The sequence below is a fragment of the Sphaerospermopsis reniformis genome (genome assembly GCF_005402885.1).
Lineage (GTDB): Bacteria > Cyanobacteriota > Cyanobacteriia > Cyanobacteriales > Nostocaceae > Sphaerospermopsis > Sphaerospermopsis kisseleviana.
Genome location: NZ_BJCE01000007.1, coordinates 1 through 54,526, shown reverse-complemented (window position 1 = coordinate 54,526; position 54,526 = coordinate 1). Strand labels below are relative to the sequence as shown.

At 38.8% G+C, this 54,526-nt stretch carries 42 protein-coding genes, 1 tRNA gene and 2 pseudogenes; 27 read left to right on the top strand and 18 right to left on the bottom strand.

The window, feature by feature from the left end:
- Both FFR48_RS02185 and FFR48_RS02180 read right to left on the bottom strand, forming a co-directional pair.
- Positions 1–128: pseudogene (locus FFR48_RS02185) on the bottom strand (helix-turn-helix domain-containing protein); the annotation flags it as partial.
- Positions 124–540, bottom strand: a complete 417-nt coding sequence (locus tag FFR48_RS02180; protein ID WP_201277560.1) for a hypothetical protein — start codon at positions 538–540, stop codon at positions 124–126. The pseudogene FFR48_RS02185 and the gene FFR48_RS02180, both read right to left, overlap by 5 nt.
- Before the next feature lie 370 nt (positions 541–910).
- On the opposite strand from FFR48_RS02180, the gene FFR48_RS02175 reads away from it, so the two are divergent.
- A complete protein-coding gene (locus FFR48_RS02175) occupies positions 911–1,534 on the top strand; it encodes a TMEM165/GDT1 family protein (protein ID WP_096569084.1) in 624 nt (207 codons plus the stop codon).
- A 97-nt stretch (positions 1,535–1,631) separates the two neighbouring features.
- On the opposite strand, the gene FFR48_RS02170 is transcribed toward FFR48_RS02175, so the two are convergent.
- Complete coding sequence (locus FFR48_RS02170) at positions 1,632–2,510, bottom strand: tetratricopeptide repeat protein (protein WP_137666213.1); 879 nt, start codon at positions 2,508–2,510, stop codon at positions 1,632–1,634.
- 398 nt (positions 2,511–2,908) lie between these two features.
- On the opposite strand from FFR48_RS02170, the gene patR reads away from it, so the two are divergent.
- Positions 2,909–3,910 carry a heterocyst master regulator PatR gene (gene patR, locus FFR48_RS02165; RefSeq protein ID WP_137666212.1) on the top strand — a complete coding sequence of 334 codons (1,002 nt, stop codon included), beginning with the start codon at positions 2,909–2,911 and terminating at the stop codon, positions 3,908–3,910.
- Here the strand turns inward: patR and FFR48_RS02160 are convergent.
- Complete coding sequence (locus FFR48_RS02160; RefSeq protein WP_162501830.1) at positions 3,876–4,025, bottom strand: hypothetical protein; 150 nt, start codon at positions 4,023–4,025, stop codon at positions 3,876–3,878. The genes patR and FFR48_RS02160 overlap by 35 nt on opposite strands.
- A gap of 48 nt (positions 4,026–4,073) precedes the next feature.
- Positions 4,074–5,243 carry a homocysteine biosynthesis protein gene (locus FFR48_RS02155; protein WP_137666211.1) on the bottom strand — a complete coding sequence of 390 codons (1,170 nt, stop codon included), beginning with the start codon at positions 5,241–5,243 and terminating at the stop codon, positions 4,074–4,076.
- Positions 5,244–5,766: 523 nt separating this feature from the next.
- Here FFR48_RS02155 and FFR48_RS02150 point away from each other — a divergent pair.
- From FFR48_RS02150 to gshB, 6 genes are all read left to right on the top strand, one after another.
- Complete coding sequence (locus FFR48_RS02150) at positions 5,767–7,344, top strand: tetratricopeptide repeat protein (RefSeq protein WP_137666210.1); 1,578 nt, start codon at positions 5,767–5,769, stop codon at positions 7,342–7,344.
- Between the two features lie 240 nt (positions 7,345–7,584).
- A complete protein-coding gene (locus tag FFR48_RS02145) occupies positions 7,585–8,910 on the top strand; it encodes an AAA family ATPase (protein WP_137666209.1) in 1,326 nt (441 codons plus the stop codon).
- Complete coding sequence (locus FFR48_RS02140) at positions 8,907–9,527, top strand: hypothetical protein (protein WP_201277559.1); 621 nt, start codon at positions 8,907–8,909, stop codon at positions 9,525–9,527. The genes FFR48_RS02145 and FFR48_RS02140 overlap by 4 nt, the downstream gene beginning before the upstream one ends.
- A 79-nt stretch (positions 9,528–9,606) precedes the next feature.
- Positions 9,607–11,343 carry a GTPase HflX gene (gene hflX, locus FFR48_RS02135; RefSeq protein ID WP_137666208.1) on the top strand — a complete coding sequence of 579 codons (1,737 nt, stop codon included), beginning with the start codon at positions 9,607–9,609 and terminating at the stop codon, positions 11,341–11,343.
- 162 nt (positions 11,344–11,505) lie between these two features.
- Positions 11,506–11,775, top strand: coding sequence for a glutaredoxin 3 (grxC, locus tag FFR48_RS02130; RefSeq protein ID WP_137666207.1), 270 nt, complete (start codon positions 11,506–11,508; stop codon positions 11,773–11,775).
- Positions 11,776–12,015: 240 nt separating this feature from the next.
- Positions 12,016–12,987, top strand: a complete 972-nt coding sequence (gene gshB / locus FFR48_RS02125; RefSeq protein WP_096566677.1) for a glutathione synthase — start codon at positions 12,016–12,018, stop codon at positions 12,985–12,987.
- A gap of 255 nt (positions 12,988–13,242) precedes the next feature.
- Here the strand turns inward: gshB and ftsZ are convergent, their stop codons facing one another.
- The 3 genes from ftsZ to FFR48_RS02110 form a co-directional block, all read right to left on the bottom strand.
- The gene (gene ftsZ, locus FFR48_RS02120) at positions 13,243–14,541 is read right to left on the bottom strand and encodes a cell division protein FtsZ (protein WP_137666214.1); all 1,299 of its coding nucleotides are present in this window, start codon (positions 14,539–14,541) and stop codon (positions 13,243–13,245) included.
- A 936-nt stretch (positions 14,542–15,477) separates the two neighbouring features.
- A complete protein-coding gene (locus FFR48_RS02115) occupies positions 15,478–16,371 on the bottom strand; it encodes a cell division protein FtsQ/DivIB (protein WP_137666206.1) in 894 nt (297 codons plus the stop codon).
- Between the two features lie 70 nt (positions 16,372–16,441).
- A complete protein-coding gene (locus FFR48_RS02110; RefSeq protein ID WP_137666205.1) occupies positions 16,442–16,807 on the bottom strand; it encodes a hypothetical protein in 366 nt (121 codons plus the stop codon).
- A gap of 671 nt (positions 16,808–17,478) precedes the next feature.
- Here FFR48_RS02110 and FFR48_RS02105 point away from each other — a divergent pair.
- The 10 genes from FFR48_RS02105 (at position 17,479) to FFR48_RS02060 (ending at position 29,256) form a co-directional block, all read left to right on the top strand.
- Positions 17,479–18,312 (top strand): photosystem II manganese-stabilizing polypeptide, encoded by an 834-nt coding sequence (locus FFR48_RS02105; protein WP_096566685.1) that lies wholly within the window; start codon positions 17,479–17,481, stop codon positions 18,310–18,312.
- Positions 18,313–19,057: 745 nt separating this feature from the next.
- Positions 19,058–19,834 carry an RNA polymerase sigma factor SigF gene (locus FFR48_RS02100; RefSeq protein WP_137666204.1) on the top strand — a complete coding sequence of 259 codons (777 nt, stop codon included), beginning with the start codon at positions 19,058–19,060 and terminating at the stop codon, positions 19,832–19,834.
- Between the two features lie 157 nt (positions 19,835–19,991).
- A complete protein-coding gene (locus FFR48_RS02095; protein ID WP_201277558.1) occupies positions 19,992–20,864 on the top strand; it encodes a hypothetical protein in 873 nt (290 codons plus the stop codon).
- Between the two features lie 222 nt (positions 20,865–21,086).
- Positions 21,087–21,338: a hypothetical protein gene (locus FFR48_RS02090; RefSeq protein WP_137666203.1), complete on the top strand. Its 252-nt coding sequence runs from the start codon at positions 21,087–21,089 to the stop codon at positions 21,336–21,338.
- A 105-nt stretch (positions 21,339–21,443) separates the two neighbouring features.
- The gene (locus tag FFR48_RS02085; RefSeq protein WP_137666202.1) at positions 21,444–24,740 is read left to right on the top strand and encodes an Eco57I restriction-modification methylase domain-containing protein; all 3,297 of its coding nucleotides are present in this window, start codon (positions 21,444–21,446) and stop codon (positions 24,738–24,740) included.
- A gap of 378 nt (positions 24,741–25,118) precedes the next feature.
- On the top strand, positions 25,119–25,862 hold the full coding sequence (locus FFR48_RS02080; RefSeq protein WP_137666201.1) for a Uma2 family endonuclease: 744 nt from the start codon (positions 25,119–25,121) through the stop codon (positions 25,860–25,862).
- A gap of 185 nt (positions 25,863–26,047) precedes the next feature.
- Positions 26,048–27,451, top strand: a complete 1,404-nt coding sequence (gene leuC, locus FFR48_RS02075) for a 3-isopropylmalate dehydratase large subunit (RefSeq protein ID WP_137666200.1) — start codon at positions 26,048–26,050, stop codon at positions 27,449–27,451.
- Positions 27,452–27,684: 233 nt separating this feature from the next.
- Positions 27,685–28,293 (top strand): 3-isopropylmalate dehydratase small subunit, encoded by a 609-nt coding sequence (gene leuD / locus FFR48_RS02070; RefSeq protein WP_096566695.1) that lies wholly within the window; start codon positions 27,685–27,687, stop codon positions 28,291–28,293.
- Between the two features lie 165 nt (positions 28,294–28,458).
- Positions 28,459–28,911: an EVE domain-containing protein gene (locus FFR48_RS02065; protein ID WP_137666199.1), complete on the top strand. Its 453-nt coding sequence runs from the start codon at positions 28,459–28,461 to the stop codon at positions 28,909–28,911.
- Between the two features lie 111 nt (positions 28,912–29,022).
- Positions 29,023–29,256 (top strand): DUF3134 domain-containing protein, encoded by a 234-nt coding sequence (locus FFR48_RS02060; protein WP_096566699.1) that lies wholly within the window; start codon positions 29,023–29,025, stop codon positions 29,254–29,256.
- Positions 29,257–29,380: 124 nt separating this feature from the next.
- Here the strand turns inward: FFR48_RS02060 and FFR48_RS02055 are convergent, their stop codons facing one another.
- Positions 29,381–30,793, bottom strand: coding sequence for a 1-acyl-sn-glycerol-3-phosphate acyltransferase (locus tag FFR48_RS02055; RefSeq protein ID WP_201277557.1), 1,413 nt, complete (start codon positions 30,791–30,793; stop codon positions 29,381–29,383).
- 318 nt (positions 30,794–31,111) lie between these two features.
- Between FFR48_RS02055 and FFR48_RS02050 the strand changes: the two genes are divergently transcribed.
- Positions 31,112–31,744, top strand: coding sequence for a class I SAM-dependent methyltransferase (locus FFR48_RS02050; protein WP_137666197.1), 633 nt, complete (start codon positions 31,112–31,114; stop codon positions 31,742–31,744).
- Between the two features lies 1 nt (position 31,745).
- On the opposite strand, the gene FFR48_RS02045 is transcribed toward FFR48_RS02050, so the two are convergent.
- Positions 31,746–31,818, bottom strand: a tRNA-Ala gene (locus tag FFR48_RS02045).
- A 106-nt stretch (positions 31,819–31,924) separates the two neighbouring features.
- On the opposite strand from FFR48_RS02045, the gene trhO reads away from it, so the two are divergent.
- On the top strand, positions 31,925–32,830 hold the full coding sequence (gene trhO / locus FFR48_RS02040) for an oxygen-dependent tRNA uridine(34) hydroxylase TrhO (protein ID WP_137666196.1): 906 nt from the start codon (positions 31,925–31,927) through the stop codon (positions 32,828–32,830).
- 257 nt (positions 32,831–33,087) lie between these two features.
- Here the strand turns inward: trhO and FFR48_RS02035 are convergent, their stop codons facing one another.
- Positions 33,088–33,774 (bottom strand): Crp/Fnr family transcriptional regulator, encoded by a 687-nt coding sequence (locus tag FFR48_RS02035; RefSeq protein ID WP_137666195.1) that lies wholly within the window; start codon positions 33,772–33,774, stop codon positions 33,088–33,090.
- 294 nt (positions 33,775–34,068) lie between these two features.
- Between FFR48_RS02035 and FFR48_RS02030 the strand changes: the two genes are divergently transcribed.
- Positions 34,069–38,130 carry a zinc-ribbon domain-containing protein gene (locus FFR48_RS02030; protein ID WP_137666194.1) on the top strand — a complete coding sequence of 1,354 codons (4,062 nt, stop codon included), beginning with the start codon at positions 34,069–34,071 and terminating at the stop codon, positions 38,128–38,130.
- A 157-nt stretch (positions 38,131–38,287) separates the two neighbouring features.
- The gene (gene hcp / locus FFR48_RS02025; protein WP_137666193.1) at positions 38,288–39,922 is read left to right on the top strand and encodes a hydroxylamine reductase; all 1,635 of its coding nucleotides are present in this window, start codon (positions 38,288–38,290) and stop codon (positions 39,920–39,922) included.
- A 61-nt stretch (positions 39,923–39,983) separates the two neighbouring features.
- On the opposite strand, the gene FFR48_RS02020 is transcribed toward hcp, so the two are convergent.
- The 4 genes from FFR48_RS02020 to FFR48_RS02005 form a co-directional block, all read right to left on the bottom strand.
- Positions 39,984–40,250, bottom strand: coding sequence for an NIL domain-containing protein (locus tag FFR48_RS02020; RefSeq protein WP_137666192.1), 267 nt, complete (start codon positions 40,248–40,250; stop codon positions 39,984–39,986).
- A gap of 191 nt (positions 40,251–40,441) precedes the next feature.
- Positions 40,442–41,269: a sulfate ABC transporter permease subunit CysW gene (cysW, locus tag FFR48_RS02015; protein WP_137666191.1), complete on the bottom strand. Its 828-nt coding sequence runs from the start codon at positions 41,267–41,269 to the stop codon at positions 40,442–40,444.
- Complete coding sequence (cysT, locus tag FFR48_RS02010; RefSeq protein WP_137666190.1) at positions 41,256–42,125, bottom strand: sulfate ABC transporter permease subunit CysT; 870 nt, start codon at positions 42,123–42,125, stop codon at positions 41,256–41,258. Before cysT ends, cysW begins: the two co-directional genes overlap by 14 nt.
- Before the next feature lie 69 nt (positions 42,126–42,194).
- Positions 42,195–43,307, bottom strand: coding sequence for a sulfate ABC transporter substrate-binding protein (locus FFR48_RS02005; protein WP_137666189.1), 1,113 nt, complete (start codon positions 43,305–43,307; stop codon positions 42,195–42,197).
- Between the two features lie 382 nt (positions 43,308–43,689).
- On the opposite strand from FFR48_RS02005, the gene FFR48_RS02000 reads away from it, so the two are divergent.
- The 5 genes and pseudogenes from FFR48_RS02000 (at position 43,690) to FFR48_RS01980 (ending at position 49,820) form a co-directional block, all read left to right on the top strand.
- Positions 43,690–44,769: a sulfate ABC transporter substrate-binding protein gene (locus FFR48_RS02000; protein ID WP_137666188.1), complete on the top strand. Its 1,080-nt coding sequence runs from the start codon at positions 43,690–43,692 to the stop codon at positions 44,767–44,769.
- 166 nt (positions 44,770–44,935) lie between these two features.
- Positions 44,936–46,099 (top strand): GuaB3 family IMP dehydrogenase-related protein, encoded by a 1,164-nt coding sequence (locus FFR48_RS01995; RefSeq protein ID WP_137666187.1) that lies wholly within the window; start codon positions 44,936–44,938, stop codon positions 46,097–46,099.
- Between the two features lie 444 nt (positions 46,100–46,543).
- Positions 46,544–46,882: pseudogene (gene trxA, locus FFR48_RS01990) on the top strand (thioredoxin); the annotation flags it as partial.
- Between the two features lie 265 nt (positions 46,883–47,147).
- Positions 47,148–48,218 carry an LOG family protein gene (locus tag FFR48_RS01985; protein WP_096566729.1) on the top strand — a complete coding sequence of 357 codons (1,071 nt, stop codon included), beginning with the start codon at positions 47,148–47,150 and terminating at the stop codon, positions 48,216–48,218.
- Positions 48,219–48,497: 279 nt separating this feature from the next.
- On the top strand, positions 48,498–49,820 hold the full coding sequence (locus FFR48_RS01980; RefSeq protein ID WP_137666186.1) for a D-alanyl-D-alanine carboxypeptidase: 1,323 nt from the start codon (positions 48,498–48,500) through the stop codon (positions 49,818–49,820).
- A gap of 93 nt (positions 49,821–49,913) precedes the next feature.
- Here FFR48_RS01980 and lptC read toward each other — a convergent pair whose 3' ends face one another.
- From lptC to metG, 3 genes are all read right to left on the bottom strand, one after another.
- A complete protein-coding gene (gene lptC, locus FFR48_RS01975; protein WP_137666185.1) occupies positions 49,914–51,155 on the bottom strand; it encodes an LPS export ABC transporter periplasmic protein LptC in 1,242 nt (413 codons plus the stop codon).
- Positions 51,155–51,784 (bottom strand): LabA-like NYN domain-containing protein, encoded by a 630-nt coding sequence (locus FFR48_RS01970; RefSeq protein ID WP_096572612.1) that lies wholly within the window; start codon positions 51,782–51,784, stop codon positions 51,155–51,157. Before FFR48_RS01970 ends, lptC begins: the two co-directional genes overlap by 1 nt.
- A gap of 151 nt (positions 51,785–51,935) precedes the next feature.
- Complete coding sequence (gene metG / locus FFR48_RS01965) at positions 51,936–53,537, bottom strand: methionine--tRNA ligase (protein ID WP_137666184.1); 1,602 nt, start codon at positions 53,535–53,537, stop codon at positions 51,936–51,938.
- Between the last annotated feature and the right edge of the window lie 989 nt (positions 53,538–54,526).

The following is a 54,526-nucleotide window of genomic DNA, read 5'->3' as shown; positions in this document are numbered from 1 at the left end:
TGGCGATCGCTAATTTCAATTCCTAATTCATTGGCTAAATGTTTACTCAACCATTGAGCAGTCCAAGATCCAAAAGCATAGCCATATTCACGGGGACTATGAGTTACCAATTCTTTCAATCTTTCAACACTTAGTACCTCTACCCCAAGGTAATTTTTTGGGTCCACTAATAGCAGTATTTTGTATGCTTTGTTCATCAAATTCGCCAACTTCTTCTACCTTTGAACCATCGGGACTACAAGCCCAATACATTAAATCTACTTTACCATTAGAAGAGAAATTAGATAGAAAACTAACCATTGTTCTAGCTACTGGTTCAACAACATTAGGAGTACCGGCGGCCATAGCAAAAGCATTACCGACAATACCACTAACACCGTACATTTTTTTCATAGATGCAGAACCATCAAGAGCTAAACCCATCCTCACCCCTTCCAAGTCAGGAACAGTCAGAATAGTTGCAGAAATGTCAAGATCACCATTTTTTTGCTTGTAGACATTAACCTCACCAAAAGGCTCAACCACACTTTGTAACTGCATTATATTTATATAATTCCTCTATGTAAAATTAATTATTCCCATTATAAAAACAAAACAGTAATATTACCTTTAAATAGACTAAATCCGTTATATTTTTTTACAATTCCAATTTTCCTCAAAAACCCTTGACACCCAACGACAATCAAGGTATAATACGCATCAAATAGAAGGGGAGTAGCTGCTGGCAAAAGCCAGTGCATCTGAATCAACATACTGGTGATGAGCCTGGTTCAGATGGCGAATAAAAAAGTATTTGAAAGCGAGACCTTCACTGAGTTCACACAAAAACAGTGTGTGAGCTTCAGTGAGGTCATAAAAACTCTCATTAGAAGCTCCACACAGGTAAAAAATCCTACAGGAGCAACAGAGAGTGTTAACAGCCTTCACCGCAGGTTTATTATTAATTACCATATCCGAACTAGGTGATAAAACCTTTTTTATCGCCGTCATTCTCTCCATGCAGCACTCCAGAAAAATAGTGTTTGCAGGGGTAACAGCAGCCTTAGCAGCAATGACAGTATTATCAGTGATATTTGGGCAAATACTGTCAGTATTAACACAAGGTTCAAAAATATATGTACACTATGCAGAAATAGTATTATTTATCGCTTTTGGCTTAAAACTGCTTTACGATGCTTGGAAAATGCCAGCTAAAGCCGATGAAGAAGTGATGGACGAGGCAAAAGAAGCAGTAGAAAAGGCGGAGTTAGACAGTAAGCAGAAAAGTACCTGGTCAATATTACTGAAATCATTTGTATTAACATTTATAGCCGAATGGGGCGATCGCACACAAATAGCCACCATAGCCCTAGCAGCAAGTAACAACGCCATCGGTGTCACAGCAGGAGCAATATTAGGACATTCAATTTGTGCAGCGATCGCCGTCATTGGTGGTAAATTAATTGCAGGTAGAATTTCCGAAAAACAAATAACCCTCCTGGGAGGCATTTTATTTATTATCTTCGGTATCGTCGCCGCCATAGAAGGAAACTAGGAGACAGGAGGCAAAAGGCAGGGGAAGAAGCAGGGGAGCAGGGAGCAGGGAGCAGGGGGAAATTATTTGTATTTTTCCCAATGCCCAATGCCCATCCTCATGGACTCGGTGTACTTTCCGGTGATGCTGCGGGGGTAGGACTAGGCGCTGCTGCCTTGTTAATTTCATCTTTATACTGAGCAGGAGCTAAAGCCGTAGCACTATCAAACAAAGGTTTTGCTTCACCGAGCTTACCCTGTTCTTTTAAAAGCATCGCCTTTGCTAACACAGGACGAAAATCTTGAGGATCTTTTTTAATTGCTTGCTCGTATAAAGAGATAGCTTGAGTCTCATTTTTCTGTAAAGCGTAAACATTGCCTAAAAGTATCTGTACAGCAACAACATCAACACTTCCAGACTGAATGGAATTTGCTTGAGTTGCTGTAGATAAAGTTTCTTGTAACAAGCCAATAGCAGCTTCTGGGCGCTCTTGACTGAGTTGTAAATTTACCATTCCCTGTAAAGCCTTGAGATCACCGGGTTTGGTTGCTAAAATAGAGCGATAAGTTTGGGCTGCTCCTTCATTATCGCCCATTTGCTGCTTTGCTTGTGCTAGTAAAACCGCATACTCCGACTGCTGTGGATTCAATTTAGCCAACTTTTCCAAAGGTTCAATTACCGCTTGGATATCAGCATTTTTAACTTCACCTCTGCCTTTTTGACTGAGTAATTGTAACCTTGCTTGTAAAAGACCTTTAAGTGCAGCTTGATTTTCAGGTTCTCGTTGCAAAACTAGCTCCAAACCGCGAATTTCATCTGCTAACTTTGACTTTTGCTGAGATAAACTAGAATTAGTGGAGTTGCTGCTAGTATTTTGTGCTAAGGGTTGAGAATCATTGAAAGCCCCAATGATGGGTATAATAGAAACCCCAATAAACGCCGCAACTGCCAGAAGTAAGACAACCTGAATTATCCACCGATTACGTGGTTGAGACACAATTTTTTTCCTTTTGGTAAATTTGAGCGAAATAAATCGAAATTAATGAAATTAATATTTACACAAAGCACAAAGTTAAAATTTTCCAAAACTTTGCGGAATACGGTTATTTCACTGTGAATTTTATAACAAAAAACTATCTAGACTGTTAAAGTAAGTGATGACTTTAGGAGGAGCATTCAGAATTATAGCTATGCTATGCTTCCGAAACTAGAGTAAAGGCGCTAAATGACACATTTAGTCTCTAAATGAGAAATTTCGCGCCTTTGTGTTCGCACAACCCACTCTATAATGGCCAGATTAAAAGGAAATATACTTTTATCAGCCATAAAAACGCTCTTTCCATCTGCTTTTGTCAAATCCCATAATGGGATGTGTCTCCGCCGCAAGGAGTTTTTATGAATTCCGACCTGATGCCGTCTCCTGAATCTTCCAATTCTACAGCCTCTAACCAGGCTCCAGCTAAAATTGACTTAACAGCTAAGTCATCAAAACCGGATAGTTCACCTGTTAAACCTAACGAGAGTGATATTAATGGGAATTTGGCTCATCGCCAACAACCGATCCCACCTCCAAGCGAACCATTGCAATACCGAGCCATTGGTTTAGTCCGGGGGCGCTACTCTCCCAGCAGTGAACAGTTTACCCAAGGAACACTGATCACATCTGATGGTGTGGAGCTAAATGCCGTCCTTTTAGGGCGGATTATGAGTTTAGTCAAAAATCACCTGGACTTAGAAAAACAACATCTCTGGGTAGTTTATCCCCGCACCAGACAAGAAAATGACTCACTACACATCCAAATTGTTGGAGTTTGGGAACCAGAAAATCTGGCTAAAAATTCCCCAGATGAGGATGGCAAAAAATCGGGTTCACAAGCTTTAGAGAGACCCGAAAATGGTGCTGCCAAGAAATCTACTCGCCAAACTGCTGCTAAAGAAGAAATTTCCCAGCCCGTAAAAGCTTCATCAGAAATTCCTGATGGAGAATTTTCTGTGCGTGGTGAGGTAGTTTACCAATCTTTTGACGCTAAGAGTTTGGTAGTTAAAATCAAGCAAGCTCCACGGAAACCAACTGACAAACCCAAGTATTTTAAGTTGAAAATGCGGGGTGTGCTGGCTACCAAAGCTGTGGGCAAATTTTGGGATTTCAAAGTCAAGCGCGAAGCTGATGTATTGATAGTAGAAACTGCTGAAGCGATCGCTGATTTACCCAAAAAACGCAAACCACCATTCAAAGGTGGACCCCGTGCTGGTGGCAGAAAACCATTTCCCCCCAGACGCGATGGAGAAACTCCACGTCCCATCAAGAAAATAAGTGGGGAAACCTCTGCGGTGTCTAAACCTGTACCAAAAACACCTGCTCCTAAGCCAGTGAAAAAGCCGAAACCTCAAGAATAGAAACTGGGGACTGGGGACTGGGGACTGGGGACTGGGGACTGGGGAAGAAGCAGGGGAGCAGGGAGCAGGGAGCAGGGGGAAAATTATTTGTATTTTCCCAATCACCAATCACCAATCACCAATCACCCATCACCAATCACCAATCACCCATCACCAATCACCATTAAAAGTCTGTCCACCTGTCCTGGGGTAGAAAAGCTCGTTCACTAGGAATGGGAGCAACTGGTTCTGTGAGGGTAAATGTTCCAGCTTCTATCCATTGTTTCAACTCTACGGCTACTTGTCGTGAGAGAAACATACTGGCTAAAGGAGCAACTCGCACCGCTTTACCCTCTATGGGAATTTTTCCCGATTTTAGTTGAGCATAACTAACTAAACCAAAGGTGGGACGGACACGACGGGGAATAGAAAAGTCTACTATTGGCGCTACTAAATCTTGATCTTGGACTGCACAACGTTCAATTACTGTTTCGTTTAAAACCGGAAGTGGCACACCCACACCTAACATCAAAGATGGTCCATAACTTTTGAAGTAACAACCCCGCACCCACCGCGCATCCATTTGTTTGGCATCACCAATTAAGGCTAAAGTGGCCGATGGTCCAATGGGTGTTCGATTAGCTAACCGCTTTTGTAAGGGGAAATGCTGCGTACCTTCCCACGCTACATAACCTATTCCACCACCTAAGAAGATTTTTGTCCCAATTCCCACAAGTTGTAAATCGGGATCATTGAATAAGGGAGAAATTGCCCCAGGGTTGGAGTAAACTGCATTACCTAAACGGGGTTGGAGGGGTCCTAGATAGGTATGCAGTGGGCGATCGCCTCCATTTACCCCAATAATAAAGTTTTGATAAAGATTGCGCGGATTAAATAAATAAAATTGGTTGATAGTGTCACAGGTGATAGTAGTTTCAAAAGTTGCTCTGGGGTAACAGTCGGTAACTTGTCCTAAAGCCCTTACTTGTATAGGTTTACCTGCTATTAAATCTTCAATTACATGGCCTCCGCCACGTTCTCTCAGTTCTTCACCCTCTGTCGTTTCCACAGCACAACTAGCACCCAAGTATAAATCTACTGCACCAAATCCAGAATATGCTGGTACACCATCTAACCAACAGCGGCGAATTTTGATCGGTGGGTCAGTATGTCCTAAATTAATAATTGCACCGCTGGACTCCATTGGTTCAAAAGTGCCGGTGGTAATAACATCAACTGCTTTAGTAGCTTTGGTGATACCGATTTCCGCTACTCGTTTTTTCAGTTCTTCAACCGTCCAAACTACGGCGCGTTTTTGGTTGATTTTTTCATTAATTTCCGCAATAGTTCGCATTTTTATTAGTTATTAGTTATTAGTTATTAGTTATCAGTGGGAATAGGAAAATATAAATATAGGACTTACGCACTGTACAAATTCACCATGATGTGCATGAACGAAAATCCGTCGTTTCAGGCTTTTGGCGATTAACTTCCGATCAATAGCGAACTGCTTGCAGCAGCGCTTCGCTATCGCCCAAAAATAATTAAAAAATCACGTTAAAATGCCCGAAACCCATACCTCATATTTGGTTGATCCTGTCAATGCGTAAGTCCTAATAATATGTTTTTAGAAAAATTTAAGAAAGACAAATAGCCTGACATTAATATATTTAAGTGAATATACGGATACCAAATCAAAGAAAAAACCGTATTATTATGTAAACATTGATGTTTAAAATATTCCTTAAATTTTACCTTAACTTAAAGAACAGGATTATGATGATTGGATATGAAGCTCAAATACTAAAAAATAACCATAGTGTAAAATTTATATCTGACTTTGGATTTTTTACGCAAGCATCTACCATCAAATCTATATGATACTCAATAGCAGTAGCTGGGATGATGATTTACCTCCAGATCCCGAAGAAATATATCAAGATTTACTCTGCGCTCTGGATAGAAAATTAGGATTTGGGTTATATTTTGTACAATGTACTCCTGTGGAATCAGATTGTTTTATACATAAAATTCCCCAGGATCTTCCGCATAAAAATATTGCTGTATTACGCTTGCTAGAACCAGTGGATAAGCTATATCAGCAAGTAGCGAATTATATTCAAGGTCAAACAGTTGACATCTTATTAATTAAAGGTTTGGAATATTCCTTGTATAAATATGAAAAAAGAAACTTTGGCGAAATAACTGAAGGTCAGTTTAACAATTTAACTAAAGTACCACCAATACTAAATCATCTTAACCAACAAAGAGAAAGATTTAGGGATGATTTTCCCTTTTGCTTTGTATTTTTATTGCGTTCATTTTCACTCAGCTATTTAATCCATCGCGCTCCTGATTTTTTTGATTGGCGTTCTGGAGTATATGAATTACCGACTACACCAGAATTAGTTGAAGAAGAATCACGTCGTCTTTTACTAGAAGGAGACTATGAAAAATATCTACAACTTACTTCAGAAGGAAAAATTGAAAAAGTTCTAGAAATTCAAGAACTTCTGGCAGAAAAACATCAAACAGATAGTAATAGAGCAAGTTTGCTTTTTGAATTGGGAAATCTACTTTATTCTGCTGGTGAATATGAAACTGCAATTACACTCTATGAACAAGAATTAAAATTTAAACCTGATGATCATTTTGCTTGGTACAACCGTGGTCATGCACTCTTGAATTTAGGATGCGACGAAAAAGCAATCTCATCTTATGAAAAAGCTTTAGAATTTAAGCCTGATGATCCATATTTTTGGTACAACCGAGGTAATGCTCTGCTGAACTTAGGACGTAATGAAGAAGCACTTTCTTCTTATGAAGAAGCTTTAAAATTTAAGGCAGACTACCCATATTTTTGGTATAATAAAGGTAATGCACTACGAAATTTAGGACGCAATGAAGAAGCAATTTCAGCTTATGACCAATCTCTCAATTTAAGACCCAATGATTGTTTTACTTGGAATAATCGTGGTATCGCATTTCGGAATTTAAGCAGATATGAAGAAGCAATTTTTTCTTATAAACAAGCTTTAAAAATTAAACCTGATGACCACTATGCTTGGTACAATTTGGGTATCGCACTCCGCAAGATAGGATGTAATGAAGAAGCTGTTTTCTCTTATGATCAAGCTCTGAAAATTAAACCTGATGATCACTATGCTTGGAACAATCGAGGTAATGCACTGGATGATTTGGGACGTATGGACGAAGCTCTGTTCTCTTATGATCAAGCATTAAGAATAAAACCTGATGATAAATATGCTTGGTACAATAAAGCTTGTTGTTATGCTGTTCAAGGTAGTATTGAGCAAGCACTAGAAAACTTGGAGCAAGCAATTAATCTCAGACCTGAAGAGTTTGCAACAATGGCCAACGCTGATCCTGATTTTCATTGTATTCGAGAAGATGCACGTTTTCAAGATTTAATACGTAGGGGTATGATGAATTAAATTTGATTAATTTAAAATTAAAATCTTTTGGTGAATTTATTATGAAAATATTTTTTGATCAGGTACTTGCATTTGTCGTCCATATATGTGTATACATTTTTGCTAAAATTTTCACTGTGGAGATTTTAAATATCTGACATTTTTAGCTTCTGACATTAAAATTATATCGCTTGCTTGTTATTGCTGACTTCATCTAACTTTTTAGCATCATCAGAACTGCATCAACTAAGTTGTTTACCTATGTCCAACAATACTGAATTACTCAAAAACCTCTATAATTCTTTTAACCCATTCCAACCCTTACCCGCAGGTGATCCTAACTATGTAAACTGTCAAGATGTGCGAGGAGAAGCAGATATTTTAGAAGAATTGGGAAATCGTATTCAGTTAGCAAATCAAAATACTTGTCAATTATATTCTGGACATAGAGGAGCAGGTAAATCTACGGAATTACTCAGACTCAAGGAATATTTGGAAGCAAGACAATGTTATGTAGTGTATTTTGCTGCGGATGAAGAAGATATAGATTCAGAAGATGCTCAATATACAGATATTCTCTTGGCTTGTACTCGGAGATTACTAAAAGATTTACGCGCAATTGGTAATCCTCAACCTGTGCTTAATTGGCTCAAAGATCGTTGGCAAGATTTGAAAGATTTGGCGCTAACTGAAATTCACATCGAGGATATGAATGTAGAAATGCAAATTAGTCAGTTTGCCAAATTAACAGCAAATTTAAGAGCAGTACCGGCACTAAGGCAGCAAATACGAGAAAAAGTTAATCCCCATACAGTGACTTTGATTAAGGTTTTAAATGAGTTTATCGCCGATGTGAAAAAGCGCCTACCTGCTCACTGCACCCAACTGGCAGTAATTATTGATAACTTAGATAGAATGGTGTTAGTTCAAGATGGCGATCGCACCAATTATGAAGAAGTTTTTTTAGACCGCTGTGAACAACTGAAAGCCTTAGATTGCCATTTAATCTATACTGTACCCATTGCTATGGTCTATTCTGCCAGGGCTACAGACCTGCGTGATATATATGGTGATCCGCAAATTTTACCAATGCTAATGGTACGCACTCCTAGAGGAGAAATATATCAACCAGGGCTAAAAAAAGTTAAAGAGGTCATTTCCCGGCGCATCAGGCAGTTTGCACCAGATAAACCACTAGAAACGGAAATATTTGACAGTTCTCAAACCCTAGAACGACTTTGTTTGATGAGTGGAGGTCACGTCAGAAATTTGCTATTGTTGACTCAGGATGCCATTGGACGCACTCAAGATTTGCCAATTTCCGAAAGAGCAGTTCGACGCGCCATTACTCAAGCTAGAGATACTTACCGCCGCGCTGTGGAAAACCATCAATGGAGTTTATTAGCAGAAGTCTCCCTTTCTAAGCGTATCATCAATGATGATCAATATCGGAGTTTGATGTTTAATCGCTGCCTGTTAGAGTACCGCTATTTGGATGAAGAAGGGGAGATGCAGCGTTGGTATGATATTCACCCACTGATTCAAGGTATTCAGGAATTTAAAGAAGCTGTAGAAAATCTCCCATGAATTTAGATTTTAGTGACTGGGATCAAGACGTACCCCCCGAAGGATACGAAGAATATCAAACTTTGCTCAACGCTCTGAAACGCAAAAACAACAATGAGTTTGGCTTATTGTTTGTTGAGTGTAAACCCCTGGAGACTGAGAAAATTTTTTCTCGGATTCTCCATGATATACCAGAGAAAAAACTAGAAATTTTACGTCTATTTGAGCCAGTTAATACTTTATATGAGCGAGTTTTAAATCTCTACATAAATAAGCAATTTGATATCTTATTTATTAAAGGTTTAGAATATTCGCTCTATAAGTATGAAAAAGAAAAGTTCGGCGAAGTCACAGAAACCCATGCTCATGATTTAAGCAGTTTTCCCCCAATTTTAGATCACTTAAATAAACTGCGAGAGAGTTTTAGAGATAATATTCCCATTACGTTTGTTTTTTTGGGGAGACCTTTTTTAATTGATTATTTTATTCATCGCGCCCAGGATTTTTTTGATTGGAAATCATCAAATGTCTTGAAGTTAACAACAGTACCAGATTTAGACTTAAAAGCATCAGCTAGTAGTTCTGGGTGGAAGTCACAAGTCCCTGTTTCCGAACAGTATTTCCGTAGCTTATGGTAAACTACGGACTGACACCGTTTTTGTTAAAATAAAAATATAAAATAATTCGGGGGGGCCAGTTTACTGGTCATAAGCGCCTATAGAGACTATCTTCGGAAATCTCCAAGGTTTAAAGTCCAGCCAGCTCAAGCAACTACAGCGGCTGTACCACCAGCGTATATCGGGCGATCGCATGACAACACCGGAGTTCGCCCAAAGGCTGGCAGCAATTAGTACGGAAATAAATCAACCTGTATGTGCCTATCTCAACCGTCGCGGACAAGTGATCCGGGTAGGAGTAGGCAATCCACGTCAAACCCAAATCCCACCCCTAGAACTGCCCCGTTATGGTGCAGAACGGTTGAGCGGTATTCGTTGTATAGCCACCCATCTCAAAGCAGAACCACCGAATGAGGCGGCACTGACAGCAATGGCGCTACAACGTTTAGATGCTCTAGTAATGCTGAATATTACCGGCACTGGATTTACCCGTCGGGGTGGGGGAGCGACTGGGTACGTAAAAGAAGCTTATTTGGCGCATTTGGTAGCTAATAGCAGACAATTAGTTTTAACTCAGTCATCAGGAATGAATATTCCAGATTCAGCCTTATATTCCAGCGTATCGCCACCTCTGAGTTTAGATGCGATCGCCGAACAGGATTTTCTGGACTTGGTAGAAAGTCTAGAAGAAGAATTTCAGAGAGAATATATTGCTCAAGAAGTAGACGCTGACCATGATCGCGTGGTTATAGTCGGGGTACTAACCGATGATATGACTCCCCAACGATTTCAAGACACCATAGCCGAACTAGCAAGGCTAGTAGATACGGCTGGGGGTGATGTCTTGCAGGCCTTACAACAAAAGCGATCGCGCATTCATCCTCAAACAGTAATTGGTGAAGGTAAAGTCCAAGAAGTAGCTTTAACCGCCCAAACCTTGGGAGCAAATTTGGTAGTTTTTGACCGTGACCTTTCACCCGCTCAAGTCCGCAACCTAGAAGCGCAGATTGGTGTCAGAGTTGTTGACCGCACAGAAGTGATATTAGATATCTTTGCCCAACGCGCCCAATCTGGTGCTGGTAAATTACAAGTTGAACTAGCGCAGCTAGAATATATGCTGCCAAGACTCACCGGCAGAGGCCGTGCCATGTCCCGACTAGGGGGTGGGATCGGGACTCGTGGACCTGGTGAAACCAAATTAGAAACAGAACGGCGAGCAATTCAAAGAAGGATTTCTCGACTACAGCAAGAAGTAAACCAATTACAAGCTCATCGTTGTCGGTTAAGGCAACGGCGACAACATCGGGAAGTTCCTTCAGTGGCCTTGGTGGGTTATACCAACGCGGGCAAGTCTACCTTGCTCAACGCCCTCACCAACGCGGAAGTATATACAGCCGACCAACTGTTTGCCACACTTGATCCCACCACCCGTCGTCTGATTATTCCTCATGCGGATACAAATGAACCCCAGGAAACCTTAATCACAGATACTGTAGGGTTTATTCATGAATTACCAGCTTCTTTAATGGATGCTTTCCGCGCCACCTTGGAGGAAGTCACCGAAGCAGATGCCCTACTACATTTAGTGGATTTATCCCATCCTGCCTGGTTAAGTCATATTCGGTCAGTTCGGGATATTCTTGCCCAAATGCCTATTACTCCCGGTCCGGCATTAGTTGTATTTAACAAGATCGATCAAGTCAATAGTGAAACTCTGGCTTTGGCGCAAGAAGAATTTCCTCTAGCGGTGTTTATCTCCGCCAGTCAACGTTTAGGTTTAGATACTGTACGCCTACGCCTGTCCCAGTTGATTCAATATGCAGTAGACGGCGGTTGAGCTTGAAAATTGAGCTTGAAAATTGAGCTTGAAAATTGAGCTTGAAAATTTTAGATTTTGGATTTTGGATGATTTGCTGGTAGCTCTGGCATTGTTCTGGCCAAGGATGAGACAGAAGCTACCTTTTATAATTGAAAAGTATTTGCTCAACTTGAGGATGTTATGACTGCCAAAGTAGAAATCTACACTTGGAGTACCTGCCCATTTTGTAACCGTGCCAAAAACCTACTATTAAATAAAGGCGTTGATTTCATCGAATACAACATTGATGGAGATGAGGTAGCAAGAACTGAAATGGCTCAAAGAGCAAATGGAAAGCGTTCTCTGCCTCAAATTTTTATCAATAATCATCACATTGGTGGTTGTGATAATCTTTACACTTTAGACAGTACAGGCCAACTAGATACTCTTCTTGGAGGTTCTAAGGTTTAGGTCAAGCGTCTTGAGACTCCCCCACCAACCTAACGGTGTAGCGGGAGATTCAAGTTTTCTTAGAAACCTGCTTTTTGGAATTATTAGAATATCCCCAGCAGCGTTTACAGACGTTTCATTTGAATACTGGCATCCTTAAATCAGCTTTGCCCGCAGTTCATCACCCGTTAAACCTTGGGTTGTAACGTGATTTTTAGATCCATAACAATTAAATTTTTTTTGATAATTGAGGTAGAAAGGGTGAAACTGGCTTTTATTATTGATCCCATCCATCAGCTTGACCCTTGCCATGATACGAGTGTTGCCCTCATGGAAGCAGCGCAAATTCTTGGTCATGAAGTTTGGATAACCCAAGCGAATTTGTTAAATGTTGTGGATAGCAAAGCTTGGGCTGTTTTACAGCAAGTAGAACTTGTACCAGTGGAATTAATAGAGGGACGTTGGGTAGCCGCAAATCCTTGGTATAAGTTAGGTTCTAGCCTCTTCACTGCTTTGGAGTCAATGGACGCTGTATTTATGCGGACAGACCCACCAGTCAACGATTCCTACCTCTATGCTACTTATATTTTGGATTACATTGACCAAAATAAAACCCTGGTAATTAACAACCCCAATGGTATCAGAGCCGCAAATGAAAAAATGTATGCCTTGCAATTTACTCAAGCCATCCCTGAAACCATTGTGAGTGCTGATAAAAAGGTAATCCGCCAATTTGTAGAAGCTAAGGGTGCAACAGTTCTCAAACCATTGGGTAACAAAGCTGGGGAGGGGATTTTATTTTTACAATCAGGCGATCGCAATTTTAACTCAATAGTCGAACTCAGTACCCTGCAAGGTCGATTACCAGTAATGGTACAAAACTATTTACCCGCAGCTAAGGACGGAGACAAGCGAATTATCTTGCTCAATGGCGAACCCATTGGGGCGCTCAATCGCCTTTCTAGTGGTAGTGATTTTCGCAATAATATGGCAACAGGTGGTACTGTTGCTCCAACGGAAATTACCGCAAGAGAACAGGAAATTTGCACCTTATTGGCAGAAAAACTGCGTCAAGACGGCTTGATTTTTGTTGGTATTGACGTGATTGGTGGCTACCTCACAGAAGTCAACGTTACCAGTCCCACGGGCATCCGAGAAATTGATCGCCTAGATGGTACTCACCTTGCTCATCAGGTTATTCAATGGCTAGAGCAGGTGAATGGGAACTGGTGACTGGGGAAGAAAATTTTAGATTTTAGATTTTAGATTTTAGATTGGAATTGACAAAAACAATCCAAAATCCAAAATCCAAAATTGAATTACCAATTACCAATTACCAAATAAAAAAACTCCAATAAAATATGGGGTAGGCAACTAAATTGCAGACCCCTATCTTTGGTGATAAACGTAAAACTAAGAAATTGTATAAAGCACAAACGCCAGAACTGAGACTGCAAACTTAATCTAAAATCTCAAATCTACAATTACTTAATTTTTCGGTGGTGTGCGTCGTCGTTGGAGAAAATCAGGAATATCTAAAATCGGTTTTTCTTTAGGTTCAGGAGTTGGAGTTGGTTGATTAACAGTTGGTTGATTAACAGTTGGTTGTACTCCTAGCTTCCTGGGAGATGGAGTCACTACTCTGGGAGTGGCCACAGTTTGTTGTGGAGCAGCTTGAATTTCTCCGGTAAACCCAGTCGCAATCACGGTAATTCTGACTTCTCCTTGCAGTCTGTCATCAATCACTGCACCGAAAATAATATTGGCATTGGGATCAACCACCTCATAAATTGTTTCCGCAGCCGCATTCACTTCATGCAGAGTGAGATCACTACCACCAGTGATATTGAAGACAACCCCTCTAGCACCTTCAATAGAGCATTCTAATAATGGTGAGGAAATCGCGGCGATCGCAGCTTCTCTAGCTCTAGATTTGCCAGAACTCACACCAATACCCATCAATGCTGATCCTGCATCTGCCATGACTGCTCGCACATCAGCAAAGTCCACATTAACCAAACCAGGAATCGTAATAATATCAGAAATACCCTGTACCCCTTGACGCAACACATCATCGGCATAGCGAAAGGCTTCTTGTACAGGTGTTTGTTCAGGAATTACCTCCAACAGCTTATTGTTAGGAATAATAATCAAGGTATCAACCCTACTTTTTAATCCTTCAATACCCTGCTCGGCTTGGCTAGTGCGTCGCCGTCCCTCAAATACAAACGGACGGGTCACTACACCCACAGTCAAAGCGCCCATTTCTTTGGCCACTTCCGCCACAATTGGCGCAGCACCCGTACCTGTTCCACCACCCATGCCCGCAGTGATAAAAACTAGGTCTGCACCTTCTAAAGCGGTAGCAATTTCATCACGTGATTCTTCCGCTGCCTTCTGACCAATAGCGGGATTACCCCCCGCACCTAAACCCCTGGTTAGTTTCTGCCCGATTTGCAAACGACTGGGAGCGCCAGCTAAAGTCAAGGCTTGGGCATCGGTGTTAATTGACCAAAATTCCACCCCAGAAACATCAGATTCAATCATGCGGTTAACAGCATTGCCACCGCCACCACCAACACCAATAACTTTAATATTGGCGACTCTGCCCGGAACAATTTCACCAATGCGACTATTTTCCGTAATTTTTTTACTGTCGTTACTTTGGGCAAAGTTTAGCCCGGAACTACCAAAGGGATTATTAGAGTTAACGGACAAAGATAACCCTGTTTGTCCCAGAGATTGGGCATTTTTATAGGTAAGCTCTTGGTTATTATCAAATGTCATTGGCTTGATGAAGGTAGATAAACGACTTGTTTTGGTGTTATTCACCTAAGAGTCAAATATAGTTGAGTTGGAGACTGTCACCGTCTATGACAATCAATATTTTTTATTGTTCTGCTGTGCAAAACCTAGACAAATCTAGACTTTTCCTTCTTACTCAAGGGGAGCATGGGAGCGGTTATCCCTCTGTAAGTCTCTGTAAATCTCTGTAAGTTTTGGCGCTGTCTGCGAGACACGATCATAATTAGTTATGGGATCATTTGGCAACTTAGGCGATCGCCTATGGCTTAGAGCAAACTGGGCTGTCAGCACTGCGCACCGCGCAATCGCATAACTAATTCTAGAAAAGTATACCTACATTGTCCGAAAATCGGTTTATATAACTTGATCTAGACATTAAGATTTTCTATACTATGTTGCTAAATTTCCCAGTATTGCTCTGTGAATTTGATGCTCAGTATCCCCCACTATTTCTGCTCGAAACTTTATATTAGCAGTCAATTTTACAGCTTTATTTGTTCATTTTTTCGATAACTACTAAATTTTTCAGTGATTTACTGTGTAAAGCATTACTTTTTACTCCAGAAGATATATCAAAAATGCGTTTGGTTTAGTTTTTGGTTATAAACCTATAAGGTTGAATACTCACATACAAAATGCAGTTACCAATGGACGACGGTAGTTTTGATTGGGAAACCTCCCCACCAAGGTGCAAGAACGCTGCACCCAAACCCTTGATGTTTTATCGACCTGCATAAAGATTATCTCCAAGAAGTTTCTAATATTTATCCTGCCATTTTAATCAAAAGTTCATGCCAATTTTTATTTCAATGGTGCGAACCGTAAAACTAACTAATATTTTTATCATTTTTATCCTCAAAAACTGGTTTCTGTACTCAAACAGGCTCAAGCTTGTTAGGTATCTGGGAAGTTAATTTGTTATTTTTGGTTCATTTGTACTAAAGGTCGGTCAGGATTTTTGATATCAATATAGGCTAATTGTTTGGGCTTGAATTTTGCTGGTAAATGCCGCATTTGCACAAGTAATTGGATTTTTTCCGGTAATTGGGCATTAGGAACACCAAGATGGACATTTCCTAATTCTGTTTTCAAAATTAAATTTGTGGGATCTTGGCAATCAATTTCCATCACTTTAACAGAACTCTGACTGACAGCTTGATAAAGTTCAGTCCAATAGGGGCAATATTTTTCTGGTGAACCAAGAACTTTGAGGGTAGGCAATTTACCTGTGGGGTTAAGTGCAGTGTATTTTGCTAGAGGAATCAAAGCGCCACTAGCATCTAGTAAACTGACATCATCCTGTTTGCTTCCAGCAGGAGTATTTTGCAAACATGAAGATGTTGCTTGTTTGCCAGAGTTTGCCGAAGATTGAGGCTGAGTATTGCAACTGGTTGTGCTTTGTTTTGGTAGGGTGTGAATCACTGCCACTGGTAATCTTTCTTGAATTTCAATCATTAACCCAGGCGGAAACAGACGACGGCTTACAGTGGCTTGTGCAATAGCGGGTTGTGCTTCTAAAGTTTCGGCAATTGCAGAAGGCTCTATTCGCCACAAAGATTGGGGATAGGACGGCGCCAACAGCGATTGAATAGCTTGCTCGGATAATAATTGATTGCCTGATTTCATAACTATTTGTGCAGGTGTTTTTAACACCCACATTGGTTGGAGTGTTACCCACAGCAATCCACCTGCTAGACCACTAGCAGCCAGTGTTCGCCAAATAGTGTGAATGATTTTTCTTTGCTGCTGCCTACGTAATTTTTTACGGCGTTGAGCTAAATTCTTGCGGGAAACTGATACTATACCGGCCATGAAAACCCCTTTCTGGTTTGAGTCTAATTCCTGAAAACCACGGTAATTGGTGATTGGTAAACTCTTGAGCTTACCATTCTAACCAGTTATCAGTATCACAGGATTCGTTAGTGTTGTGGATAACAGGAGTTTTTTCATTACTTTCTACTGGTAAATTCACTAGAAATTCTTGTAATCGCATACGTTCAATATAAGGCCAACCCCCCTCAGACTCAATATCTCTGAGCAGTGCGTACAGTCTTTGGCGGTTATCGGGCAAACTATCTTGAAAAATTCCATCACGAATCTCTTTATGTAACTTTTCCAATTGTCTCAGCAAAGATAATAATGCTGTAACATTGCCTTGACAAGCGTGGGCTGCATCTTGCACAGCAGATGCGATCGCTTGCAACTTAGCAGATAAATTTCCCGCTGGCAAATTTTGGTCATTGTTCATGTAATTTTCTGCTGCTGTTCTATAAAAGTAATACAATACCCGAAACACCCGAAAAAAGGGAGGATGGGCAGGGGTAAGAGCGAAATCACAAAAAGCAAGCGAAAATCAAGCGAAGAACTACTAATGACAAGGCGCTAATTGTCAATTGATTGATGCCAATGTGAATGGTAGTTTGAATATTGTACGTAAAGTAATCCCCACAGATTTAATGTGAGGGCTTAATTACGTTTTAGTGAATTTTGGGGATTCATTTCCGACTAACAAATAGCATCAGAGAAATCTTATGCTTTTTGGCACTATAACTTGGCTAATTTCCCTATCAAACCAAAGATTGTATGTACTAGCAATACATATACAATACAGGATGATTTGGGTCATGCCGCTTTTACCTGATGTAAGAGCAAAGCGCGAAGTATAGCCTACTTCGCATTAATAACAGATGCCTTGAGGCGTTTCTGTGTTGTGGTCTACTCATCCATTTAGCCAAACCCTGCCAAATGCCACTCAGTAGACTGTTGGTTTGAAGCTAAGGAAAAAGCAACTTCCATCTAACTCTGATGAGAGAAACTGCTGGTTCTGAAGCTAAACCTGAAAACTCAAAACGGAATGCGTTTTATTACGTTTAGTAGAGCCGTTTTACAACTTAAATATTAATGACATTGAGGTTGACCATGAGGTATCGCGCTTTAATAGTTGCATTCTTAGCTTTATGCTTGGGGCTGATAACTGCTTGTAGTGATGCGCCTTCATCTAGCAGCAGAGACTTGCTGACTTACGAACAAATTCGAGGTACTGGCTTGGCTAACAAATGCCCTCAGCTGGCAGAAACAAGCCGTGGTTCTATTGCTTTGGATAACGGTCAGACCTACACCATCAAAGAACTGTGCTTAGAACCTACCAATTACTTTGTCAAAGAAGAACCCGCTAACAAACGGCAAGAAGCTGAATTTGTAGCTGGTAAATTGGTGACTCGTAACACATCCACTATTGATCAAGTACAAGGTGATTTAAAAATCAACCCAGATAACAGTCTGACCTTTGTAGAAAAAGATGGTCTTGATTTCCAAGCTATCACAGTCAAACTTCCTGGTGGTGAACTAGTACCTTTCTTATTTACTGTCAAAAACTTGATTGCACAAACACAGCCTAATTTGACCAGCATTAATACTTCTACTGATTTTGAAGGTAAGTTTAAAGTTCCTTCTTATCGTGGTGCTTCTTTCCTAGATCCCAAAGGTCGTGGTGTTGTCAGTGGTTATGATAATGCTGTGGCATTACCAGCCCAAGCCGACGATGATGATTTGACACGAGCTAATGTGAAGCGTACAGAAATCCTCAATGGCAAGATTTCTTTACAAGTAGCTAAAGTAGACAGTTCTACTGGCGAAATAGCTGGTACTTTTGAAAGTATACAGCCCTCTGATACAGATTTGGGTGCTGGCGAACCTAAAGAAGTTAAGATTCGTGGTTTATTCTACGGTCGCGTAGAAACAAATCGCGGCTAAATTCCTGTTGTTATAGCAGTAGTCAGGAGGAGGCGGTGCGGTCTTAGGGTCTCACGCCACTCCCTTCCAGCCGAGAAACCCGTCCACAGGGGTAACTCCTCAAATGAAGCAACTACCGTTCAAGAGTCAGGAGTAAAATCCTTTTTTAGTAGCAGTTTCATGATTAATTGATGTTCTAACTACTCTGTCTACAGCTATAAAAAAATTTATCCAACTGCCCTGCTTTTTGAGAGGGTAGTTGGTTTTTTTTAGACTGGTAAACTTTTGGCTGATTTCTCATCACCTGTGATTTTTCCGTAAATAAACAGTTGTCAAATTCATGTTTTGGGAAATTAGATGAATTTAATAAAATTAAATACGTACTATTACTAATCAATAATTTTTATTAATTTAGAAAAATAATAGATAGAATTTTTGGCTATTTATCAGTACATTTCATATTGCATTTATTAAGTTACGTAATATCCCGGTTTGACATTAGGGAAAGAATTGTATATTTTAATTCTATGCGAGTTGTTTAATAAGCTACAACAGACCAAATTGACTTCGATCACTAAAAAGCAACTCTGCTGAAAATCGCCCTAGATTTTCAACCCATCCTCAAAATCTTTTCTAGCCAAAAATTTTAGTCTGCCTGATGGCTTTATGAGTTGTTCAAGAACGTGCATATCTGCCTATAGCGCGTCTAAAAATTAAGTTTAGCAGCGATTAATAAACACTCTATTTGCTAAATCCTGAATGTGCTATGCCTACTACAGCCACGAACGAACTAAAACATGAGATTTCACAGTTGTTGCGAGAATATGAGCAATGTCCCTCAGAACGCCTTCGTAATCAACTAGTGAAACTAAATTTTGGGCTGGTGAGAAAAGAAGCTCACTACTGGATAAATCAATGTCATGAAAGCTATGAAGATTTGATCCAAGTCGGCTGTTTGGGTTTAATTAGAGCTATTGAGAAATTTGAACTTTCTAAAGGACACGCCTTTAGTTCTTACGCTATTCCTTACATTCGTGGGGAAATTCAACATTACCTCCGGGACAAAGGCGTAACCATGCGGATACCCCGGCGCTGGTTAGCACTACAACAGCAAGCCATAGGTGTTTCCCGTTCTTTGCGGGAAAAATACAACCGCCAACCGACTGATGCAGAAATAGCTGGTGCATTGGAAATTTCTCAAAGTGAATGGCAGGAAATTAAATTAGCATGGGTGAATCGCTCTCCTCTGAGTTTGGATGTACCCATACAGAATGGAGAAGAAGGATCTACCAGTTTGGGGGAATTGGTTCCCGATCCAAATTACCGCAGCTTTCAATTAGCGCAAGAAGACCAAATCAGATTACAACAAGTATTAGTACAGTTGGAAAACCGCACCCGGGAAGTGTTAGAATGCGTGTTTTTACATGATTTGACACAGAAGCAAGTTGCAGAACATTTAGGAATTAGTGTAGTTACTGTTTCTCGTAAAGTCAAAAAAGGATTGGATATGCTGAAAAAAATCATGGTAGCGCCTGAAAATTAATAGCCAATCCTCTGAAACCATGATTTGCTGGAGTGTTAAAAATAACTCTGGAAATGTAAAATTTAGGTTATAAAGAAAACAGACTTGGCCTGTAATCACAATTTCAGGCGTGTTGATTTCCATAAGTAAACTTTCCTATAGCTTTCGAGAACAGCTAATGGGTATAAATTCACAAATTAATTCACAGATTGTAGCTGCAGCTATTTTAACTTTGGCGATCGCTGGATGTACAGTTAATGATACGCCAGAAGCTACTAACACTCCTCCAGCAGCAACAATTCCCCAAACAGCAGCAGAAAAACCAGAAGAAAAGACACCCTTTGCTAATCCTGTGGTGTCTTCTCAAAAAGATCAAGCAATAAAGGCAAATAATCCCGGCTTGATTGAATCCACTAGAGGCGATTTGCGCGTGGATTTGGCACAAAAAGGGCGGACTGATCCATTTGCGAAAATTATTAAGCCCTTATGGGTACCAATTGCTGCCAATTCTGAGCAAAAAGAAGTTCCTAAACTGCCTCCTTTGCCAACTCCACAACAAACAGGAACAAATCAAGCTCAGGGGGGACAAAATGTCCAGGCTCGTGTACAAATTACTACTCCTCCACCTCAACCAAAACCTCCTTTGACTCCAGTTTTGCCCATGGTTTTGCCTCAAGTTGTGGCTAAAGAGCCTGTTAAGCCTGTGTTACCACCTGCTCCCAAGCATGAAGATGCTCAAGCGGTTTTGGTCAGTGGTATAGTTGTTATTGGTAAAGAACCCCAGGCAATTATTAAAGTGCCGGAAGAACTTACCAGCCGCTATGTACAAGCTGGGCAAAGATTGGGTAATGGGGTTTTGATTAAACGAATTGAGATGAACAGAGGTTCTAATCCTGTGGTTGTGTTTGAACAGTTCGGAATTGAAGTTGCTAAAGCAGTGGGAGAAAAACCCTCTGCCGAACCTGCAAAGTCTGAACCTGCAAAGTCTGAACCTGCAAAGTCTGAACCTGCACAACCTGCTGTTGGGGTTTCCATTTCAATGGGTTTGTAAGAGTTAGTTAGCTATCTGGTTACAGCAGAATATGGCTGGCGCTACGCTGTCAGGAGTCAGGAGTCATTTTGTTGTGCAGTTTGTACTTCATTCATTGACAATCTGCTGTAAGTTTGCTGTAAGTTTATAGATATAACATCAATTCTGGCAATTAAATTGGTTGCATAACCGGAAATGTCCGGTTTTATATTATAGTGATGATTTTATACTTTTTATGGAATTATGGAACAGAATCAACAAAAAATAGAATTTCCTAATTTACCTTTAGCTGTATATCGAGAAATAGCAGCACATTTGCGGCAGGTGGAAGGGGTTGATGTGGATTTAATTCCCCAAACTTCTTCAGATTTTGATTATGATCAAAGTCAAATTGCTGGTTTGTCTATTTCTTGCCAACCAAATACTAATGAGGAACAGGTGAAGCAGATTTTAGATTATTATAACAGTCTAAAAACCTTATTCTATAGCCGTTAACCCTTATGGGAATATCCCCGGTTTTCCTACCTCGGCAGTTACGCTTATTTGTTGTTTAATCATGGTAGGTTAGACTCAATAATAGTGAACCAATAGGTATGAGATATGAATCAAAAAGACGATAAAGCTTTATTTCAGAAAAAGGCGTTAAAAAATGCCTTGGGTGCTTTTAAATTTCCTGAAGATTTAACAGCACGTCATCAAATAATTAGCAAATGGGTTGAAGCTTTAAATTCAGGTACACTGGATAAAATCAGTGAAGTTTCCTTACAGGGAAATTTCTTAAAAGAGATATTTCAAGATGTATTAAGTTATCGTTCTGTAATTGATGGTGGGGGTAAAAAATGGGAACTTTACCCAGAAAAAAACATTGCTGATGGTGGTGGTTTTGCTGATGCTGCTTTAGGATATTTTACCGCGACAGAAAACCAAAAAGGTCAGGTAAAATTACAAGGTCAAGTAGTAGCACCTATTGAATTAAAAGGAACTAAAAATAATTTAGATCGTGCTGCATCAGGAAGGGATAAATCAGCAGTTGATCAAGGATGGCATTATGCTAATTATACTCCTGATTGTCGTTGGATCATTATTTCTAATTATCGAGAATTACGATTATATCATATTAATAAAACTCCAGCTTATTATGAAAAGTTTGTATTAGCAGATTTAGCAGATTTTCAGGAGTTTAAAAAATTCTATTTTATTCTTTGTCGGGATAATTTTTTACCGATCAAAGATGTATCTGTAATTGATAGATTATTAACCACTTCTGATCAAGCACAGGAAGATATTACCAAACAACTGTATGAGGAATATAAACAAGTCAGATTAAACATAGTTAAACATTTTCGCTTTATTGATAAATCATCTATTCCTAACCGTGATGCGGTATTAATTGAAAAAGCACAAAAGACATTAGACAGAATTTTATTTATTGCATTTTGTGAGGATAGGGGATTATTACCAGAACAGACAATTACTAAAGCTCATGATAGCAGAAATGCTTATAATAATCGTCCGATTTGGGAAATTTATAAAGACGTTTTTCGCTGGGTTGATCAAGGTAATGATGATCCACCAATTCCCGGTTATAATGGTGGTTTGTTTCAACATGATCCGCTATTAGATGAAACATTAAATATTCCTGATCCTTTATGTACCCAACTGAAAAACCTGACACGGTTTGATTTTGATTCCGAAGTTTCTGTAGATATTTTAGGGCGGATTTTTGAACAGTCAATTACAGATTTAGAAGAATTAAAAGCTGATTTTACTAAACAGGAGTTTGATAAAAAACAAGGTAAGCGGAAAAAATTAGGAGTGTTTTATACTCCTGCTTATATTACTCAATATATTGTCGAGATTGCCATTGGTGGATATTTACAAAAACGGGAAACTCAGTTAAGACAGAGTTTACAGTTAGCAGAATTTACAGATTCAGAAAAACAGCGATCGCAAGAAATTCAATTTTGGTTAACTTACCGAAATGAGATATTAGTAAAAACGCGAGTTGTTGATCCTGCGTGTGGTTCGGGTGCATTTTTAATTGCTGCTTTTGATTATTTGCAAAGTCAGTATCAACGAGTGCATGATAATTTGCGGTTTTTACAATATCAAGATTCAGAAAATCTGGAATTAGATAAAACTATTCTGAGTAATAATTTATTTGGGGTTGACTTATCTCCAGAGTCAGTAGAAATTACTAAGTTATCTTTGTGGTTAAAAACTGCAACTCAGGGTAAAGCTTTAACTTATTTAGATGATAATATCAAAGTTGGTAATTCTATTGTTGCTGATGCAGAGTTTACAGATTTACCTTTTATTTGGGAAAATGAATTTACCCAAGTTTGCGCTGAAGGTGGTTTTGATGTAGTAATTGGAAATCCTCCTTATATTCGTCAGGAATTATTATCACCTTTTAAACCTTATTTACAGGAACATTATCAAACCTATGATGGGGTAGCGGATATCTATATTTATTTTTATGAGAAAGGTTTGAATTTATTGAAACCAGAGGGAATACTTTCCTATATTGTGACTAATAAATGGTTACGTTCTGGTTATGGGGAAGCTTTGAGAAGGTTCTTTTCTCAGTCAAGTGTGTTTGAACAAATTATTGATTTTGGACACGCACCAATTTTTGAAGATGCTGATACTTTTCCCTGTATTGTTGCAGTCAGGAAAACTAAAGTTTCGGAAACGGAGAGGGAAAATAAAGAAGTTGTAATTTGTATTGTTCCCCGTGAGGAGTTACCGAAAATTAACCTGACTCAATATGTGCAGAATGAAGAGAATAGTTATACTATACCTTGGTCGCGGTTTTCTGCTAATGCTTGGAGTTTAGAACCTCCTGCGGTGGATGAGTTAATGCAGAAAATTCAACGGGTTGGTGTTCCGTTAAAAGAGTTTACTGGTGTTAAACCATATCGGGGAATAATGACAGGTTTTAATGAAGCTTTTTTAATAGATGATGCGACTAAGAGAAAGCTGATTTTAGATGATCCGAAATGTGCAGAAATTATTAAACCGTTATTGAGAGGACAAGATATCAAAAGATGGTGTCCTGAATGGGATAATTTATGGATTATTTTTGTAAAATGGGATTGTCCGATCAATAATTATCCTTCTGTTTTGTTTTGGTTAGAAGAACACAGAAAAGGTTTAGAACTGCGTCCAGAAGTCAAACAAGGAAGATTTCCTTGGTATGCACTCAGTCGTTATGGTTCAGGTTATTCTCATTTGTTTGAACAACCAAAGATTGTTTGGAAAGACCTTTCTACTTATTCAGAGTTCTGTTTTGATAATACTGGCATTTTTACTAATGATTTATGTTTTATTTTCAGTTCAAGTGACCTTTGGATATTAGCAGTTTTAAATTCACCATTAATGTGGTATTACTTGTCTCGAACTACAATTCATGGACTGAATGAAACACTAAGGTTAAAAAACATTTATATGGAAAATCTACCCATTGCACAACCCACAGCAGAAATACGCGCAGAAGTAGAAGAAATTGTCAATCGTTTAATAGAAATAACCAAACTCAACGGACAAGTTTATAAAGACGTTCTCGACTGGTTGCAAATAGAATACAAAATTGAAAAACTGGGAAATAAACTAGCAGATTTTGCAACTTTAGAATTTGATGAATTTGTGGAAGAAGTCAGAAAAAGAATGCCCAAACCCAAGACAGCTAAAAAAGCATCTGATCCATTAAGTATACCAGCTTTTAAAGCCTTACGTCAAGCACATAATGATTATGTTCCAGAAATTCAAAACCGCAAAAATGAAGCTGTGAAATTAGAACAGCGACTTGCAGATTTAGTGAATCAAACTTATCAGTTAACACCCGAAGAAATTGAATTAATGTGGAGAACAGCACCTCCAAGAATGCCGATTTGAATTAAAAATTAAAAAATTGTCTGAATCAGGATGTCTAGGATTTAAACTCGTTCCCAGTCTCCGACTGGGAATGCTAAATAGAGTCTCTGACTCTAGTATATATCAGAAGGCAGAGCCTTAAATCATTCATTCCCATACAGAGTATAGGAACGAGTAATAGAAGTCGGGGATCTAAAAATCCGCGTTCATCTGCGTTCATCTGCGTTTAATTATTTTCATTGTCTGAATCAGGATATCCAGGATTTAAGGATTTACAGGATGTTTTTTACCAATTACCAATTACCAATTACCAATTACCCATTACCCATTACCAATTACCCATTACCCATTACCTAATGTTATAATCAAAAAATTACAACTTGATGCCATATCAAATATATGATCATTGCACAAGAACAAGAAACCCAAGAAAACATCTACCAAGATGTAATATTTCCCCCTGGAGATTTATATAGTGATGAACCTCCCGTGGAAACAGAACTGCATCTAGAGCAGATTATGCTCTTAATTAAATGTCTTAAATGGTTATGGAAAAATAGAAATGATTTCTATGCTGCTGGAAACCTAACCATTTACTATAGTCCAAATCAGAAAAAATCAGAAGATTCTCGTGGTCCAGATTTCTTTGTTGTTTTAGGAACTGAACGCAAAACCCGTAAAAGCTGGGTAGTGTGGGATGAAGATGGTAAATATCCTAATATAATTGTCGAAATTCTCTCACCCAGTACAGCAAAAACAGATAGAGAATTTAAAAAACAACTCTATCAAAATACATTCCGCACTCCAGATTATTTTTGGTTTGATCCTTACACTTTAGAATTTGCGGGTTTTCATTTATTAGATGGAGAATATGAACCGTTGACAGCAAATGAAAAAGGACATTTATGGAGTCAACAACTAGGTTTATATTTGGGTGTTTATAATGGTTTATTGCGGTATTTTACACGGGAAGGAATTTTAGTTCCTACACCGGAAGAAAGTGCAGAACAAGAAGCTAAAAGAGCAGAACAAGAAGCAGAAGCAAGAAAAGCTGAAGCTAAAAGAGCAGAAGCAGAAGCTGAAAAAGCAGCACGTTTAGCGGCAAAATTGAGAGAATTAAATATTGACCCGGAGACAATTTAAAGTTACTAAATGTAGGTTGGGTTAAGCGACAGCGCAACCCAACAAAGGTTTTAATGATGTTGGGTTTCGTTCCATGCTTCGCAACGCTAACGCGAACAACCCAACCTACCTATTGATTTTTCGATAACGTTATCGCTTTTCTGATATAATCAAAAGCTCAACTCCTTTAACATAGAATTTGATGTATGAGCAAGGGAACTCTGTTTGACAAAGTTTGGGACATCCACACCGTTGGTACACTTCCATCAGGACTAACGCAACTATTCATCGGCCTCCACCTTATCCATGAAGTTACCAGTCCTCAAGCCTTTGCTATGCTCAAAGAGAGGGGTTTAAAAGTTTTATTCCCACAGCGCACAGTGGCCACTGTTGATCATATTGTTCCTACGGATAACCAAGCACGTCCGTTTTTGGATAGCATGGCGGAAGAAATGATCCAGGCGTTAGAGCAAAACTGTCAAGAAAATAACATTACTTTCCATAATATTGGTTCGGGAAATCAAGGTATAGTTCATGTTATTGCCCCTGAGTTGGGACTAACCCAACCGGGAATGACTATAGCTTGTGGAGATAGTCATACATCTAGTCATGGTGCTTTTGGGGCGATCGCTTTTGGTATTGGTACAAGTCAAGTCCGCGACGTTCTCGCTTCCCAAACCCTAGCATTATCAAAACTCAAAGTTAGAAAAATTGAAGTTAACGGAAAACTCAGACCCGGAGTTTACGCTAAAGATGTAATTTTACACATTATCCGCACCTTGGGAGTTAAAGGTGGTGTAGGTTACGCTTACGAATATGCAGGAACTACCTTTGAACAGATGAACATGGAAGAACGGATGACCGTTTGCAATATGGCGATCGAAGGTGGTGCAAGATGCGGATATGTGAACCCTGATGAAATTACTTACGAATATCTGAAAAATAGAGACTTCGCTCCCCAAGGTGCAGACTGGGACAAAGCCGTTGCTTGGTGGGAATCTCTGCGGAGTGATGCCAATGCCGAATATGATGATGTAGTAGTATTTAATGCCGAAGATATCCCCCCGACAGTCACCTGGGGAATAACACCCGGTCAAGGAATAGGCGTTGATCAGAAAATTCCCGCAGCAGCAGAACTAGCAGAAGAAGATCGCTTTGTTGCTGAAGAAGCTTATCGTTACATGGATCTTTACCCTGGTCAACCGATCCAAGGTACAAAAATTGACGTTTGCTTTATCGGTAGCTGCACTAACGGACGCATCAGCGACCTAAGAGAAGCGGCGAAAATAGCCCAAGGTCGTAAAGTTGCAGCAGGTGTAAAAGCCTTTGTCGTTCCCGGTTCAGAACGGGTGAAAAAAGAAGCCGAAGCCGAAGGACTAGATAAAATCTTTGTTGAAGCTGGCTTTGAGTGGAGAGAACCAGGGTGTTCCATGTGTTTAGCCATGAACCCCGACAAACTACAAGGAAGACAGATCAGCGCCTCATCGTCTAACCGCAACTTCAAAGGTAGACAAGGATCAGCATCCGGTCGCACCCTGTTAATGAGTCCGGCAATGGTAGCAACTGCCGCTATTAAGGGTGAAGTTGCTGATGTACGGGAAATGCTGTAGACCGAAATTGTCGGTAAAAAAACTACATCTTTTTTATCTCACGCAGAGGCGCAGAGGCGCAGAGAGAAATTAAAAGTGTGGTTTACATACATAAAGTTTCTTAAACTCTTCTTTCTCTGTTTCCTCTGTGTCTCTGTGGTTCATTCATTAAAAAACTCTAGAAACACAAGAAAAATCTCTCTTAAGCTCTTCTTCCTTCGTGTCCTTTGTGTACTTTGCGGTTCATTAAAACTATGGTAAGTGAAATCAAACAGATAAGCGATCGCGCCGTTCCTTTAATTGGCGATGACATCGACACAGATCGCATTATACCCGCCCGCTACTTAAAAGCCATCACCTTTGATGGTTTAGGAGAAGGTGCATTTATTGACGATAGAACAGCTTTAAATGGTCAACATCCTTTCGATCTTCCCCAATACCAAGGAGCAAAGATATTAATTGTTAACCGTAACTTTGGCTGTGGTTCATCCAGAGAACACGCACCCCAAGCGTTAGCTAAATGGGGCATCAAAGCCATTATTGGTGAAAGCTTTGCGGAAATTTTCTTTGGTAACTGTGTGGCAATGGGTATACCTTGCGTTACAGCCGAACCGAGTATAGTTAAGCAATTGCAAGATTTAGTTACTGCTAATCCCCAAGCGCCTATTACCATAAATGTGGAAAATTTGCAAGTAAAAATCAATGATTTGACTTTTCCGGTGTTTATGGGTGAGGGAACTAAAACCACTTTTGTGTCTGGTACTTGGGATGCTTGCGGACAGTTGGTAGCAAATGCAGCACAGGTGAAAGCTGTAGCAAACAATTTACCTTATATTGGTTGGGGTAAATTAGCTGCTAGTTAGGTGACTGGGGACAGGGGACTGGTGACAGGGGACTGGTGACTGGTGACTGGGGACTGGGGACTGGGTAATCACTTTTATGTTTTTTAATCAGCTATTCCCAATTCCCAATTCCCAATTCCCAATTCCCTATTCCCAATTCCCAATTCCCAATTCCCTATTTAATATATGAATTACTGGTTAATGAAATCTGAACCTTCTGTCTATAGTATTCTTGATTTACAAACTCAAAAACAAACTATTTGGGATGGTGTGCGAAATTATCAAGCACGGAATTTTTTAAAGCAAATGCAAATAGGAGATTTGGCTTTTTTCTATCATTCTAATGCTGAACCTCCAGGAATTTTCGGTTTGATGAAAATAGTAGAAACTGGTATTGCTGATCCAACTCAATTTGATACTAATAGTAAATATTATGATCCTAAGTCTACTCCTGAATCTCCCCGGTGGTTAACTGTAAAGGTAGAGTTTGCCGAGGTATTTTCTCAACCGATTTTTTTATCTACACTTAAAGAAAAATTTACGGGAGATGAATTATTAGTAGTTAAAAAAGGTAATCGTTTATCAGTAATTTCTGTAGGAGAATCTGTAGCAAAAAATATTTTAGCCATGAATAATTAATTATGCAAAAAATAGTTTATAATTAAAGCACAACTAAATTGTTGTTAAGAAATTAGACCTTATACGGACAAAATTTTTAGGCAATATATAGGCATATAGGCAATATATTTTATGCTCAACGGACCACTACATGAACAACCCCGCAACCAAAGAGCTACAGTAATTCGTACCAGTAATGAATTTATACTGCTGGAATGGTTAAAATCAACTGGTCGTCTAATAGCGCGTGAGCATATAGAATCTGACCTGACCAGTGACGTTGAAGAAGAAATTTCCGAGATTATCGACCTCGACGATCTGGCTTATGATAATGATGATGATACAGGTTTAGATTTGGAAGACTAGGTTTGTTATAAAATCACGCAAAGATACCAATAAACTTATTTGAGTCTTTTTTGAGTCTTTGCGTCTACCCTGTGGATATCCTGACAGAAATTGCGTAAGCTTTTAATCTTTTTTTAATCTTTTTTTAATCTTTAATCAACTGCTGCAAAGCTGCAAATAAATCCTTTGTTAAATCACTCACACCTTTTCTAGCAGCTTGTTTATTTCCCTGACATTTTTCCCATCTTTCTGTTACGGAAATTGGTTCACCGACAGTAATCATCGCTTGTTTTAAACCTAAACGTGGTCTTCCAGGTAAAGTCGAATCTTTAATTCTAGACAACATATCAAACATTAATAAAGTCGTTTCTGCAAACCTATCAGCTGTCGGTTTTTCTTGAATATAATTAGCTGTCACCGCTACAAAACTTTCGGCTATTCGGATATGTTGCATTCGCAAATCTGCTTCTTCTGCTACCCAGTCAGCTAGACCACGTTTAAAAGGTGGTAAACTATTGATATCCTCGATATCATCACGATAAATATAATTCCAACCGGCTTCTTCTAACCGCCGACATCTATCAATAAAATTACCTTGTGCCGTCACATTAAAATATTCTTCAGCCACCTGTAAAGCTGTATCCATTAAATTTCCTAACCTATTAATTAAAACCTGATTAGGGTTAGCTGTTTCTTCACAAATAATTACTGGTAAATCTCGATGATAAAAACGCCGATAAAAGTCTTCCATTTCCGTAATTAAATATTCTGCTAAACGAAAAAGTCGCTGATATAAAATTTCTTCCCCATTCTTGCCAGTTTGATTAATTTCATCAACTGGTAAACCACTATCAGCTTCTAATTTTGATATTAGCCATTCTATTTTTTCCCAAGGTGGGTTAACATAACTATATTTAATACCAATAGGAATAATAAAAACCGTTTCTGGGCGGTTAGCTTTTTGCAAATCTTCCACACACCAAAAACTTATTTGTGCTACACCAGGTTCTAAAGGACTGACAATACTACTATGACCATTTGTACCACCTTCAGGAGCGATCGCAATAGGCATTTCTGCATTGACAAATAAATTTCTTACCATTTGAATTGCATTTCTATCTACTTTTCTTCCCCTACGAACTGGTACACCACCGCAGCGAGAAAATAACCATCCTAACCAATTTCCCGCCCATAAAGTCATGCCTCTTTCATACATAAAATGACTATGAACAGGATATTTTAAATCAATGCCTTTTTCCCGCGCTACCTTGGGAACAATGCGAGAAAGCAAATATAGCATTGTTAAAGGATCTTCAACTTCTGGATGACGAAAAGCAATTAAAAATCTAATTTTACCCTCTTGAAATTCATGATATAATTTAGCTAACACTTCGGCGTTTTCAGCTTCTATGTTCACAATACCAGCAGGTAGCCAAGGTCTAGTTCTCACCCGTAAAATAAAAGGGAGAAAAAAAGACATCACCTTGAGTACCAACGGTTGAAAATTTGGGGGAATAAATTTTAATGGTGGTTGGGTGGAATGAATAGACTTAGGCAACTTTTTCTCCTGTAGTGTGGTAAAACGTAAAACAATATGAATGAGTATTGCAAATAGTAATTTGTCCAGGTTATGAAATAAGCAAACCGCAAAGTACGCAAAGTACACAAAGGGAAGAGAATGGATAAGGGGTTTTTTATCCATGCTATGATTTTAGCAAAGTTGGATGCTCACAAATTATGTAAATAGAAAGCGAAGATCGCAATTATAATAATTTTATGTGAATATTATACAAATATGTAAAACTACAAAAAATAAAACTTCTGAAATTATCTGCGTTTATCTGCGTTCATCTGCGTTCCCTAAAAACTCAAAAACATGCACACAACCCCAGAACAAAAACAATTTGCACCCGCAACCCAACGCAACCGCGAACCCATTTTAGAGGTACTTCAACAAGTCTTACCCACAACAGGAACAATTTTAGAAATAGCCAGTGGTACAGGAGAACACGCGGTATTTTTTGCACATCATCTAGCACCGCGAAAATGGCTACCTTCTGACCCAAACCCCCTCTTAAGAGACAGTATCACAGCTTGGATGGCAGAATGTAAAAGTGATTATATTTACCCACCTTTAGATATAGATGTACAGTTACCGGTTTGGCCAGTAGAGAAAGAAAAAATCACCGACTCGCCAATAGTTACTATAGTCAATATTAATATGATTCATATTTCCCCTTGGTCAGCTTGTTCAGGACTGATGTCCGGGGCTGGACGAATTTTACCGCCAGATGGTATCCTTTATTTATACGGACCTTATAAACAAAACGGTCAACATACCGCACCCAGTAACGCTGCTTTTGATGAGTCTTTGCGATCGCAAAACCCAGCTTGGGGAGTGCGTAATTTAGAAGATGTGGTAGAAGCAGCAAAAGCTGAAGATTTGACATTGCAGAAAATTTACCAAATGCCAGCAAATAATTTATCCGTTGTCTTCCAAAAAACCTAGATGGAGGTTAGCGGACTCGAACCGCTGACATCCTGCTTGCAAAGCAGGCGCTCTACCAACTGAGCTAAACCCCCGTTTTTCAAGTCAAAATTCAAAATTAAACAAGTTCCTCTTTTTCAGAAACGAGTTAACTTTAAACTTAAAGTAAATAATATCCTATTATTCTTTTTTTGTAAACAGATGAACCCAGAAAATAACCAAGAAAATATTATAGTTGTAGCTGCGCTGTATAAATTTGTCAGTTTACCCGATGATCAAGAACTGCAAGCACCGCTGTTATCTTTTTGTCAGCAACAAGGCATCAAAGGCACAATTTTACTAGCCAAAGAAGGCATTAACGGGACCATAGCTGGTTCTCGTTCTGGGATTGATGCGGTTTTGGGATTTCTCCGTAGTGATGCGCGGTTAGCAGACTTAGAACACAAAGAATCATACACCGACACACCGCCATTTGAAAAGATGAAAGTGCGGTTAAAACGCGAAATTGTTACATTAGGAATACCGGAAGTTGACCCAAATGAAAAGGTAGGAAACTACGTCACTCCAAAGGAATGGAATGATTTGATTTCTGATCCAGAAGTAACAGTAGTTGATACCCGTAATGATTATGAAGTTAGTATAGGAACTTTCAAAAGGGCAAAAAATCCCCAAACGCAGATTTTCCGAGATTTTCCTGAATATGTAAGTAAAAACTTAGACCCGAACAAACATAAAAAAGTTGCCTTATTCTGTACTGGTGGTATTCGCTGCGAAAAAGCCACATCTTATATGCTGGCTCAAGGTTTTGAGGAAGTTTATCATCTCAAAGGGGGTATTCTGAAATACTTAGAAGAAGTCCCCAAAGAAGAAAGTTTATGGGAAGGGGAATGTTTTGTATTTGATGAACGGGTTGCGGTGCGTCACGGATTGGAAGAGGGCAGTTATGAGTTATGCTTCTGTTGTGGACATCCCATTGCTGAGGCTGATAAAACTTCACCTAAGTATGAAGAAGGTATTTCTTGTCCTCACTGTTTTGATAGTTTGACGGAGGAAAAAAGAGCAAGACAGCAGGAGAAGTGGAAGCAATATAAGTTACAGAATTTTTAAAGCTCACGCAGAGTCGCAGAGATAAAACCTCTTTCCTTTGCGTACTTTGCGGTTCGTTATTCATAAATTTTTTAAATCTCAAAAATCCAAAAATTTTTCAACTCTCTTTTTTTCGCAATAACAAGCCTCTATTCTCAATATTATTGATAATATTATCAGTAATTTTACGAAGATCGGTTATTTCAGCCATTGATATTGACATACTCTTTTTTTCTGGTATCATATATGTATGATCCAAGGGAGTCATATATTAAGCTTTAGGTACTCTTGGATGTGAGTATTTCATCAGATAACATAATTTTTGTTCCGTTCACTGTAATTTTACCCTCTTGAGTGAGTTTATAAAAAGCGCGAGAAAGGGTTTCAGGAACAGTACCTAATAAAGCAGCTAGTTGGGTTTTGGGTAAGTCTAATTCGACAACATTGATATTACCGTTTTTCTGACTTAATTTTAATAGATAATTGGTTAATCTTTCTGGAACTTCTTGGAAAGAAAGAGCATTAACCAAGTGGGTTAAATGCCTGAGATGTCGTGCAAAAGTTCCCAGCATGGCTATTGCTAAAGTGGGATGTTGTTGTAAAACCATGAAAAATGAAGTTCTGGGAATAAAGACAACTTCAGAAAATTCTATTGCTGCTGCGGATGCGGGGAAGTTTCCCCCATCAAAAGCGGGAACTTCTGCAAAGTATTCTGATATTTCAAAGATGTGTAATATTTGTTCTTTACCGTGGTTTGCTACTTTGAATACTTTGATTTTACCAGATTTAACAATAAAAAATCCCGTTGCTGCGTCTCCTTCCCAAAATAGGGTTTCGTTTTTTTTGTATGTTTGGAGAATAGCAATATTAGCAACTGCTTGGAGTTGTTCATCAATGATGTTTTCAAAGATGGGGGTTTGGTGGAGGAAGTTTTTGACTTCTAGGACTTTTTCAGTGAGAGTCATGAGTTGCTTCTTCTCTTCGTTAAGTAATGAGTGTGTCTGCTAACAAGAATCCGTACAACGATGCACAATTTCTTGAGCGCGACACAAGGCTTTCTTTATTATGAGGCGTTGCGCTCTAAATCAGTTCGCTCGCTCCACCTTGCTACGTATACCAAACACTATTATAAGTAAATTTTATTAAAACCCATAAACTCGTTTCTGCGAAAAAAATTTGATATATTATATACATGGTTAAAATAAATAGACAGTAGAAATTACTAACCTAATTAAAATACATACTCTCAACAACCAACTATGGTAGATACACAAAATATTCAGGAATCTGCTAAGGGACTTGGGAAAAAGCAAAAACAGTTTATAAAAGCTTTATTTGTTTCCCCTCTTCCTATTAGTCAGTTAAAGACCTCTGACAATTTGGTGTCCAGTTTAATTGAGCGTGGTTTAGTCAAAGAAGAAAATGGGCATTTTTGTCTTTCTGAGCTAGGAAAAAACGTATACCAGTATTTTAAAGGAGAATTTACTGAAATCACAGCGAATCAGTTTGAAAAAACAACAGATATTAACAAGCAATCCAAACTCGAAATTAAGAGGCAAAAAAGGCTTGATAAAAGTAATGAATATCTTGAACTTTATAAGATAGGTTTCTCCTATCAACAAATAGGAGATCACTATAAAGTAACTAGAGAGAGAGTTAGGCAAGTCCTTAATTCTAACCCTGCATTTAAGGAATATTTGGAGGAGCGTGAGCAGGAGAATGCTGCTACTGAAAAGGCAAAGCAAGAGCAAGCAAAAGCTGAATTATATGCGAGAAGTTTAGCTGCTCTCTATCCAAAGCAAGTTGCTGAGTTATGGGACTATGAAAAGAATGGTGACTTGAAGCCTGAAGATATACCTGCTGGTAGTCAAACTCAGAACGTATGGTTTAAATGTCCTATTGATGGACATTCATGGAAGAAGAAACCTAATGATATCACAACAAGTTGGGCAAGAAACGGAACAAGTGGTTGTCCCATTTGTGCAGGAAAGATAAAAAAAGCAGAAAAACAACCGAAACTGATAGAGATTTATCCAGAATTTGTTGAACAGTATTGGAATTACGAAAAAAATCAAGCATTAGGTATTGAACCTGATAAGACAACTCTGGGCAGCAATAAGAAAGCTTGGTTTAAATGCCCTATTGATGACAATGAATGGCAAGCAACGATTAGTGGCACAGTTAATCAGCAATGGTCAAAAGGTAATGCAGGATGTCGAGTTTGCAATGGGACTGATGAGCGAAAAATGGGAGAGTGGAAACGTCGAGAGCCAATAGCAGTAGAGTTTCCAGAAGAAGTTTCTAAGTATTGGCACTCTGAGAAAAATGATGAACTAAAATTAGATCCGATGAAATTAACAATTGGTTCTAATAAGCAAGCTTGGTTTAAATGTCCTATTGACGGGTATGAGTGGCAAGCAAAAATTACTTTATTAGGTAGGGCTTCTTGGAAAAAAGGTAATAGTGGATGTCCTGCTTGCCGGGGCTTAATAGCTACTGAAAATACATCATTGATTGCTCTTTATCCTAATTACATAGTACAGTATTGGGATTTTGATAAAAATGATATTTTAGGTTTAAATCCTCATCAATTAACAAGAGGTTCAAGCAGAGAAGCTTGGTTTAAATGTCCACATGACGGTTACGAGTGGCAAGCCAGAATAGGAGCTATTACTAAAAGTTCTTGGGAAAAAGGTAACAACGGTTGCTCTCGATGCGGTTCTGGTTGGACTATAGAAGCAATTCGCCAGTTTGTTGCTAGTTTGGAAGAACATATACCTAATCTAACTCCCGCAGAACGATACAAAATATTTGAACAAGCAGGAGTTTTAGGTACTCAAAATTCAGAAGGATTGAAGATTATCAAAAATTTGATAAAGGGTAAGCTTTCTGGGACTAAACTTAAAAACTTTTTACAAGATAAAGAAGTAACCAAGTCTGACTCTGAAATAGAATCTAATGAAGTTATAAATGCTAATAAAGAATTAAAAGTAATAGATAACGCTATTGAACCAACTTCGTTAGAGATAGATACCACATCTGAGTTTAGTAATTATAATCCAGCACAAAATGATAACTATGAAAATTTGAAAGAGCTACCAAAATATAAAATACAGAAAAGCTTAGAATTTCTGAATAGTAAAGTGGTAGCTTCGGCAGATCAAGAAGCAATAGAATTTTTTGTTGCTTCAAGACGTAACCGAATTTGGGCAGAAGTCTTTGAGGATGAATCAGCAGTTGAAGTAGTAGAAGAATTTACAGATGAAGGATACGGTCGTCAGGTTAGAGATCAATTTCTGGACGAATATTATCAAGCAAAAAATATGCCTATTCCAGCAGGATGGGGATTTCGGATAAATGGCAAGTTAACGCCTCCAAACTTAATGCAAAAATTAGCTGCGGTACGGTTACGTAACCAAAAGCGGATGCTCAATCTTTCCTTAACTGGCACAGGAAAGACTATTGGCGGTATCCTCAGTAGCCGTATTATTGATGCTAATTTGACAATCATCATTTGTCCGCGAGATACGGTTTCAAACTGGCATAGTGAAATTTTGCAAGTCTTTCCTAATAGTAAGGTTACTGAAAGAAGGTTTAATCCATATTGGGATGATGTTAATAATGGACATCACTACATCATCCTTAATCATGAACTTTTTCAACTGCATTCTACACCTACTCACATTAGTCAACTACTAGAACGCTATAAAATAGACTTAATTATTATTGATGAAATTCATCGGTGTAAGCAACGAAGTGATGATCCTTCTAAACGGCGGCAAATGGTGATGGCTCTAATTACTAATGCAGCCGAAAAAAATCCAGAAGTTCATGTGCTTGGTATGAGTGCCACACCTGTCATCAATAATCTAAAAGAAGGTAAAAGTTTAGTTGAATTAGTTACAGGTGAGAACCATATTGATTTAGGAGAAAAGGCAACACTTAATAACTGTATGAAATTGTATCAGGCGTTTGTTACGCTGGGAATTCGCTCTAGAGTTAAACCTAAAATCCAGATAAACCGCATTAAAATTCGTATTGATTGTACACATCTTGTTAATGAAATTCGAGAAAATGGTACATCTATTTTGAAAATGGAGCAAATTCTTACTCGTGCCAGAATTCCGATAATTATTCAACAACTACAGCCCAAAACCATTATCTATACCCATTATGTAGAAGGCATTGTAGAGCAGCTACATGAAGCAATTAAATCTGAAGGTTGGACTGTTGATTTCCATATAGGTGGAAATAAAAATGGTTTCAACGAATTTATTAATGGTTCTACAGATATTCTGATTGCTAGTAGTGCAATGGCTGTAGGAGTTGATGGTTTTCAGAAAGTATGCGATCGCCTAATTCTTAATATTCCTCCCTGGACAAGTGCGGAGTTAGAACAGTTAGAAGGTCGGTTAAATCGCCAAGGTCAGAGTCATTCAAGCCTATCAATTATCATGCCCATAACTTATGGTTTTGATGATGGAGAATATTGGAGTTGGGATGAGGGAAGATTTGCAAGGCTTCAAAATAAACAAACGATTGCTGATGCTGCTGTTGATGGCGTTATGCCAGAAGGGCAATTACGCACTGAAACGCAAGCATTCCGAGATTTGCGAAGATGGTTAGATCGTCTGAAAACTGGAGAACAGAAATCAATTATTAGACCTAAAATTTTTGTTCCGCTTCCAGATGTTGATCCTATAGATGTTCAAAGACGATACACTCAATATGGTGATTTTAGCAGGATGAATGCCCGTTGGAACAGCAGTTATAGCCATACTAATTATCAACGTCTTCAAGAAAATCCAGAAGAATGGATGCAATATCATACCCTCTATCAAGAAGCACGAAAAACTTGGCACGTTATTCCTTATGAAGAAGCAATCAAGTGGCTTCAAAAGCGTTCAGGATTGATTATTGGTGACTTTGGTTGTGGTGAAGCTTTGATTGCCAAAAATCTTGCAGGTAAACACACAATTCATAGCTTCGATTTCATTGCTATTAATGAATCTGTGATTGAGTGTGATATGGCTCATGTCCCATTGGAAGATGGTTGTCTAGATGTTGTGATGTTTAATCTTTCATTAATGGGTATCAATATTAATCAATATATTGTTCAAGCTGCTCGTACATTGAAGCTGGATGGTCAACTTTGGATTTATGAAGCAACTTCTAGATTTAAGAATTCTCAAGCATTTGTTCAAGGACTGGAGTCAGCAGGTTTCAAAATTATTGATAACATTGAAATCTTTAAATTCCGCCATATTCTAGCTATTAAGTCCGACGAGGTTGATCTAACTGCGTTTCAAATCAGCCTCTAGCACGAGCTATAGTTTGAACTTATCGCTAAATAAAAACTACGGTTGTCTAAAGAGTAAATTAATCTTTACCAAACTTTACCCAAAAACTTGACTTAAATCAAGGATATCCTCAATCGCAATCACTACACTGTAAGCATCAAGAGTTGAGGAACGAATTATGTTCTGTAACCAATGTGAACAAACCACCCGTGGAGATGTCTGTCATCAGTGGGGTGCGTGTGGTAAAAGTCCCGAAGTAGATGCTTTACAAGATTTATTAGTACATTGTTTACGCGGACTTTCCCAAATAGCATTACAAGCAAAATCTTTAGGTATTAATACTCGTGACACCGATGAGTTTACCTGTGAGATGCTATTTTCCACATTAACCAATGTGAATTTTACAACTTCTGATTTTATCGCTTTTGTGAATCGGGCGATCGCACTGCGTGACAGTCTGAAGTTAAAAATTCAAGCATTAGGTAATAAAGTTGTTGTTTCCAATATTAACACCTTTCAACCTGCCAGTAGTTTAACAGATCAAATTCAACAAGGTAAAGATTTAGAATTTGAATTTATCAGTCAATCTGCAAATAACGTTGATATTTTCTCTCTCAAACTTACAGTATTATATGGTTTAAAAGGTTTAGCTGCTTATGCTTTTCATGCCTTAGAATTAAATCAGCATGATGAAGGTTTATATACATTCTGCCATGAAGTTTTAGCTGATTTAGATAACCAAGATAAAACTTTACAAGATTGGTTAAACTTAGCTTTAAAAATTGGGGAAATTAACCTGACAGCAATGCAGCTTTTAGACGCAGGAAATACAGAAACCTTTGGACATCCCACACCCACACCTGTAAAATTAGGACATATAAAAGGAAAAGCAATTCTCGTTTCTGGACATGATTTATTAGCATTAAAAGCTATTTTAGAAGCAACCGCAGGAACAGAAATTAAAGTTTACACTCATGGGGAATTATTACCAGCGCATGGTTATCCAAAATTAAAACAACAATACCCCCATCTTTATGGACATTATGGTACAGCATGGCAAAATCAAACCCATGAATTTGAAAAATTTCCTGGTGCGATCGCCATGACTACAAACTGTCTTGTACCACCCCATGAAACTTACAAAAACAAAGTATTTACATTAGGTCCAGTGGGTTATCCTGGTTTACAACATTTGAGTATTTCTGATGTTTCACCCATCATTAATAAAGCATTAGAACTACCAGGTTTTACAGATGAAGAAAACAAAGGAATAGTAACCACAGGTTTTGCCAGAAATGCGGTTTTAGGAGTTGCAGATACAGTAATTGATGCTGTAAAATCAGGAGACATCAAACACTTCTTCCTAGTAGGTGGTTGTGATGGTGCAAAACCAGGCAGAAACTACTATAGTGAATTAGTAGAACAAGTTCCTAATGATTGTATAGTCTTAACATTAGGTTGTGGAAAATTCCGCTTCTTTGATAAACAATTAGGTGATATTGGCGGTATTCCCAGATTATTAGATGTGGGACAATGTAATGATGCTTATTCAGTAATTCAAATTGCCGTAGCTTTAGCAAATGCCTTTGAAGTAGGAGTGAATGAACTACCATTATCAATGATAATATCATGGTATGAACAAAAGGCGATCGCTGTTTTATTAACTCTACTTTATTTAGGCATTAAAAACATTCGCATCGGGCCAACCCTTCCCGCATTCCTATCAGCAAACCTTGTCAAATTGCTATCAGAAACCTATCATTTACAACTCATCACCACACCAGAAAAAGACCTAGCAGAGTGTCTTAGTTAAACCTAGAAATAAAATAAAAATAAGCCCCCCTAAAAAAGGGGGGTTAGGGTGATATTTGATATTACCAATTACCTATTCTATCCTCATCCCAAACTTCTAACTTTAACTCTTGCAGATAACTTAAACCATTAGAAATTTGCGTTTCAGTTCCCTGTAAATCTAAATCAAACCAACCATCACTAATAGCATCCTGACCTAAAAAAGCAGCTTTGATATTGATAGTTAAACCATAATCAGAAACCAGACGAGAAATAACAGGTTCTTGATGATAATCCTTGGTAATTCTCACCCTAATTCTCTGACTTATCAAAATATTTTCATCACTCATAAAAACACCTGCCCAGCAATTTACAATCTTGATCCTATTTTCTTAATTCCAATTCTTTGAAAATTTGAAAACTCACACAAAATCCCTCTAAAACCTCTTTCCTTTGTGTCAGCGCCAAGTAAGAATTACTCCACATCCTTAATACGGATTATATTTTACCCAATCACCAATCACCAATCACCAATCACCAATTACTCCACATCCTTAATACGAGTTTTCCTCTCCAAAACTTCCTTCACCACCAAAGTTACCACCGCCAAAAATGCCAACAAAACCGCTGCCGAAAAAGCTGCTTCCGTCTCATATTGCTTATAGGCATCTTCCACAAACAAAGGCAAACTTTGGGTTTTACCAGCAATATTACCAGACACCACAGAAACCGCCCCAAATTCACCCATAGCTCTGGCATTTGTTAAAATTAAACCATAGAGTAAACCCCAACGAATACTAGGTAAAGTCACACGCCAAAAAGTTTGCCACTCATTTGCACCCAAAGTTTTCGCTGCTTCTTCCGGGTCTTTCCCAAACTCTTCCAAAACCGGAATCACTTCCCTAGCAACAAAAGGCATACTCACAAAAGAAGTAGCTAAAACCATTCCTGGAAAAGCAAAAATGATTTGAATATCATGACTTTGCAGCCAAGGACCAAACCAACCTTGTCTACCATAGAGTAAAACAATCATCAAACCTGCAACAACTGGAGAGATAGAAAAAGGTAGATCAATAATACTTAAAACAATAGCACGACCAGGGAATTTATGGCGAGCGATCGCCCAAGCTGCACACAAACCAAAAACAGTATTGATAGGTATAGAAATCACAGCTAATAATAGAGTTAACCAAGCAGCATGGAGAAAGTCCACTCTACTCAAATTCTCAAAAAATGGTCCAATTCCGTTTTTAAAAGCTTGGTAAAACACATTAATAGTTGGGATATACTGCACCAGAAATAAATAAGCAACAGCTATCCCAATTAAAACCCCTGGAACCCAACTTTGCTTTGGTTTACCTGTTGTCATATCTTCTTGCCCAAGCTTGTAATAAATTAATTGCTAAGAGTAAAACTAGAGAAATTGCCAATAAAACAACCCCTATCACCGTTGCACCTGAATAATCATATTGTTCTAAACGTTGGAAAATTAACACTGGTGCAATTAAATCTTGAAACGGTGTGTTAGAAGCAATAATTACCGTCGAACCATACTCACCCACTGCACGAGAAAAACCCAAAGCAATACCAGTTAAAATTGTGGGAAACAAAGGCGGTAAAATCACCTTGGTAAAAGTTTTCCACTGAGAAGCGCCCAAACTCCAAGCTACTTCTTCAAGTTCCTTTTCCATCTCTTGCAATACAGGTTGTACAGTCCTCACCACAAACGGCAAAGATATATAAATCATCGCTACACCTACACCCAAACGAGTAAAGGAAACTTTTATACCTAAAGGTGCAAGTAAAGAACCGATCCAACCATTATCACTATACACAGTTGCTAAAGTTAAACCTGCTACCGATGTCGGCAAAGCAAAGGGTAAATCTACGGTAGCATCAAAAATTCGCTTTAAAGGGAAATCGTACCTTACCAATACCCAAGCAATTAATGTACCAAATATACCATTAACAGCAGCAGCCAAAAATGAAGTTACAAAAGTTACATTATAAGTTGCCAATGCTAATTCACTGGTAGCAATTTCCCAAAACTTTGCAGGTGGTTCTGTACTAGCTTTGAAAAACATAGCCGCAATAGGCAGAAACAACATGAAAGCTAGGTATAAAATTGTAATTCGCCAAGTCCAAGGTAGACGAATTACTTTATCTAAAAACTCTTTGCCAATAAAGGGTTTTCTCTCCCTCTTACCGCTTGTAAATACTGCCATAAATGATGCAAAATTCCCAATTCAAAATTCCCAAAACATGAGATTAAACTGATAACTGAAACTAACTAATTACTGCTTATTTTTAGCTTGTTGAATTTGATCAAAAATAGCCCCATCAGCAAAGAATTTTTGCTGCACAGCATCCCAACCACCTAATTCTTGAACTGTACTCAAACTTTTCACTGGAGGATATTTTTCAGAAAATTCTTTGCTTTTAGCTACCGTCTCATCAACAGGTCGAAAACCAACTTTAGCAAATTCCTGTTGTGCTTCTGGGGTAAATAAATATTTGACAAATGCTTCTGCTACTTCACGAGTACCATTTTGATCAACATTTTTATCTACCACTGCCACAGGATTATCAATGGAAATATTCACATCAGGGATAGTGTAGTTGACCTTCAAACCTTTTTGCTGCGCCAAAATGATTTCATTTTCATAATTAATTAAAGCATCTCCTTGACCTTGTTTAAAAAAGGCATCTGTAGCTTCACGGGCATCTTTAGTCAAAACAGGCACATTGTTGTAAACAGTAGTCACAAATTCAACAGCTTTTGCTTCATCTCCACTTTTAATGGCTGAATTCCACAAAGCTAAGAAATTCCACCGTGCTACCCCCGATGTTTTCGGATCAGCAGTAATCAGTTTAACATCATTTTTTGCTAAATCTGCCCAAGTTTTAATACCTTTGGGGTTGCCTTCACGAGTCACCAATGCAGCTACAGATGATGAAACAATACCATTATTGGGAACTTCTGTTTCCCATCCTGGTTGAATTAAACCTGCTTTCTCAATTTTTTGGGTATCCAATGCCAACGCTAAGTGAGTAATATCTGCTGGTAAACCATCAACAACAGCGCGAGTCTGAGAACCAGAACCGCCATAGCTTTCCTTGAATGTAACCGTTTGGTTATGCTCTTGTTGCCATTTTGCGACAAATTTAGGAATAATGGCTTTATACGCATCTCTGGTGACAGCAAAAGATACCAAAGTTAATTCTACATTTTTTGGTTTTGTCGTAGCCGAATTACCTGGAGTAGAACCACCCTCATTTGTCCCAGAGCAAGCTGCAACTGCCAAACCCAAGAATATTCCCACTACAAATAGGGATAAAAAACTTTTAAGTGAATTTACCCTTAATTTACTTTGTAATTGTTTTAGTGCGCGTTGCCACCAACTCATTTCTTTTCCTCAAAATCTACAGTTACCCGATAGGATTACGGGATTTAATAAACATAATACAAGATAATTGCAGATATGGGTTATGAACGCAAGAGTAAAACAGCACTTTTTCGATAGAAAATATGGGGATTATAGCAGATTCCGGTGTCATCTCTCTTTGATCACATTTAAATATTTGCATATAAGAGAATTATTTATAACTTTACTTTATACAAAGTTTACAAATTTATTATATAAATAAATACACTTGTTTACCGATAGATTTTTTGTATTTTACGTCTTGATTTTCGCAATTGCATCTGATAAGCTCTGTTTTTATAAGCAATTACATTATTCCTATCGAATTACCGTAGTTTATTTAAGGACGAAGGAAAAATCTCCAATGACATACAATTTTGAGAAAGCAGCAAAATTTTTGCCCGTAAAAACTGCATCAACCGTAGTTTTAGCAATTACTTTTAGTACAAATACGTTATTGCCCGTATTTGCCGGGACTACAACTCAAAAGACCCTAATTAGTCAACAGAGCAAAAAAGTAGAAATTACCTTGGTGACTTACGCAGTAACAAAAGCTGCTTACAGCAAAATCATTCCGCAGTTTGTAGCCAAATGGAAACGGGAAAAAGGTCAGGATGTGGTCATTAGAGAAAGCTATGGTGGTTCTGGTTCTCAAACTCGCGCAGTCATTGATGGTTTACCAGCCGATGTAGTAGCATTAGCCCTGGCCTTGGATACCAAAAAAATCGAACAAGCAGGTTTAATTAACCGTGGTTGGGAAAAAGAAGCGCCCAACAACTCAATAATTACCCGTTCAGTGGTAGCATTAGAAACGCGTCCAGGTAATCCTAAAGGCATCAAAACCTGGAATGATTTAATCAAACCGGGAGTAAAAATAGTCACGGCTAACCCCAAGACATCTGGTGGTGCAAGGTGGAATTTTTTGGCCTTGTGGGGTGCAATAACACAAAATGGAGGCAACGAAAACCAGGCCTTCAACTTTGTGCAACAGGTATTTAGAAATGTAGTAGTATTACCTAAAGATGCCAGAGAATCAAGTGACGCTTTTTTCAAAAAAAATCAAGGTGATGTACTAATCAACTATGAGAACGAAGTAATTTTAGCAGCACAACAAGGCAAAACAGATACATCCTATGTAGTACCTTCCACGAATATTTCCATAGAAGGACCCGTAGCAGTAGTTGATAAAAACGTAGATAAACGCGGAACTCGTGAAGTATCAGAAGCATTCGTCAAATTCTTATACACACCAGAAGCCCAAAGAGAATTTGCCAAAGTTGGTTTTAGACCAGTTAACCCAACTGTAACCAAAGAAGTACAAAATAAATTTCCCAGAATCAGCAAACTTTATACAGTCAGTAGTTTAGGTGGTTGGGATGCTGTGCAGAAGAAATTTTTTGATGATGGTGCTATTTTTGATAAAATTCAATCTACAAAGAGATAGGGAACAGGGAACAGGGAATAGAAGGCAAAAGGCAAAAGTTATATTCTTTCCTAAACTCCTTACTCCTGAACTTCTGAACTCCTGAACTCCTAAATTTAAAAAAATCTCTGCCAAAATCCCCACAATTTGATACCCTAGCTTAAACAGATTTGAGAAAAATGAAAGAGTGGAAATTCAACTTGGGCGGGGAAAAATGGCTCGCCGAGCCTACGGCATTGACGAAATAGCTTTAGTCCCCGGTAACAGAACATTAGATCCGAGTCTAGCGGATACAAAGTGGAAAATTGGTAATATTGAACGAGAAATACCCATTATTGCTAGTGCAATGGATGGTGTAGTAGATGTTGGTATGGCGGTGCGTCTATCCCAGTTAGGAGCTTTAGGAGTTCTTAACCTAGAGGGTATTCAAACGCGATATGATGACCCAAATCCGATATTAGATCGCATTGCTTCAGTGGGCAAAGATGAATTTGTGGGACTGATGCAAGAACTTTATGCCGAACCGATCAAGCCCGAACTCATTGAAAAACGTATTCAGGAAATTAAACAACAAGGCGGTATTGCGGCAGTTAGTGCAACACCGGTAGGAGCAAGCAAATATGGTGAAGTAGTAGCTAAAGCTGGGGCTGATTTATTTTTTATCCAAGCTACAGTAGTTTCTACAGATCACCTTTCTCCAGAGTCTATGAAACCTTTAGACTTAGCAGAGTTTTGCCAGTCTATGCCTATTCCCGTAGTTTTGGGTAACTGCGTTACATATCAAGTCACCTTGCATTTAATGAAAGCAGGTGCATCCGCAGTGTTAGTAGGGATTGGACCCGGTGCAGCTTGTACATCCCGTGGGGTTTTAGGTGTGGGTATACCCCAAGCCACAGCAGTTGCCGACTGTGCCGCTGCCAGAGATGACTTTTATCAAGAAACGGGCAAATACGTACCTGTCATTGCCGATGGTGGTTTAATCACCGGTGGCGACATTTGTAAATGTATTGCTTGCGGTGCTGATGGCGTAATGATTGGTTCACCCTTTGCCAGAGCCGCAGAAGCCCCAGGACGGGGTTATCATTGGGGAATGGCAACTCCTAGCCCAGTGCTGCCCCGTGGTACTCGTATTCGTGTGGGTACAACTGGAACTCTAGAACAAATACTCAGAGGTCCAGCAGCATTAGATGATGGTACTCACAACCTGCTTGGCGCATTAAAAACCAGCATGGGTACATTAGGAGCAAAAGACCTAAAAGAAATGCAGCAAGTAGAAGTAGTTATTGCTCCCTCTCTGTTGACAGAAGGCAAAGTTTACCAAAAAGCCCAACAGTTGGGTATGGGTAAATAAATAGGTGACTGGTGATTGGTGATTGGTGATTGGGGACTGGGGACTGGGGACTGGGGACTGGTGACTGGTGACTGGTGACTGGTGATTGGTGATTGGTGACTGGTGACTGGTGACTGGTGACTGGTGACTGGGAAGAATAATATGTTACTTCCTATTCCCTGTTCCCTGTTCCCTGTTCCCTGTTCCCTGTTCCCTCAAACAAAAATTTTTTCCCAGCAAACCTAAACAATCACTGGAAAAATCCCAACTGTAGCCTACAATAGAAATAGCGGAGACAAATGTTTCCGTTCACTCCTCACACCACACTCCGCCCGGACTAATGTTCGGGCGGTTCCTTATAATTATCCATAAATTCCATAGCTTCTTTGCAAATGTACATCCTTCACTCCCAAGCTGATGTTTTTGCTATGGTAGAATTTTCACTAAACTCATAAATATAATAGGCAAAGGTTGTTAGGAATGTCAGCAGCAGCACAAGTTACAGATTCTAGTTTTAAGCAGGAAGTACTAGATAGCGAAGTACCCGTTTTAGTTGACTTTTGGGCTCCCTGGTGCGGTCCTTGTCGCATGGTGGCTCCTGTGGTTGAGGAAATCGCCAGTCAGTATGAAGGTCAACTCAAGGTAGTGAAAGTTAACACTGATGAAAACCCTCAAGTTGCCAGTCAGTATGGTATCCGCAGCATTCCCACATTAATGATTTTTAAAGATGGACAAAAAGTGGATATGGTAGTTGGTGCTGTGCCTAAATCTACCTTGGCTACCACTTTGGAAAAACATCTTTAAACCTCAACTGCTTACAAATTTAATTGATTTGTCGTGTTTTAGGTAAGTATTTGTTAATTGGTTTCTGAGGCGCAAAGTTTGCGTCTCTAGAAAACTTTCTGCACAACAAGACAGACAATTTGCAATTGATGATTTTTGGGAAACCCGGAAAAATCTTGACCCTATGACCACCTAAATTATACAAACCCCTTTTGGGTAAATGTTTCCGCTTGCGGCAGCGTAGGTAGTTCACATAAAATATAATGCCATTGTTGTGGCAGTTCTCATGACCTCTCAAGAGTCCTTTGAAATACTAGAGTCCCTCCAAGCTGATATTGCTGAATTAATAGATCGTCTACCGACCTTAAAACATCGGCAATTTATCCAGCAGGCACTTGCTACCATAGTTCGTTTAGCTGATAGTGAAATTGATCGTCTTGATTGGAAGATACTGTCTGCGGCTTTAGCAGATATGGAAAGAGGCTTTCAACTCTTTTATGATTATCGACACACTCGCAAAGTTACTATCTTTGGTTCTGCTCGTTTAGCACCAGAAACCCCTGATTACCAAATGGCAGTTCAATTTGCTCGCGCTGTATCTCAACTAGGATTTATGGTGATGACAGGTGGTGGTGGTGGTATCATGCAAGCTGGCCAAGAAGGTGCAGGAAGAAACAATTCTTTTGGTTTAAATATTCAGTTACCTTTTGAGCAACAGGCTAACCCTTTTATTGAAGGTGATCCTAAACTCATTCACTTTAAATATTTCTTTACCCGCAAACTCTTTTTGCTCAAAGAAAGTGATGCTGTAGCTTTGTTTCCCGGTGGTTTTGGCACTCAAGATGAAGCTTTTGAATGTATGACATTAAGCCAAACAGGTAAATTCGGTCCTGTTCCTGTGGTTCTCATCGATCCTCCTGGTGGTGATTATTGGCACTCTTGGAGTAAATATATTGATGAGCAATTGGTGGCAAAAGGTCTTGTGAGTCCAGAAGATCCTAGTCTGTACACAGTTACAGATAATCTAGAGGTGGCTTGCAATGCCATTACCCGTTTTTACCAAGTTTATCACTCTAGCCGCTACGTAGGTGATCTATTGGTGATTCGTCTCAGACACGAGTTATCAAATGAATTGGTGGAACAATTAAATAATGAATTTAAAGACATTCTGGTTCAAGGCAAAATTGAAAAAAGTCAGGTATTACCTCAAGAAGGTCAAGATGAAACCTCTGATTTACCCCGCCTTGTTTTATACTTCAATCAAAGAGATTTGGGGCGTTTGTATCAGATGATTGCAGCGATTAATAAGTTAGGTATTCCTACCCCAGAGGAAACAGCCCATCCAGAAAGAAAGTAATTTGGTGATTGGTGATTGGTGATTGGGGACACTTCGACAAGCTCAGTGCATCGCTGGGGACTGGTGATTGGGGACTGGTGATTGGATAAAAATAACTAATAACTAATAACTAATAACTAATGACTAATGACTAATGACTAATGACTAATGACTAATGACTAATGATTGAGTTTTCCTGGTGGCAAGTTTTCCAGATAGTAAGAAGTGGAATTAAAAGGCATAATATGCCAACACTGCAAACAATTATTAGATATCTGAAAAAAGATAGAGGAATTAAATATGCTGGAATTATTAGGTTCAGGTTTGGTTTCACTTTGGCTCGATATGGCTGGAGTCAAAATCCAACCTGTAAATGCTTTACAAGCATTGGCTTGGCAAAGTAGTCCTGGCTTTGTTATTGCACCTGATCCCAACCCAGCCGGAGCTATGACAGTACAGGAATATCTCAAGGAGTTGATGACTTCTAAGCTGGTAACGGAAAATCTGATCCAGCAACAGGGAGTTTGGTTGCAGTCGGGTCCGATGTTAATGGCTAATCACCAAGGTACAATTCCTCTACCCGCAGCATCTTTAACTAAGGTGGCCACTTCATTAGCAACTTTTACAATTTTGGGACCAAACCATCAATTTGAAACTTTGATTAGTGCTACAGGTCCTATAGTTAATGGGGTAGTACAGGGTGATTTGGTGATTACTGCTGGTGGTGATCCGATGTTTGTCGGAGAGGAAGCGATCGCTGTTGGTAATGCTCTCAATAAAATCGGTATTAAGCAAGTCAAGGGAAATTTGGTAATTACTGGCAATTTTGCCATGAATTTCTATACTAATCCTACCGCAGCAGGTCAATTACTCAAACAAGCTTTAAACCACAAAAGTTGGAATCGTTCTGTAATTTACCAATATTCCCGAATGCCCAAGGGAACACCTAAACCCCAAGTAGTAATTAATGGTACGGTGCAGGTGACAGCACAACCTAACCCTAAACAAACTTTACTGGTACGTCATCTTTCTTTACCCCTACATCAACTCATTAAAGAGATGAATGTTTACAGTAACAACGACATAGCTGAGATGTTAGCTCAATCAGTGGGAGGGGCAAATGTAGTTAAATCTACTGCTGCTCAACTAGCTATGGTTCCACAGTCGGAAATTCAATTAATTAATGGTTCTGGTTTAGGAAGAGAAAATAAAATTTCCCCTAGAGCCGTCTGTGCTATGTTTATGGCACTACAACGCCAAGCATCCGCCCATAATTTGACCTTAGCTGATTTGTTCCCTACCTCTGGCTTTGATAATCGTGGCACAATGCAGTTTAGAAGTATGCCCTCGGCAACTGTGATGAAAACTGGAACTCTCAGCGATGTCAGTGCTTTAGCAGGAGTTTTACCCACACGCGATCGCGGTTTAGTCTGGTTTGCTATTATCAATCGCGGTTACAATGTCCCCAGTTTTCGCTCTGAACAAGATCAGCTTTTACAACATCTGGTGAAACAATTACAAGTATATACTGGTGTTCCTACAGCCCTGACTCCCCATTCACCTAAAAATTCTTTACCAAAATTAGGTGTACCCAGTCGTAATGAAATTGTTTATAGAGGTTAGTCATTGGTAATTGGTAATTGGTAATTGGTAATTGGTAATTGGGAAAAATAAAATTGATTACCCAGTCACCAGTCACCAGTCACCAGTCACCAGTCACCAGTCCCCAGTTTGGGGAATAATTTCTGTGATGACTCTATTACCCGAACCACCACCTTTAACAACAATATTTTCTGTTTCCAGATTACCGACTGCTGTTGTACCTTGAAAGTTTAATGGTGGTTCAACTTGACGATAAACTACATTTCCCTGTGCTTCTAATAATTTTTTCTCTAAATACCAAGTGAGTTGATTTGATTTTAAAGATTGACTCTTTTTGCCCACGGCATTTACATTGCCTGTTAAATAAACTGTTTTTTCTGGTATTTTCATTTCTGCTTTATTGCCAGTTACAGTGACATTTTCAGCTTGATGAACCACACGCACAGGGGCATTTGTTCTCACTATTTCTTGGTTAATATTCCAAGTCATTGAGTTACTAATTATCTGCATCGGTGGATTTAGTAACTGTAATTGGCCTTGGGGTTTAAGAGTAGCAACTTTAGTTTTTAGGTTGACTTCAGCACCATTTCCTCTACCACGATCAGTTATTTTATTATCTTGATAACGGTCAATTTCGATAGGGCGATCGCCAATTAATTTTTCTTCTTTAAGAAGCCAAACTAACTGCTCAGTTCGCATTTGTAATTGCGGATCACCTGATATAGCAACGACTTTTCCCGAAAATTCTATTCGCTGTTCACGGGTTTTTACTCTTGCTTCCTGTGCTGTGGCTTTTAATTGTTTATGATTACCATTAAATTGATTACGAACAATCAATAAATCTTCTTCAGGTCGCCATTCTAATTCATTACCTTGTAATACTACTCCATTCCGTGGATCTATAGCCAGAATTTTACCTTTGAGTAACAGTTGTTTACCATCTTGCTTAATATCGGCTGTTTCGGCTTTAATTGTATAAACTATTTGGCCATCTTGATAAAGTTCGCCTTGGGGATTTTGGGCTTCACCAATTTCTGTTTCTTTGGTATACTTGGCTTGTTGAGCTTGGACTTTCCAAATAGGTCTACCTTCTTCATCAAACTGTTCTAAAGCCACACCGAAAAAAGTTAACTTACTATCTGTATTTTGGTTAGCTGAACTTTCCTGTTCTGGTTTTACAGAAGATGGATTTCCGCAAGAATATAAGCCAAGTAACAATAATAAAATTAAAGACAGATAAGAGAAATTTCTCAGCATTTGTAAAATATAAGAATAGAAGCGGGGGGAGTGAGATTTACTTCCCCTCTGAAGTTGTGAACATTCTCTCCGCTGATTCCCGCCTTGTGGATTTTGCATTATTCTGGAATTTCTAAATGTCCTTGACTATCTCTAGGATCGTCCAAGAATCCCATACTAGATAATGGTCGATAGGGATAACCTGGACGGGGTGTTTTTTGAATATCTTCCTTGATAGCTTCTAAATCAATATAGCGATCGCTCACATTAATTAAGCTATCACTGGTCATCGATCTTAAACTCACCACTTCAACCCTGACACCCCGATAACTGACAGAATTTACAGCATAAGCCAAATCGCCGTCACCACTCACCAAAACTGCGGTATCATAGGAATCGACTAACGCCATCATATCCACAGCTATTTCCACATCTAGGTTAGCTTTTTTTGAGCCATCCGGTAACTGCACCAAATCCTTAGCAATGACTCGATAACCATTGCGACGCATCCACAACAAAAATCCCTGCTGTTTCTCATTTGTGCGGTCTACACCAGTATAGAAAAAAGCCCGCAATAGTCGAGAACCTCCAGTTAATCGACACAAAAGCTTAGTATAATCAATTTCGATTCCTAACTGTAAAGCCGCATAAAATAAATTCGAGCCATCAATAAATATCGCCACCCGACCCCGATTTTCTAAAACCTGTTCCGGCGAAAAAATCGAGTCATTTTCCAAATTATTCAACATCATTGTCATACCTCGGTTGTTATCCATGTTATTGCCGATAGAAATCATTAACTTTTACGCTCTTGCTAGATTGGCTTATGATAAATTCCGGGGCCAACAAACAAAGTAGGCCCCCGATTAGGTTTTTACACTCAATCAAAAATGGAAAGTGTTAATTGTTTTTTGGTAGTTCTATCCGTTTAAAAATTGGTTGAGGTGTACCCAACTGTTGTTTATCTGATAGTACGCCCCATGTTGCATGGGTAGTAAAAGGTGCAACCATTGAACTTTCTTTTTGATTGTTAAAATTGATTCCCCAGCCTAGTTGCTGATAAATATCGCTGCTAATGTTGGGAATAATTGGGGAAAGGAGATAAGCTGCTAGTCTTACTGATTCAAGAACCGTATACAGCACCGCTTCCACTTCTTCCTGTTTTCCCTGTTTATATAATGTCCAAGGTGCTTGTTCATCTATAAACTTATTGCCGGCTTGAACTAATGACAACACAACGTAGCAAGCTTCATTGAAAGCTAAAGCTGTATAAGATTGTTTCACCTGTTCCCCCAGCCCTAAACCAATCGCTTTTAAAGCATTCTCAGCGGGAATAACTTCTGGAGCGATTGATGGAACTTTACCAGCGCAGTATTTCTTCACCATGTTCAAAGTGCGATTCAACAAATTACCTAAATCATTGGCCAAATCTGCATTGAGAACATTAATGAACCTAATTTCATTAAAATCTCCATCCTTGCCAAATTCGATTTCCTTAAGGAAGTAATAACGAACGGCATCACTACCATAACTTTCAACTAAGGCTACAGGATCAAGGGTATTACCCAGAGTTTTCCCCATCTTTTGACCATCTTTAGTCAAAAATCCATGGCCAAATACTCTTTCCGGTAATGGTAAACCGGCTGACATCAGCATTGCTGGCCAGTAAACTGCATGAAACCGCAATATATCTTTACCAATCAGATGGAGATTGATCGGCCACCATTTTTCTAAAGCATTCGCTAAAGTTGGTTCTGCATCTGGTTCTAATAATGCGGTTACATAACCCAGCAGAGCATCAAACCACACATAAAGGGTATGTTGAGGATCTACAGGTACAGGAAAACCCCAATCCAGATTTACCCGCGAAATGGAAAAATCCTGTAAACCTTGACTGACAAAACTGAGGACTTCATTACGGCGACTGGCAGGTTGAATAAAATCTGGCCTAGACTGGTAAAATTCCTCTAGCGGGGTTTGATACTTGGATAACCGGAAAAAGTAATTTTGCTCGTCTCGCCACTCTACTTCTTTGGTAGTATGAATAGGGCAGCGTTTGCCGTCTAACAGTTCTCGTTCTTCTTTAAATTCTTCACAGGATACGCAGTACCAGCCTTTTTGTTGTCCTTGGTAAATGTCGCCATTTTCCCAAACTCTTTGGAAAAATTCTTTTACAATCGCGTGATGGTTTAAAGCGGTAGTGCGACTAAAGCGATCATATTGAATATTTAGAACCTGCCACAAGTTGATGAAACTCGGTACTATTTGATCACAAAATTCCTGTGGTGGTTTTTCTAAACTTGCTGCTGACCTCTGAATTTTTTGCCCATGTTCATCTGTACCGGTAATCAGCAGTACCTGATTTCCTAACAAGCGTTGAAATCTGGCTACTACATCCGCTGCCATTGTGGTGTACGCACTACCAATATGGGGAACATCGTTTACATAGTAGAGAGGTGTAGTCAGGGCAAAGGTTTTTGAAGTTTTATTTTCTAGATTCATAGGAATTAAAAAACAAATTATTAAACAGTTTTGTTGCTTAGTTGCTCCTGTAAAGCCAGGTAATTATATAATATTGCCACTATTTTTTTCAAACAATATCTTAATCTTAGCAAATTTATTACCTTAATCATTGTTTTGCCATATCTAGAAATTCTACTCATTGATCCTCAAATCACTGGAAATAGTTGTTGTTAATCATGTTGTAAACTGTTTATTCCTCAGTTGTGATCATCCATTCAACAAACCAAAATTCAAAAAAGCAAGCTAAATCTGTAATTTATACATTGCTCAGTGATAGTGCCTCTTATTGTTAACCATAGATGTGACAGTTGAAAGTAAAGAAATGTAAAAATCACATCAAGAAAAAATACGATATTTTTCACAAAAGATACAGTAACTAATGGGATAATTAATTGGTGCTGGGAACTGACTGGTTAAGGCAATTTTAGTTTTTAGTGTGGAGATTTGAGGCTGTAGTCAGAGAAATAAAATCTCAATACAATCTAAAATCTAAAATTTAAAATCTAAAATTGAATCACCAATTAACAATTACCTAGCTTGAGCGAGTTTGTGAAGGATCGGTTAAGCGATTTCACTTATTTATATATAATTCATTCAAACTTCACTAAAATCTGTAATCATAGTTTCAGACTTGGCCGATTTTTATCTCGAAAAGCTGATTTTAGTCATTAGTTAGTAGTCATTAGTTAGTAGTCATTAGTTATTAGTTATTAGTTATTAGTCATTAGTTATTAGTCATTAGTTATTAGTCATTAGTTATTAGTCATTAGTTATTAGTCATTTTTACCCAGTCACCAGTCACCAGTCACCAGTCACCAGTCACCAGTCACCAGTCACCAGTCACCAGTCCCCAGTCACCAGTCACCAGTCACCAGTCGACAGTCACCATACACCAGACCCAAGTCACCAGTCCCCAGTCACCAGTAACCAATTCCGAATTCCAATCACCGCGTATATTATCGCATCTC

What these genes read in the sequence shown, in the direction of transcription:
- FFR48_RS02140 (WP_201277559.1), top strand. Translation starts at nt 8,907, where the DNA reads ATGAATTTAGATTTTAGTGACTGGGATCAAGACGTACCCCCCGAAGGA.
- FFR48_RS01970 (WP_096572612.1), bottom strand. Translation starts at nt 51,784, where the DNA reads ATGTTGAATAATTTGGAAAATGACTCGATTTTTTCGCCGGAACAGGTT.
- FFR48_RS02090 (WP_137666203.1), top strand. Translation starts at nt 21,087, where the DNA reads ATGGAACAGAATCAACAAAAAATAGAATTTCCTAATTTACCTTTAGCT.
- FFR48_RS02150 (WP_137666210.1), top strand. Translation starts at nt 5,767, where the DNA reads ATGATACTCAATAGCAGTAGCTGGGATGATGATTTACCTCCAGATCCC.
- FFR48_RS02060 (WP_096566699.1), top strand. Translation starts at nt 29,023, where the DNA reads ATGCTCAACGGACCACTACATGAACAACCCCGCAACCAAAGAGCTACA.
- lptC (WP_137666185.1), bottom strand. Translation starts at nt 51,155, where the DNA reads ATGCAAAATCCACAAGGCGGGAATCAGCGGAGAGAATGTTCACAACTT.
- leuC (WP_137666200.1), top strand. Translation starts at nt 26,048, where the DNA reads ATGAGCAAGGGAACTCTGTTTGACAAAGTTTGGGACATCCACACCGTT.
- FFR48_RS02020 (WP_137666192.1), bottom strand. Translation starts at nt 40,250, where the DNA reads ATGAGTGATGAAAATATTTTGATAAGTCAGAGAATTAGGGTGAGAATT.
- FFR48_RS02000 (WP_137666188.1), top strand. Translation starts at nt 43,690, where the DNA reads ATGACATACAATTTTGAGAAAGCAGCAAAATTTTTGCCCGTAAAAACT.
- leuD (WP_096566695.1), top strand. Translation starts at nt 27,685, where the DNA reads ATGGTAAGTGAAATCAAACAGATAAGCGATCGCGCCGTTCCTTTAATT.
- ftsZ (WP_137666214.1), bottom strand. Translation starts at nt 14,541, where the DNA reads ATGACATTTGATAATAACCAAGAGCTTACCTATAAAAATGCCCAATCT.
- FFR48_RS02005 (WP_137666189.1), bottom strand. Translation starts at nt 43,307, where the DNA reads ATGAGTTGGTGGCAACGCGCACTAAAACAATTACAAAGTAAATTAAGG.
- FFR48_RS02105 (WP_096566685.1), top strand. Translation starts at nt 17,479, where the DNA reads ATGAGGTATCGCGCTTTAATAGTTGCATTCTTAGCTTTATGCTTGGGG.
- FFR48_RS02095 (WP_201277558.1), top strand. Translation starts at nt 19,992, where the DNA reads ATGGGTATAAATTCACAAATTAATTCACAGATTGTAGCTGCAGCTATT.
- FFR48_RS02155 (WP_137666211.1), bottom strand. Translation starts at nt 5,243, where the DNA reads ATGCGAACTATTGCGGAAATTAATGAAAAAATCAACCAAAAACGCGCC.
- FFR48_RS02065 (WP_137666199.1), top strand. Translation starts at nt 28,459, where the DNA reads ATGAATTACTGGTTAATGAAATCTGAACCTTCTGTCTATAGTATTCTT.
- FFR48_RS02030 (WP_137666194.1), top strand. Translation starts at nt 34,069, where the DNA reads ATGGTAGATACACAAAATATTCAGGAATCTGCTAAGGGACTTGGGAAA.
- FFR48_RS01985 (WP_096566729.1), top strand. Translation starts at nt 47,148, where the DNA reads ATGACCTCTCAAGAGTCCTTTGAAATACTAGAGTCCCTCCAAGCTGAT.
- FFR48_RS01980 (WP_137666186.1), top strand. Translation starts at nt 48,498, where the DNA reads ATGCTGGAATTATTAGGTTCAGGTTTGGTTTCACTTTGGCTCGATATG.
- grxC (WP_137666207.1), top strand. Translation starts at nt 11,506, where the DNA reads ATGACTGCCAAAGTAGAAATCTACACTTGGAGTACCTGCCCATTTTGT.
- cysT (WP_137666190.1), bottom strand. Translation starts at nt 42,125, where the DNA reads ATGGCAGTATTTACAAGCGGTAAGAGGGAGAGAAAACCCTTTATTGGC.
- FFR48_RS02180 (WP_201277560.1), bottom strand. Translation starts at nt 540, where the DNA reads ATGCAGTTACAAAGTGTGGTTGAGCCTTTTGGTGAGGTTAATGTCTAC.
- patR (WP_137666212.1), top strand. Translation starts at nt 2,909, where the DNA reads ATGAATTCCGACCTGATGCCGTCTCCTGAATCTTCCAATTCTACAGCC.
- FFR48_RS02115 (WP_137666206.1), bottom strand. Translation starts at nt 16,371, where the DNA reads ATGGCCGGTATAGTATCAGTTTCCCGCAAGAATTTAGCTCAACGCCGT.
- FFR48_RS02050 (WP_137666197.1), top strand. Translation starts at nt 31,112, where the DNA reads ATGCACACAACCCCAGAACAAAAACAATTTGCACCCGCAACCCAACGC.
- FFR48_RS02100 (WP_137666204.1), top strand. Translation starts at nt 19,058, where the DNA reads ATGCCTACTACAGCCACGAACGAACTAAAACATGAGATTTCACAGTTG.
- hcp (WP_137666193.1), top strand. Translation starts at nt 38,288, where the DNA reads ATGTTCTGTAACCAATGTGAACAAACCACCCGTGGAGATGTCTGTCAT.
- FFR48_RS02080 (WP_137666201.1), top strand. Translation starts at nt 25,119, where the DNA reads ATGATCATTGCACAAGAACAAGAAACCCAAGAAAACATCTACCAAGAT.
- FFR48_RS02085 (WP_137666202.1), top strand. Translation starts at nt 21,444, where the DNA reads ATGAATCAAAAAGACGATAAAGCTTTATTTCAGAAAAAGGCGTTAAAA.
- FFR48_RS02035 (WP_137666195.1), bottom strand. Translation starts at nt 33,774, where the DNA reads ATGACTCTCACTGAAAAAGTCCTAGAAGTCAAAAACTTCCTCCACCAA.
- cysW (WP_137666191.1), bottom strand. Translation starts at nt 41,269, where the DNA reads ATGACAACAGGTAAACCAAAGCAAAGTTGGGTTCCAGGGGTTTTAATT.
- trhO (WP_137666196.1), top strand. Translation starts at nt 31,925, where the DNA reads ATGAACCCAGAAAATAACCAAGAAAATATTATAGTTGTAGCTGCGCTG.
- FFR48_RS02145 (WP_137666209.1), top strand. Translation starts at nt 7,585, where the DNA reads ATGTCCAACAATACTGAATTACTCAAAAACCTCTATAATTCTTTTAAC.
- metG (WP_137666184.1), bottom strand. Translation starts at nt 53,537, where the DNA reads ATGAATCTAGAAAATAAAACTTCAAAAACCTTTGCCCTGACTACACCT.
- FFR48_RS02110 (WP_137666205.1), bottom strand. Translation starts at nt 16,807, where the DNA reads ATGAACAATGACCAAAATTTGCCAGCGGGAAATTTATCTGCTAAGTTG.